Origin of the sequence: Stenotrophomonas rhizophila, assembly GCF_007667275.1 — a bacterium.
In the GTDB taxonomy this organism is placed as follows: Bacteria; Pseudomonadota; Gammaproteobacteria; order Xanthomonadales; family Xanthomonadaceae; genus Stenotrophomonas; species Stenotrophomonas maltophilia_AE.
Window position 1 is genome coordinate 343,951 of record NZ_VDQT01000002.1, and the last position, 57,671, is coordinate 401,621.

The window sequence follows — 57,671 nt, forward strand, 5'->3', positions numbered from 1 at the left end:
ACCACGTTCACCACCGCGCCGGCGCAGGCCGACAGGTCGCCGGCAATCCGCTGCAGGGCCTGTGCATCGTCATCGAAGCGGGTGCTGTTGAGCGAGTTGAGATACAGCTTGAACGACTTGGACTCGATCAGGTTCGGCGAGGTGCACGGCACGCTGATGGTCGCCACCGCCACCCTCGGCTTGCCGCGCCGGTCCAGCCAGCTCAGCTCGTAGGCCTGCCAACGGTCATGGCCGACGAACGGCAGGTTGGCGTCATCCACCCCGATCTCTTCGCGCGCGGCGCGGCGGGGGATCGGGAACAGCAGGGTGGGGTCGTACTGGGAGGGGTAAGCAACCTCGCGACCGAGGCTGGAGTCCTGGGGGGTATTCATGCCGTCATTTTAGCGTGCGCGACGGGCCTGCCGGGGCCCTGTTCAGAAACCCTCCCGAAACCTTCACGCCCGCGCCATGCCCCATTAACAAGGCCTGTGACACCTTGCGATCCAGGTTGTCATATCCAGAAAGGGAGCGCGTGGATGAGTACCGATAAGAAAGCCGATTTCTCCGGTGTCAAAGCCAGCGTCGATACCACTGCACAACAGGTGGGAAAGGCCGATTTTTCCGGCGTGACCGCGTCCGTGGACAGCACCGCCGAGCTGGTGGGCGGTAGCAGCTACACCGTCAAGAGCGGCGATTCGCTGTCGAAAATCGCAAAGAACGAACTGGGCGACGCCAATGCCTGGCAGAAGATCTTCGAGGCCAACCGCGATGTGCTGGACGACCCCGACAAGATTTTCCCCGGCCAGGTCCTGAAGTTGCCGCCCAAAGCCTGATCCCACCCGAACTGCACGTCATCCAGTCCCACGGAGAAACTCCATGAAGCACACGTCCATCAGTACCGCCGTCCTCACCGCCCTGCTCGCTACTGCTGCGCTGGCCGGCTGCAAGAAGAACGATGACACCGTCGACAACAATGCCCAGCCGGCAGCCACCACCCCGGCGCCGATGACCCCAGCCGCCCCGGCTGAGCCGGCCCCGCAGCCGATGACCGCCGCTGCTCCGGTCAACGTGTCCGCCGTCACCGTCGGCAAGACCGCCGCAGCCGACAAATCCGTGACCCCGGTCGCCCTGTTCGGACCGAAGGACGTCATCATCATCTCGGTGCGCACCGACGGTACCGCAAGCAACGCCAACTTGGGTGCCAAGCTGACCTACCAGGACGGCCAGGTCGCCGGCGAGCAGACCGCTACGCTCAACACCACTGGTGCCGAGACCACCAACATCACCTTCAACAACCCCAATGGCTGGCCGACCGGCAAGTACCGCGCGGAAGTCATGGTAGATGGCAAGGCGGCTGGAACGCCGCAGGAGTTCGAGGTCAAGTAAGTCCCGCCGACTCTCTCCCGGCACGGACTCACATAGGCGCAGCCGCGAGGCTGCGTCTTTTTTGTTCCAGTACCGCCGCGTATGGCCCGGCTTTGCTCCCGGGGTCTGAAACCGCGACAATGCGGGGGTTACCCGGAGAGCACTGTCCCCCATGTCGAACACGCCCAAGATTCTGTACACGCTTACCGATGAAGCTCCGTTCCTGGCGACCCAGTCGCTGCTGCCGATCGTCGAGGCCTATACCGCCACCGCCGGCATCGCGGTCGAAACCCGCGACATCTCGCTGTCCGGCCGCATCCTGGCCCTGTTCCCGGATTTCCTGAAGGACGACCAGAAGGAAGCCGACCACCTGGCCGAGCTGGGCCAGCTGGCAACCACCCCGGACGCCAACATCATCAAGCTGCCCAACATCAGCGCCTCGGTGCCGCAGCTGAAGGCGGCCATCAAGGAACTGCAGGACCAGGGCTACGCGCTGCCGAACTACCCGGACGTGCCCACCGATGATGTCTCGCGCGACATCAAGGCGCGCTACGACAAGGTCAAGGGCAGCGCGGTGAACCCGGTGCTGCGCGAAGGCAATTCCGACCGCCGCGCGCCGCTGTCGGTCAAGAATTACGCCCGCAAGCACCCGCACCGCATGGGCAAGTGGTCGAAGGAATCGAAGTCGCACGTGTCGCACATGGACGGCGGTGATTTCTACGGCAGTGAAAAGTCGGCCACCCTGGCCGCCGCTGGCAACCTGAAGATCGAACTGCAGCAGGCTGACGGCAACACCGTCGTGCTGAAGGAAAAGACCGCGGTCAAGGCCGGCGAAATCGTCGATGCAGCGGTGATGAGCCGCAACGCTCTGGCCTCGTTCGTGCAGGCGCAGGTCGCCGATGCCAAGGCCAAGGGCGTGCTGTTCTCGCTGCACCTGAAGGCCACCATGATGAAGGTCTCCGACCCGATCATGTTCGGCGTGGTGGTGGAAGAATTCTACAAGGACGTGCTGGCCAAGCACGCCGACGTGCTCAAGCAGGCCGGCTTCGACCCCAACAACGGTATCGGCGACCTGTACGCGCGCCTGCCGCAGCTGCCCGAAGCCACCCAGGAAGCGATCAAGGCCGACCTGGCTGCCGAATACGGCAAGCGCCCGGGCCTGGCCATGGTCAACTCCGACAAGGGCATCACCAACCTGCACGTGCCCAGCGACGTCATCGTCGACGCGTCGATGCCGGCGATGATCCGCGACTCCGGTGGCATGTGGAATGCCGAAGGCAAGCTGCAGGACACGAAGGCGGTCATCCCTGATCGCTGCTACGCCGGTGTCTACCAGGCGGTCATCGACGACTGCATCGCCCACGGCGCCTTCGACCCGGCCACCATGGGCTCGGTGCCGAACGTCGGCCTGATGGCGCAGAAGGCCGAAGAATACGGCTCGCACGACAAGACCTTCCAGATTCCGGCCGACGGCACCGTGCGCGTCACCGACGACGCCGGCAACGTGGTGTTCGAACACGCCGTGCAGACCGGCGACATCTGGCGCATGTGCCAGACCAAGGACGCACCGATCCAGGACTGGGTCAAGCTGGCGGTCAACCGTGCCCGTCTCAGCAACACCCCGGCGGTGTTCTGGCTGGACGCGTCGCGCGCGCACGATGCACAGGTCATTGCCAAGGTCGAAACCTATCTGAAGGACCATGACACCAACGGCCTGGACATCCGCATCCTGGCCCCGGTGGAGGCCACCGCGTTCTCGCTGGACCGCATCCGCAAGGGCGAGGACACCATCTCGGTGACCGGCAACGTGCTGCGCGATTACCTCACCGACCTGTTCCCGATCATGGAACTGGGCACCAGCGCCAAGATGCTGTCGATCGTGCCGCTGATGGCCGGTGGCGGCCTGTTCGAAACCGGTGCCGGCGGTTCGGCGCCCAAGCACGTGCAGCAGTTCGTCGAAGAGGACTACCTGCGCTGGGATTCGCTGGGTGAATTCCTGGCCCTGGCCGCCTCGCTCGAGCACCTGAGCAACCGCTACGACAATGCCGGTGCCAGCGTGCTGGCCAAGACCCTGGACCAGGCCAACGGCCAGTTCCTGGACAACGACAAGTCGCCCTCGCGCAAGCTGGGTGGCATCGACAACCGTGGCAGCCACTTCTACATCGCGCTGTACTGGGCCCAGGCCCTGGCCGCGCAGGATGACGATGCGGCCCTGAAGGCTCGTTTCGCTCCCCTGGCCAAGGCCTTGACCGAGAACGAGCAGGCCATCGTGGCCGAGCTGATCGCGGCGCAGGGCAAGCCGGTGGACATCGGCGGCTACTACCGCCCCGACGTGGCCAAGGCCAGCAAGGCCATGCGCCCGAGCAGCACCTTCAACGCGGCGTTGGCTGCGCTGTAAGCGTCGATCCCGCTGACGCAGGAGCAGGAAAACCCGCGCCTCGGCGCGGGTTTTTTTGTGGTCAATCCCAATTCCGACACGGCCGTCTTTTTTTGCCTGCAAATACGTGACGCCCGTTGCGTGGGTTCTGGCACGCTGTCGTCCGCCACGGCCGTGCCGCGTGGCGGGGAGAGGCCTGTTTCCGAGGGCTTGTGCAGCGGATGGACCCTGCTGATTCGCCAGTGGCGAACTGAGCATCCTGTCGGTGCGTAAGCGTAGGAGTGGGCTGCCGAAGCGCAACCAGGGGGAAGGCCGTGGCCAGTACCACCCGCATCGACGAGCCGCCCACCGCGCAGGGTGCGAAGGCGATCACCCGTGCATTGCGCGAGCGGCTGCTGCTACGGCAGGGGCATGCAGCGCTGGTGGTGGACGACGCGCCGCAACTGCTGCTGGACTTCGTGCAGGACCAGATGGTGGTTCCGTTGGGCGTCCCGATGGGCAGCCTGGCCCAAGACCTGTCGGACCTGTTCCCGTCACTGTCGCTCCACGGCCTGTCCGAACGCCGCTACCTCGACCTCGCGGACACGCTCCCGCGCCAGCCGCTGCGGCCGCTGTTGTGGCAATGGGGCCAGCGTCCGGCGCACTGGCAGGACCTGGAGGCGCGGCTGCGGCGCGGCACGCGGGTCAGGCTCCTGCGTTGGCCGGACTTCCGCGTGCTCGGCCACCAGCACGACAGCTTCCGGTTGTGCTCGCTGCTGCTCAAGCGCGCCAGCAGCGTGGAGGAGTGCGCCACCCTGCTGGAGGTTCCGGAAGAGGCCGTGCGCAGCGTGGTCCGGCCTGCCTATCTGTGTGGATATGCCGCGCTGGAAGACCTGGGCCCGACGCCGGCGCCGGTGCGTTCCAGCGGCAGCGGCACGCTGCTGGCGCGGATGTGGCGCAGCGTGCGCCAGCGTGCCGGAGGCTGAGCATGCGCGAACACAAGATCGTGGTGCTGGGCGGCATGGGCAGCGGCAAATCGACCCTGGTACGCGCGATCGCGGCCAGTGCGGTGGTCGACACCGACGTGCCCAACAGCGACCGCCAGGGCGCGGACAAGGCCTCCACCACCGTGGCCATGGATTACGCCGACATCGACCTGCCCAACGGCGATCGCCTGCGCCTGTACGGAACCCCCGGCCAGCAGCGCTTCGACTTCATCTGGCCGATCCTGCTGCAGGGCGCCCGCGGCGTGGTGCTGCTGCTCGACGCCACGCGTGCCGCGGCGGTGCATGAGTTGCAGGCCTACCTGGCGGTCCTGCACCGGCACGCCGCGGACGTGCCGGCGGTGATCGGCGTGTCGCGGCTGGACCTGGCGCCGACCTTCGACCTGGAATCGTGCGCGGCCACGGCCGGCTGGGGCCAGCGCCTGCTGCCGGTGGTGCCGGTGGACGCGCGCGACCGCGCGCAGGGTCTGTTGCTGATGGACGTGCTGATGAGCGAGATGGAAACCCGTGACCTGGTGGTGGGCGATGGCTGACGGATACGAGAGCGTCGGGCTGGCCCCGGCGGCGCGCGATCGCGTACTGGGGCACCTGCAGGCGTTCGCCGACGACATCAATGGCGTGCGCAGCGTGGTGCTGGCCAGCGTGGATGGCTTCGCGCTGGTGCCGGCGGCCGGTACCCACGGCAACGGCGAACGGCTGGCGGCGATGACCAGCGCGATGCTGGCATTGGCCGCTGCGGTGGGCCGCGAACTGGCGCTGGGAGAACTGGAAGTACTGATGCTGGAAGCCAACGACGGCAAGGTGCTGATGCTGGCGCTGCCGTGCACGCCGGCGCCGCTGCTGTTGATGACGGCCTGCGACACGCGCTGCGTGACCGGCAAGGTGCTCTGGAGTGCGAAGGAGTGTGGCCGCAACATCATGGCCGAACTCAGCGGATCACGAGCCGATCCGCGGGGAACCTAGGGGCTCGACAACCAAATGGGGTGCAACATGGCAACTGGAGTCAGCGATACCTTGAATGCGTTGATGCAGATCGACGGCGCGCAGGCGGTAGCACTGGTGGACTATGAAAGCGGCATGCTGCTCGGCGAAGCCGGCTCGGGCATGGACATGGAAGTGGCGGCGGCGGGCAACACGGAGGTGATCCGCGCGAAGATGAAGACCGCCGCGTCGCTCAACCTCAACGACTCCATCGAGGACATCCTGATCTCGCTCGGCAAGGCGTACCACATCATGCGTCCGGTCGCGTCCAGGAAGGGCCTTTTCCTGTACCTGGTGCTGGACCGCAACAAGTCCAACCTGGCCCTGGCCCGGCGCAAGGTGCAGGAAGTGGAAGGGCAGCTCGCGGTGTAACTGCGGTAGCGCCGGCCACCGGGCGGTTGCCGGCGCTACCATGGGGCGGGTCCTTCCGGTTGCCGCGCATGCCTGTTGTCGATTTCCATGATGAAGAAGCGCTCGCATCGCGGCTTGCCGCGCTGGTCCGCGATGGCTTCGAGGACTATCATGCACGCTTCGCCGAGGTCACGCGGCGGGCGCGGGTGCGCTTCGAGACCCGGGACTGGGCCGGTGCGCGCCACGATGCGGTGGAACGTATCGGGCTGTACGACCAGTGCGTCGCGCGGACCGTCGACGGCCTGCGTCGCGCGGCGGGTGAGGCCGTGGGCCAACGCAGCCTGTGGCTGAAGGTCCGCGTGGCCTATGCGCGGCTGATATGCAGGCTGATCGACGCCGAACTGTACAAGACCTTCTACAACACGCTGGCCCGGCGCCTGTTCGCCACCGAAGGCGTGGATGCGGAGGTGGAGTTCATGGCGCTGGACGTGGAACCGTCCGATGCGATCACCCATCCGGTCGCGCGGCACACCTACGCGCTGTCGGCGACGCGGCCGGCCGAGGCGTTCATGCGCGTGCTGGGCGATTACCGGTTCGGGATTCCGTATGCACACCAGCTGCGCTGCGCGGCAGCCATCGCGGTTCGCCTGCAGGACGACCTCCAACACTGGGGCACGCATCCGGTGCGCAGCATCGAGCTGCTGGATACCGTGTTCCATCGCGAGCGCCGTGCCTACCTGGTGGGCAGGGTGTTCGGCGAGCACCGTTTCTCGCCGTGCGTGATCGCGCTGGTGAACGACGAGGACGGCCTGCGCGCCGAGGCCGTGCTTACCCGGCGCCGCGACGTGGCCCATCTGTTCGGCGTCTCGCGCAGCTACTTCCAGGCCGACCTGGCCACGGTGGGCGACGCGGTGGTGTTCCTGCGCAGCCTGCTGCCGGCCAAGCCCATCGATGAGATCTACACCGTGCGGGGCCGCGCCAAACAGGGCAAGACCGAGCGCTACCGTACCTTTTTCCGCCACTTCCTGGACCACCCCGACGAGCAGCTGGTGCATGCCGATGGCACCCCCGGCATGGTCATGGCGGTGTTCACCCTGCCCAGCTACCCGCTGGTGTTCAAGTTGATCCGCGACCGTTTCGCATGGCCCAAGACCATGACCCGGCACCAGGTGGAGGAAAAGTACGCGCTGGTCTTCAACCTGGACCGCGTTGGCCGACTGCTCGACGCGCAGCCGTACCGGCACCTGCGCTTTCCGAAGGCACGCTTTTCGCAGGCGCTGCGCGAAGAGCTGCTGACCCAGTGCGCGGCCAGCGTGCGCGAAGAGGGCGACAGCCTGGTGATCGCGCTGTGCTACGTGCAGCGCCGGTTCCGCCCGCTGAACCTGTACCTGCGCGAGCAGACCGCGGAAGCGCGCCGCGCGGCAGCACTGGATTACGCACAGGCCATCACCGACATGGCGCGCAACAACATCTTCCCGGGCGACATGCTGCCGAAGAACTTCGGCGTGTCGCGGCATGGGCGCGCGGTGTTCTATGACTACGACGAGCTGTGCCTGGTCAGCGACTGCGTCTTCCGTGCCTGGCCGCAGCCGCGCAATGCCGAGGAGGCGATGGCCGACGAGCCCTGGTTCCATGTCGGCCCGCGCGACGTGTTCCCGGAACGCTTCGCACCGTTCATGGGGTTGCCCGCCGAAGAGCTGGCGGCCGTGCGCGAACACCATGCGCATCTGTTCGATCCCCGTTGGTGGCAGGCACTGCAGGCCCGTTTCGCAGCCGGCGACTACCCCGATACGCCGCCTTACGCAGCCAGACATCTACTGGCGTGAGTTCCCCCCCCCGGCACATCACTGGGCTATCCTCGGCCTTCATCCACAAGGAGCAGGTGAGATGCGATATCCCCACATCCTGGCCCTCGCCCTCGCATTGGGCGGCGCCGGGCTGGCCGCAACGCCCGAGACCACTGCACAGACCGCACGTGCGGTGCGTGATGCCGCCGAAGCCAGCATGACGCTGACCGGCAGGATCGATATCGGCACCGACGGCCACGTCACCGGCTTCCAGCTGGACCATGCCGAAAAGCTGCCCGCCGACCTCGCGGCGTTCGTGCAGGGCCAGGTGCAGGCATGGCAGTTCCAGCCGGTCGTGGCGAACGGCACGGCGGTCACGGCACAGACGCCGGTGAGCCTGCGCCTGGTCTCCCGGCCCAGCCCGGATGGCGCAGGCGACAACGTGCGCGTGGCGGGGGCCAGCTTCACCCGGTACGACCCGGAGGACACCAGCCGGGTGACCTCCGTCGAGGCGCGTGCACCGGCCTACCCGAAGAACCTGGCCGCCATGCGCGCCAAGGGTGACGTGCTGCTGCTGCTGAAGGTCGGCCGCGACGGTGCCGTGGAGGATGTGGTCGCCGAACAGGTGAACCTGCGCGTGGTGGGCAAGGAGAGCCAGATGCGCCAGGTGCGCAATGAGTTTGCCCGCGCATCGGTGTCCGCCGCGCGCAGCTGGATCTTCCGGCCGCCGACCACCGGCAGGCTCAAGGATGCCGAGTCGTGGACCGTACGGATCCCGGTCCGTTACGCGATGGGCGAACGCGCTGCTTATGGAACGTGGGAGGCCTACATTGCCGGTCCGCGCGAGCACGCGCCGTGGCGCTCCTCTCAGGCCGGCGCGGACGCGGCACCGGACCTGCTGTCTGCCGGCGGCATCTACATGGCAGACCTGGATGACGGTCCGCGCCTGTTGACGCCGCTGGGCGGCTGACCCGCGCTCCCCCCTCAACCCGCGCCGGGTCCCTCCGGCGCCGGGTACACCACGGTGCGGTTGCGACCCTGTTCCTTGGCCATGTACAGCGCCTTGTCGGCCAGGCGCAGCGCCTGCTGCGGATCAGGATGGTAGGACGGGTAATGGGCTACGCCCAGCGAGACCGTCACCGTGCCCACCTGCTCGAACACTTCTGCTTCCACCTGCGCGCGCAGGCGCTCGGCGATGCCGGCGCTGGCCGCCACATCGATGCCGGGCAGCAGGATCAGGAATTCCTCGCCGCCATTACGGCAGAGCAGGTCGGTGTCGCGCGAATCGTCGCGCATCCGCTGCGCGATGCGCAGGATCACCGCATCGCCCACCGCATGGCCGAAGCGGTCGTTGATGGTCTTGAAGCGGTCGATATCCAGCGCGATGATCCCGAACGGCTGGCCGCGCGCCTGCCAGTCCTCCAGCCCTTCCTGCAGGCCGCGCCGGTTCTGCAACCCGGTCAGCGGGTCGGTCATGCTGGCGCGGTTGAGCTTGCCGATCCGGTCCTGCAGCAGGTTGAAGCTGTACAGCAGTGCCTGTTTGAGCTGCGCAGCCTCGTAGTACCACGCCTTGATGCCGGTGACGTGGCGGATGGCGATGCCGGTGTCGCGGTTCTGCACGTTGCGCGCCATCTGCCACAGTGGCAGCGAGATGCGTCGCGCGAACCACCAGGTGACCAGCAGCGAGAGCACGCCCAGCGGAATGGCATTCCAGATCACCGCCTTCATCAACCGCGACAGCGGCGCCAGCGTGGCTTCGGTGGGCCGTTGCGCCACGACCCCCCAGCCCACGCTGGGCACTGGCGCGTAGCCGGCGAGCATTTGCACGCCATGGCTGTTGCGCACCTCCTGCGCGCCCGAGTGCCCTTCGCTGACCGCCTTCACCGCCGGATTCTCGAGCGCGAACTGGCCGATCCGGCCCGGTTCGATGTGGTACAGGATGCGGCCATTGCGGTCGACCACGTACAGGTACGAGCCATCGCGGTAGTAGTGCTTGCCCAGCAGGCTCTGCAGGATGCTGCGTTCGCGCAGGTAGATGGTGCCGCTCACGTAGCCCTGGTACGAGCCCTGCGCATTGAAGATGGGATGCGAGATCGCGACCAGCAACCGGCCCGTGGCCGACTGGTAGGGGTCGCTGATGTAGGGCTCGCGCCGCTTCAGCGCCTCGCGGTTGCCCTGGCTGTTGAGCACCACGCCCTGCAGCGCGAGGCTCAGCGGCGAGGTGGCCAGCACCGTGCCGGCGGGGTCCACGATCAGCACCGAATTGAAGCTGTTGGTCTGCAGTTGCAGGCGCGCCGCCTCGGCCTCCAGTTCGGCGCGGCTGTGCGCGCGCTGGCCCAGGCCGGTGGCGGCGTAGGCCAGCTGCTGCTGGGCCGACAGCACGAAGTTCTGCGTGCTCTCGGCCAGTTTGCTGGCGTACACGCGGTTGGATTCAAGCGTGGTGTCGATCAGCTGCTCGCGTTGTACGCGGTAGCTGGCGTGCAGCGTGTTGGCCAGGGCCACCAGCGCGCTGAGCAGCGCCAACGCCAGGATCAGCTTGCCCAGGTTCAGGCGGGAAGACAGCAGGGGCATGAACGGACAACCGGCAGGGTGCTGCGCCGACCGGTCCTACCGATGAGGCTGCAACGAGGGAGCGGTCAGAGGCGAACTGCATGGCGCCGGGCCGGTGCGCCGTGCGGCGCGCCTGCCATGGCCCCCCCTGCCCCCGGGCGAACGATGGATCACGGCGCGGATTATCACGGATTCGCCGCCGCTGTGGTTAAACACCACCGGCTGCGCGGCGGCGGCCGCATGCGACGCCGGCTCAGCGTTCCAGCCGCTTGCGCACGACGCTGCGCACATTGGCCGCCATGCCCTCGTCCAGGGGACCCAGCACGCCGCGTACCGCGTCGGGGATGTGCGCATGGGATTCCGCACCGGCGGCGAACACGTAGTGGTCGAACAGGGCCTGCCAGTGCCTGCGCTGCGCAGGCGGCAGTCCGCGCAACGCCAGCAGCGACAGCATCAAGGCGTTCATGGGCGCGTCGGCCCAGGCCGGCACCGGACGCCACCAGTAGTTCACCAGCACGTTGAAATCCTCCAGCCCCTCCATGTGGTGCCACCACAGGGATGGAATGAACACCGCATCGCCCGGGCCCAGCTCCGCCACCTGGGCACTGGCCAAGGCCCGCTCGAAGCGGGGAAAGCGTTCGAGGTCGGGTGCGGCGAAGTCCACCAGGCTTATCGCCTGCCCGGCCGGGGTGAAGTCCAGCGGCCCCACGTACAGATTGCCCACCTGGTCCGGCGGGAACAGCGTCACCCGCCGGCGGCCCGCGGCCACGCAGGCCAGGTTGTCGGGCACGTCGTGATGGGCGGCGATGCGCGAACGGTTGCCGATCCAGATGCTGGCCAGCGGGTCGGCCACGCCCAGCTCCAGCGCATTGTCGCGGCGGAAGCCGGGCAGGAAGCTGTCGAGCGTGGTCGAGGCCACGTAGATGGTGGGCGCGGCGTGCGCGCTGCGGTACTTGAGCAGGGTGTCCAGGACCACCTTCAACGGAATCTGTTCGCGGCGGAAGTTGAAGCCGCTCATGTCCGCGTTGTAGAAGATCCGGCCGTCCGCGTCGGGTGGCGCGGTGGTGGCGGTGACCGGCAGGCCGCCGTGGTCGTACTGCTTGAGGTGGACCACGGCCGCTTCGGCCGAGGTCCGTGCAGCGCCCACCACGGGCCAGTCGCCGACCAGCCCGCGGATCACCTTGGGGGTGGTCCAGCCGGGCAGCAGGTTCGGCAGCCGGCTGCGGTCGAGGTCGCGGACTTCGTCGATCGGGCCGGGTGTCGCAGGCATGGCGGGGTCGCTTGCAGGGCAGGGACGGTCTGGCGAGTGTAGACCCGCCAGACCGTCAACGGACTCAGAACTTGTAGCGTACGCCGAACATGTAGCGCGGGCCGGTCTGGGTGGCGTAGCGCAGCATGTTGGTGTGGCGCGCGTAGGTGCGCATGGTCTCGTCGGTCAGGTTGATCGCCTCCAGGCTCAGCGACAGCTGGTCGCTGACCGCGTAGCTGATGTTGAGGTCGAGCTGGCCGTAGTCATCGGTGTAGTTCGGGTTCGGGCCCTGGCCGCCGATGCCGTTGAGGAACTTGTCGCGCCAGTTGTAGGCCGCACGGATCTGCCACTGATTTTTATCGTAGAACGCCACCACGTTGGCCGAATCGCTGAGCCCGATCATCGGGTACTGGTCGCCCAGGCTCAGGTTGTCGAAGGTCAGCCCCGACTTCACCTTGGTGTAGTTGGCGGCCAGGCCGAAGCCGGACTGCCCGAACAGGTGCTGCACCGCCACTTCCCAGCCATCGAGATGGTCCGAACGCTGGTTGGCCGGCAGGGTGATGTCGAATCCGGCCACCGGGTCGCCGGGCTGGCCGACGATGGTGCCGGTGAGCTGGCCGGCCGAGTTGGTGCCGGTGGCGGTCACGCCGGGCTGGCCGTTGAAGTTGGTGAAGATGTAGTCGCGGATGCACGGCATGTCCGACACGCCGCAGCCGGCCGCCAGCGCGGCGTTCCAGTACGCACCGCCGACCGGCGTGTGCAGGTTGCCGGTGTTCTCGCGCACGATGGTGTCGCTGATGAAGTTCTTGATGTTCTTGCGGAAGAAGCCCACCGACGCGTAGCTCGACTCGCCGTAGTACCACTCCAGCGACAGGTCGAAGTTGTCCGACAGCAGCGGTTCCAGTGCCGGATTGCCACGCGACCCGCTGCCGCCCTGGGTGCGCACGATGTCGGCCAGGGTCTGCCCGCTCTGGATCTGGGTCCAGCCCGGACGGCCCAGGCTGCGGCTGTAGCTGCCGCGCAGGGCCAGCGTGTCGCTGATATCCAGCTTCAGGTCGAGGTTGGGCAGCACGTAGTCGTACTTGCCGCTGTCGCTGATGAAGCCGCTTTCGCTGGCGTAGTTGATGTTGAGCTCGTTGGCCGAGCTCCAGCTGATCCCGTTGGGGACGCGCACCATCGCGGTGGAGTCCACGTCGGTCTGCTCATAGCGCACGCCCAGCGCGACGTTCAGCGGCATCGACCAGTCGAAGGTGGTGCGGTACTGCAGGAAGGCGCTCTTGGACTTTTCGTTGGTGCGGATGTCTTCGGAGTATTCGGTCGGGGCGACATAGCAGGTCGGGCAGGCCGGGTCGGATGCGGTGCCGACCTGTGCGGCGCGGTTGATCAGCCGGTCGAAGTCGAACACCAGGAACTGGCCGGTCAGGCGCGGATCGTTGTGCCCGGAGAAGGCATCGAAGTACCGCGCCATGTCATCGGCGTACCAGATGCTGTCATCGTAGTCCGCCGGGGTACCCAGGCCGCCCCAGGTATTGCGCTGCATGATCGCCGAGGCCGAACGGTTCTTCACGTCGGTGTAGCCGACGCCGAAGTCCAGCGCCGAATAGTTCTCGAAGGTGAACGTGCCGCGGCCCTGGTACTGCTCCACCTCGGACTTGTTGTAGCTGTTCTGGAACACCGAACCGGTGACCAGCGCGTCGGCCGCCTGCACGCCACCGGGCGGCAGCGCGACGTTGATGATCGGCAAATCGCCGCTGTAGTCCACCGTGGTCTTGCCACGCACGAACGCGGCCACGCCGAGCACGCCGGCCGAACCGTACGGGCTGTCCGGCTTGGATTCGCCGGTGGAGTGGTGTGCATCGAAGGACAGGGTCAACGCATCGTTGACTTCCCATTCCACGTTGAAGCCCAGCGAGTCCATCTCGTTCTTCGTGGCCAGCTGCGCGCCGCCCATCGACAGATCCGAGTTGACCATGTCTTCGCTGTAGATGATCGGCGCGGCGACCGGGCCATTGGTCCAGATGCTGTCGCCCGGGCCATAGTTGAACCACACCGACAGTTCGCTGCGCTGCTGCTGCACCTTGTTTTCCACATAGGTGTAGTCCAGCGTGGTGGTCACGTTGTCCACCGGCTTCCACTGCAGGGTGGCCTGGCCGTTGGTGCGCTGGCGCTGCACGCCGTTGACGTTGTAGGCGGTGTTCTGCGGGCGACCGTACACATCGTTCGGCCCCGGCCGGTTCTGGATGCGGTCGGCATACCCCTGGCCCGGCTGCGGCAGCACGCGCCAGTCGGTGGTGTTGTCGCCCTCGAACGTGGCCCAGCCTTCGGCCACGGTAGCCTGGTTGAAGCCGGAGTCGCGTTCCTGGTAGCTGCCGCTCAGCATCAGGCCGACGCGGCCGTCGGCGAAGATGTCGCTGAAGATGCCCGAGAGCTCACCGGTGAAGTCGGAGCCTTTCAGGGTGCGCGGCAGGTTGTCGTTGGAGGTGTCGTTGACCGCCTTGACGCCCACGCTGACCACCGGCGCGGATTCCAGCGGGCGCAGGGTCTTGACGTTGATGGTGGCACCGATGCCACCGGTCGGGTTGTCGGCACGGGTGGTCTTGAACACTTCCACTGCCGAGATCGACTCGGATGCGATGTTGGCAAAGTCGAACGAGCGCGAGCTGGAAAGCCCGCCGCCGCCGTTGCCGAGGTTGGACGCCGGCATCTGGCGGCCGTTGAGCAGCACCAGGTTGAAGTCCGGGCCGATGCCGCGCACGGTCACCTTGGAGCCTTCGCCGCTGGAGGTGCGGTCGATGGACACGCCGCTGATGCGCTGCAGCGATTCGGCCAGGTTGGTGTCCGGGAACTTGCCGATGTCCTCGGCCACGATGCCGTCGACCACGCCCTGGCTGTCGCGCTTGAGGTTCATGGACGAGGTGAGGCTGCCGCGGATGCCGGTGACCTGCACCGTGTCCAGGGTGGACGGGTCGAGGCCCTGCGACGACGAGGCAGCGCCGTCGCGGGTCGTATCCTGGGCCCACGCTGGCCCGGCCAGTACGGCGAGCAGCGCGGAAGTGAGCATTGCCTTGCGGGGTACGGCCTTGTACGTCTTCATGAACACTCCCTCCCCAGGGAAATCGGTAATGGCGGTCCTACGGCGTCTGGCACGAAGCAACAACGATGTGGGGCGGATTGGGCCCACGCCTGACAGCGTTGTCAACAAACTGCCATGCGGCGCGTCCTCGGCCTCGGAGGGTGCCTTGCCAAAGCTATGCAAAAAGAGAACTCGCGCATTGCCGGAAAGCGCTGCAATGCAGGCCTTCGCGGCGGTTTTCGATGGGACGTGTCGATCCCGATTCAGTCTGGGCGGGCCGTTGTGCAGTGCAGAACGAAACTGCGCGAAACGGGAGGGAGCGGATGTTGGCAAGGCTGTCGCGCGATATGACCGATTGTCTGACAGCGCTGGACAACGAGGCCGCCAGCGGGTTCCATGTCTGGCCGCCGCGTGGCTGGCGATCCCTTCCAGAAGGACAGGCAATGGACACTTCCACCGCGGTTCGCGGGCAACACGTACACAGCACGCGCACGGCCCTGGCCGTGGTGACGGCGATCTTCTTCATGTGGGGCTTCATCACCTGCCTCAACGACATCCTCATCCCGCACCTGAAGGCGGCGTTCTCGCTGACCTGGGTGCAGGCGATGCTGATCCAGTTCACTTTCTTCGGCGCGTACTTCCTGATGTCGCTGCCGGCCGGGCGCCTGGTCGCGGCCGTGGGCTACAAGCGCGGCATCGTCGCCGGCCTGGCCATCGCCGGCGTCGGTGCGCTGCTGTTCTGGCCAGCCGCGGCGCTGCACGTGTACGGCCTGTTCCTGGGCGCGTTGTTCGTGCTGGCCACCGGCATCACCGTGCTGCAGGTGGCGGCCAATCCCTACGTGGCACTGCTGGGCCCGGAGCAGACCAGCTCCAGCCGGCTGACCCTGGCGCAGTCGATGAATGCGCTGGGCACCACCATCGCGCCGCTGTTCGGCGGGCTGCTGATCCTGGCGGCGGAACCGCGCAGCGCGGAGCAGCTGGCGCTGCTGCCACAGGCGGAAGCGCTGGCCTACCGCGCCGCCGAAGCCCAATCGGTGCAGGTGCCATACCTTGGCCTGGCCATCGCGCTGTTCGTGCTGGCCGCGGCGATCTGGATGTTCCGCCTGCCCAGCATTGCCGGGGTGGAAGACAGCACCCGGCACGGCACCCTGGGCCAGGCGCTGCGCCATCGGCACCTGGCGTTTGGCGTGCTGGCGATCTTCTTCTACGTGGGCGCCGAAGTGTCCATCGGCAGCGTGCTGGTCAACTTCCTGTCCATGCCCGGCATCGGCGAAGGGCTCAGCGAACAGCAGGCCACGCATTACGTGTCGCTGTACTGGGGCGGCGCGCTGGTCGGGCGCCTGGTCGGCACGGTGCTGCTGGCGCGCTTCGACCCGCGGCGCCTGCTCGGGCTGTTCGCGCTGATCGTGATGGGGCTGCTGGCGGTGACCATGCTGGGCAGCGGCAACCTGGCCAAGTGGAGCGTGGTCAGCGTGGGCCTGTTCAACTCGATCATGTTCCCCACCATCTTCGCGCTTGCCATCGGCGGCCTCGGCCCGCTCACCGGACAGGGTTCGAGCCTGCTGGTGATGGCCATCGTAGGCGGCGCGGTGGTACCCCTCGCGGTCGGTTGGCTGGCAGACCAGCATGGCCTGCAGGCGTCGTTCCTGCTGCCGCTGCTGTGCTACCTGTTCATCGTGTTCTACGCCTGGCGCGGTTCGCGCCGGGCCACCTGAGCGATCAGCGGCGGCGCGGTGCGTGGGTGGATTCACGCACCAGCACGGCATGGTCCACGGTGACCATGCGGCCGGCGCCGGGCGTACGGATGCGCTCGATCAACTGTTCGGTCGCCAGCCGTCCCATGGTGTCGGTCGGCTGCCGCACGGTGGTCAAAGCAGGGTAGATGTGGCCGGCGATCGGTGTATCGTCGAAGCCGCACACCGACAGGTCGCGCGGCACGCGCAACCCGCGTTGCCCGGCCACGCGGAACACCGCTGCGGCCATGTCATCGTTGGCCGCGAAGATGGCGGTGGGCGGCTCCGGCAGGTCGAGCAGTGCGTTGGCCGCGTCGATCCCCGATTCGAACGAGAACTGTCCGTTCACCACCAGCGCGGGGTCGTACTCGATGCCGGCATCGCGCAGTGCCTGCCGGTAACCGGCAAGGCGCCACTGGCAGGCGCCGTGCGCGCGCGGGCCCTTGATGTGCGCGATGCGGCGATGGCCCTGCCTGACCAGGTGGCCGATCAGTTCCACCACGGCCGTGGTCTCGTCCATGCGCACGCCGATGATGCCATCGGCATGGCGCGGCGCGATGCTGGCGAACGGGATGTCGTTCTCTTCCAGGTAGGCCAGCACCACTGCATCGTCGGTAAGCGGCGGAATCAGCACCACGCCGTCGGGCCGCGAATTCTCGAACAGGGCCGACAGGTCGGGCAGGGTGCGACGTCCGATCCCGACCGGTCCGAGGATCAGGTTGTAGTGGTGCGCATGACAGGCCTCCAGCATGCCGTTCTGGATTTCCATCAGGTAGTTGCGCGACGGATTGTTGTACACCAGCGCCAACGCATACGAACGCTGTCCGGCAAGGCTGCGCGCCGACAGGTTGGGCTTGTAGCCCAGCCGCGTGACCGCCGCGAGCACGCGGTCGCGGGTTTCCTGGCGCACGTTCGGCTCATGGTTGAGCACGCGCGACACGGTCTTGATCGAAACGCCCGCAACCGCAGCGACATCCTCGATACGACTACGCATGGTGCGATGGTTCCTCTGGAAGACCCGGTCGGCCGCTGCCGATGGTAATGCGCCTGTGTCGTTTCGGGGTTACCCAAGCAGGCGGATGGTGCCACGACGCGAGGCGCTCGTGCACGAGCTGGCAAAAACCATGCGGCGTTGCAGCAGCAGCCGCACCGGCACAGCGGGCCGTACCGGCGCCAGCCCAGCAACCACGGTGAAGGCAGGACAATGCGCTGCGCCAGCGGTTGACAGCGCCCGGTCCGGCTTATATGACAGCGCTGTCAGCGGATGCGCCGGACCGGCCCGCATCGGCTTCCCTGTCCCTGGTTTTCCCTGGAGGTAGTTGTCCGTGAGCCGCGCCCGCAAGACTCTTCTCGCCGCCTGTGTCATGACCGCCCTGGCCGCCCAGGCACACGCTGCCCCCGCCACGGAACGGCTGCAGGACTGGCCGCGGGTGACCAGCGCCATCGCCAGCGACCCGGCCATCGAGAGCCGCGTGCGCAGCATCCTGGGGCAGATGACCCTGGCGCAGAAGGTCGGGCAGATGACCCAGCCCGAGATCAAGCAGATCACCCCCGAGCAGGTGCGCACGTACTACATCGGTTCGGTGCTCAACGGCGGCGGCTCGTGGCCGGGCATGGACAAGCACGCCCGGGTGGCGGACTGGGTCAAGCTCGCCGACGCCTACCACGCCGCGTCGCTGGCCACCGATGCGCGTACCCCGGTGCCGGTGATCTGGGGCACCGACGCGGTGCATGGCCACAGCAACGTGTACGGCGCCACCCTGTTTCCGCACAACATCGGGCTGGGGGCCACCCGCAACGCGGCCCTGATCGAGCGGATCGGTGCGGCCACCGGTACCGCGACCCGCGCGACCGGCATCGGCTGGGTGTTCGCACCCACCCTGGCGGTGGCGCATGATCCGCGCTGGGGCCGCACCTATGAAAGCTTCTCCTCCGACCCGTCCATCGTCCGCGAGTACGCCACCGCCTACGTCAGGGGCGCGCAGGGGCGCTTCACCGGCGACGGCAACGTGGTGGCCACGGCCAAGCACTACATCGGCGACGGCGCCACCGACAACGGCCGCGACCAGGGCGAGGCCACGGTGGACAAGGCCGCCATGATCAACGTGCATGGCCAGGGCTACTTCGGTGCGCTGGGCGAAGGCGTGCAGACGGTGATGGCCTCGTTCAACAGCTGGAACGATCGCGCCGCTGGCGTCGACTACGGCAAGATGCACGGCAGCCAGGCCCTGCTGACCGGCGCGCTGAAGGAGAAGATGGGCTTCGACGGTTTCGTGGTGTCGGACTGGAACGGCATCGCGCAGGTGCCCGGCTGCCGCAACGACAGCTGCGCGCAGGCGATCAACGCCGGCATCGACATGGTGATGGTGCCCGACGACTGGAAAGCCTTCATTGCCAACACCATCGCCCAGGTCGAGAGCGGCGAGATCCCGATGGCGCGCATCGACGATGCGGTCGCCCGCATCCTGCGGGTCAAGCTGCGCGCCGGCCTGTTCGAGCACAAGCCCTCCGACAGCCGCTTCGCCGGCGACGACAGCGCCGTGCAGCATCGCGAACTGGCGCGCGAGGCGGTGCGCGAATCGCTGGTGCTGCTGAAGAACCAGGACCGCGTGCTGCCGCTCAAGCGCAACGCCCGCGTGCTGGTGGTGGGCAGCAGCGCCGACAACCTGTCCAACCAGGCCGGTGGCTGGTCGCTGACCTGGCAGGGCACCGAAAACACCAATGCCGATTTCCCGCATGCCGATTCGGTCCTGGGCGCGCTCCGCGCCGAGCTGGGTGCGGGCCAGGTCACGTTCAACGCGGACGCCAGCAACCTCGATGCGTCGGCGTTCGACGTGGTCGTGGCGGTGGTCGGCGAAACCCCGTACGCCGAAACCAACGGCGACATCCTCGCCTCCGACACCGTCGGCCACACCCGCGCGCAGCCGCAGGACCTGGCCGTGCTCAAGGCCGCTGCCGCCACCGGCAAGCCGCTGGTGACCGTGTACTTCTCCGGGCGCCCGATGTACACCAACGACCTGCTGAACCTGTCGCAGGCGTTCGTGGCAGCGTGGCTGCCGGGCACTGAAGGCAAGGGCATCACCGACGTCCTGGTGGCCGGCACGGATGGCAGGCCGGCGCATGACTTCCGCGGCCGCCTGAGCTTCCCGTGGCCGGGCGTGCCGTGCCCGGCGCCGATCGACCGCCCGGACCCGAAGCGGCCGGACCTGTTCAAATTCGGCTATGGCTTAAGCTATGCCAGGCCGGCGCAGGTCGCACGCCTGCCCGAAGCCAACCCGGACCACTGCGGTGAAGTGACCACGCTGCCGATCTTCAACCGCGTGGACACGGTGCCGTTCTCGCTGCACATCGCCGCCAACGGCGCCACCCAGCCGCTCGGCAATGACCTCAACGCCAGCCTGCGCTGGCCGAAGGAGAAGCCGGTGGCCGAGGTGCGCACCGTGCAGATCAACACCCAGCAGGACGCGCGCGAAGTGACCTGGCTCGCCCCGGCGCAACTGATCGCACGCAGCACCTCGCGGCGCAACCTGGGCGCGCTGGCCCGCAGCAATGGCGCGCTGCAGTTCGACGTGATGGTGCAGCGCCAACCCGCCGCGGCAGTGAAGGTGACCATGCAGTGCGGGACTGGCTGCGAAGGCGGGGTCGACATCGCGCCGGCGCTGGCGTCGCTTGCGCCGGGCCAGAAGCGCACCGTGACCATCCCGTTGGCCTGCTTCGCCAGCAGGGGCGTGGACCTGGGCGCGGTGGAAGCCCCGTTCGTGGTCAGCGCGGACACGCCGTTCTCGGCTGCGTTCACCCAGGTGCGGGTGGCGACGAACGCGGACAAGGCCGAGGGTGTGGTGGCGTGCCAGTGAAGCGCCAGGTGACGCGTGGGCCGGCCAACGGCCGGCGCTACCACGCCAGGATGTGTCGGGTTTGCCGCGAAAATGGGAGTTGTTGCAGGGGATTCCTGCCGGGTGACGGGTAGCGTGTGAGCTCCACGGGCGCGGGGGAATCGATGTGACGCTGATGCATGTCCTGGGAGGGCTGTCGCTGTTGATCCTGGTCGCGGTGGCGACCATGGTGCGGGCGGGGATCGGGTTCGAGCACGGGGATCGGGCGGCAGTGCAGGAGGAGGCCGCCGAGGTCGATGCAGGGGAGGTGGAGGAGCCGCCGCTGGAGCCGGTGGTCTCGCTGGGGCCGGTGGGGCCGCTGCATTTCGGACCGTTGCTGGATCGCATGCGGCCGTGAGGCGTGCCGATCAACGGTCGGCACCTGCCGGAAGGTGCGGCAGCCACTACGAAGAAGGCCCCGCAATGCGGGGCCTTCCGGTTTTCGATTCCGCGCCGGTCAGCGCTTCATCGAACCGAAGAACTCGTCGTTGGACTTGGTGTTCTTCATCTTGTCGAGCAGGAACTCCATCGCGGCGATTTCGTCCATCGGGTGCAGCAGCTTGCGCAGGATCCAGATCTTCTGCAGCAGCTCCGGTTCGATCAGCAGGTCTTCGCGGCGGGTGCCGGAACGGTTGATGTCGATGGCCGGGTAGACACGCTTTTCGGCGATGCGACGGTTCAGGTGCACTTCGCTGTTGCCGGTGCCCTTGAACTCTTCGTAGATCACTTCGTCCATCTTGCTGCCGGTGTCCACCAGCGCCGTGGCGATGATGGTCAGGCTGCCGCCTTCTTCCACGTTGCGCGCGGCACCGAAGAAGCGCTTCGGGCGGTGCAGGGCGTTGGCGTCGACACCGCCGGTGAGCACCTTGCCGGAGCTGGGCACCACGTTGTTGTAGGCACGCGCCAGGCGGGTGATCGAGTCGAGCAGGATCACCACGTCCTTCTTGTGCTCGACCAGGCGCTTGGCGCGCTCGATCACCATTTCGGCAACCTGCACGTGGCGCGCGGCCGGTTCGTCGAAGGTGGAGCTGATCACTTCGCCGCGCACGGTGCGCTGCATTTCGGTCACTTCTTCCGGACGCTCGTCGATGAGCAGCACGATCATGTGCACGTCCGGATGATTGGTGGTGATCGCCGTGGCCACCTGCTGCATCAGCATGGTCTTGCCGGCCTTGGGCGGGGACACGATCAGCGCGCGCTGGCCTTTGCCCTGCGGTGCCATCAGATCCATGATGCGGCCGGTGATGTCTTCGGACGAGCCGTTGCCGCGTTCCAGGGTGAAGCGCTTGCGCGGGAACAGCGGGGTGAGGTTCTCGAACAGCACCTTGTTCTTCGACGCTTCCAGCGGCTCACCGTTGATGGTGTCCACGATCGACAGCGCGAAGTAACGCTCGCCGTCCTTCGGGAAGCGGATGCGGCCGGACAGGTGGTCGCCGGTGCGCAGGTTGAAGCGGCGGATCTGGCTGGGCGAAATGTAGGTGTCGTCCGGGCCGGCCAGGTAGCTGGCTTCGGCCGCGCGCAGGAAGCCGAAACCGTCCGGCAGGATTTCCAGCACGCCGTCGGCGGCGACGCCGTCGCCATGGCGGGTGAGCACCTTCAACAGGGCAAAGATGACGTCCTGCTTGCGTGCACGGGCCACGCCTTCGGAGATCTGCAGCTGCTCGGCGATTTCCAACAGCTTCTGTGCCGGCATGCGCTTGAGGTCGCTCAGCGAATAGACCGGGAAGCCCTCGGGTACGTTGGCCTGCTGGCTGCGCACGAACGGCTGCTGCTCGCCGTTGTCCTGCGGCATGCCGTCGTCGCGGTAGCCGCCACCGCCGCCACCACCGCGGTTGCGGTCGCGGTCACGGCGATTGCGGAAGCGGTCGCGGCGGTTGCCCTGGCCTTGGCCCTGGTTCTGGCCGCCCTGGTTCTGGCCCTGCTGGTACGGGTTCTGGCCGCCCTGCGGGTTGTTGTTGTTGTTGCGCTGGCCGCCGTCGCCGGCGTCCTGGCCACCGCCCTGCGGGGCCGGGGCATCGCCACCGGATGCGGCCGGGGCGTGGGGTGCCTGCGGAGCCGCCGGGGCTGCGGGTGCAGCCGCTGCTGCCGGCGCCGGCGCGGAAGGCGCGGCAGCCAGGGGCAGGGCATTCTGGGAGGGGGGGGACCCGGCGTCGGCGCTGCTGGCAGCGGCCTTGGCGACGCGCGGCTTGCGCACGCGCTTCTCGGCGGGCGCGTCGGCGCTCCCGGGTTCGGAAGTAGTGATATCGGACAAGTGCTGGATTCCTCGCTGAAAGGTGCGAGCGCCCTGCAGGGGCGGCGAACGTTGGGAAGGGATTCTGGAAACGAACGTCATCCAGAAGATGCGGCGCGCGAATGCGGCCGGATGTGCCGACACTAACACCGGCTCGCGGCGGCGCGCAAGCCGGGTGGGGCAGGGTCATTCATGCGGGCGTGGGGCCCGCGGGGCAGCCGGGGACCGGCTGCCGGGGTACAGGTCAGGCCAGGGCCTTGTCGAGCAGACCCGCCAGCTGGGCCTTGCCGACCGCGCCGATCTGCTGGGCCTTGACCTCGCCGTCCTTGAAGACAAGCAGCATCGGGATCGAACGCACGTGGTACTTCGCCGCCAGTTCGCGCTGTTCGTCGACGTTGACCTTGGCGATCTTGGCGCGCCCGTCATAGGCGTCGGCCAGCTCATCCAGTGCCGGGGCAATCATCTTGCAGGGGCCGCACCACTCCGCCCAGAAATCGACCAGGACCGGTTCCTTGGAGTTCAGTACGGTGCTTTCGAAGTCAGCGCTGCTGACATGTACAACCTTGTCGCTCATCTTGGTCTCTCGTGTTGGAGTGCACCCGGCGGGGCCGGAGGGATGGATGCCTGGACGCTCACGGCCGGCAGTGTACCCCTATCGTCGCGGGGTGGCAGGCGCAGGGTGGAAAGAATCGTCCTGTGACCGTCATCGCGCTTTGCCGGGGCTGGCGGGAACGATATGTGGTGGGGGGCGGAAGGGTTCCAGCGCGGCACGAGCCGGTGTTCAACTGGGGGTTGGGGCGGTGAAGGGTGGGGATTCGACCCTTCACGAGGCAGCCACGCAGGGCGTGGCTCTACGTCTCACGAAGGGTTGCGACGGGTGGGGCGCGGCTTTGCGCTAAACTGGGGCATTGTGCGGCGCCCCGGGACCGGTTCGGTCCGGCCTCCGCCCTTCCCGGCGCAGGGCCCGCAGTGGCGACGGTGCCCCCCAAGATTGCAAGCCAGCCACCCGCGCTTCCGTCGGCTGGCCTTACCAAGACGGACCCATGAGCGACAAACCGCTGACCGATTTGACTTTCTCCTCCTTCGAGCTGCATCCGGCCCTGCAGGCGGGCCTTGAAGGCGCTGGTTTCACCCGCTGCACCCCGATCCAGGCGTTGACCCTGCCGGTGGCACTGCCCGGCGGCGACGTGGCCGGCCAGGCCCAGACCGGTACCGGCAAGACGCTGGCGTTCCTGGTCGCGGTGGTGAACCGCCTGCTGACCCGCCCGGCGCTGGCCGACCGCAAGCCGGAAGACCCGCGCGCGCTGATCCTGGCGCCGACCCGCGAACTGGCCATCCAGATCCACAAGGATGCGGTGAAGTTCGGCTCGGACCTGGGCCTGCGCTTCGCGCTGGTGTACGGCGGCGTGGATTACGACAAGCAGCGCGAGCTGCTGCAGCAGGGCGTGGACGTGATCATCGCGACCCCCGGCCGCCTGATCGATTACGTCAAGCAGCACAAGGTCGTCTCGCTGCACGCCTGCGAGATCTGCGTGCTCGACGAAGCCGACCGCATGTTCGACCTGGGCTTCATCAAGGACATCCGCTTCCTGCTGCGCCGCATGCCCGAGCGCACCACCCGGCAGACCCTGCTGTTCAGCGCCACGCTCAGCCACCGCGTGCTGGAGCTGGCCTATGAACACATGAACGAGCCGCAGAAGCTGGTGGTGGAAAGCGAGTCGATCACCGCCGCACGCGTGCGCCAGCGCATCTACTTCCCGGCCGACGAAGAGAAGATCCCGCTGCTGCTGGGCCTGCTGTCGCGCAGCGAAGGCGCGCGCACCATGGTCTTCGTCAACACCAAGGTCTTTGTCGAGCGCGTCGCGCGTTCGCTGGAAAAGGCCGGCTACCGCGTCGGCGTGCTGTCCGGCGACGTGCCGCAGAAGAAGCGCGAGAGCCTGCTCAACCGCTTCCAGAAGGGCCAGCTGGAAATCCTGGTGGCCACCGACGTGGCCGCGCGCGGCCTGCACATCGACGGCATCAAGTACGTCTACAACTACGACCTGCCGTTCGACGCTGAAGACTACGTGCACCGCATCGGCCGTACCGCCCGCCTGGGCGAGGAAGGCGATGCGATCAGCTTCGCCTGCGAGCGCTATGCGATGGGCCTGCCGGACATCGAGGCCTATATCGAACAGAAGATCCCGGTTGAAGCGGTTACCAGCGAGATCCTGACCGCGCTGCCGCGCCCGGAGCGCGCTCCGGCGGCGCCCGGCGAAGAAGGCGACGAGAACGAAAGCGTCGGCCAGATCTTCCGCGAGGCCCGCGAAGCGCGTGCGGCCGAAGAAGAGCGCCGCGGTGGTGGTCGTTCTTCCAGCGGCAGCCGCTCCGGTGGCGGTGCTGGCCGTGGCGAGCGTAGTGGTGAGCGCAGCGGCGAGCGCCGGCCGCGTGGCCCGCGCAAGCCGCGCGTGGAAGGCGAGCAGGCTGCCGTGGCAGTGGACGCTGCCGCACCCGCAGTGGCCGCCCAGGCCGCTCCTGCGCCGCGCCCGCCGCGTGCCGAGGGTGCACCGGAAGGCGCACCGGAAGGCGAGCGTGCACCGCGCAAGCGTCGTCGTCGTCGCAACGGCCGTCCGGTCGAAGGCGCCACGACCGAAGGCGGCGCCAGCCAGCCGGTGACGCCGGTGCAGGTCACCGCCAAGTCGATGCGCAACACCGCGACGGCCGCTGACCCGGGTGCAGGCTTCCTGACCCGCATCGGCCGCAAGATCCGCCGGATGCTTTCAGGGGCGTAACGACCAACGGTCGTTACCTACCGCGTAGCGCCCCACCATTGGCGGGGCGGCATTCCAAAACCGATCAACGGTAGCGCCCGACCGTTGGTCGGGCGACACGCCATCCCCACGCCGCCATCCTCCTCCTGCATAATCGGAGGAATGAGCGTCCTGCGTTTTGACAATGTCAGCAAACAGTATGCGGGCGGCCACCAGGCACTGGTGGACGTCAGCTTCGATGTCGCGCCCGGTGAAATGCTGTTCGTCACCGGGCACTCCGGTGCCGGCAAGAGCACCCTGCTCAAGTTGATCCACCTCGACGAACGGCCCAGCCGCGGCGCGGTGGTGTTCGACGAGCGCAACCTGCTGAAGGTGCGGGGTGGCGATATTCCGCACCACCGCCGCGCGGTCGGTGCCGTGTACCAGGACCACCGCCTGTTGATGGACCGCAGCATCGCCGAGAACGTGGCCCTGCCGCTGATCCTGCGCGGTACCCGGCGTGGCGACATCGGCAAGCGCGTGCGCTCGGTGCTCGAGCGCATGGGCCTGGGCCACCGCGAGAAGGCGCTGCCGTCGCAGCTGTCGGCCGGTGAGCAGCAGCGCGTCGGCATCGCCCGCGCGATCGTCGGCGAGCCCAAGCTGCTGGTGGCGGACGAACCGACCGGCAACCTCGATCCCACCCTGGCCGCGGAAATCATGGCGCTGTTCGCCGAGCTGCCCGCGCGCGGCACCAGCGTGCTGGTGGTCAGCCATGACCTGGCGCTGCTGCGTGCGATGCGCAAGCGCGTGCTGATCCTCGACCACGGCAAGCTGATCGACGACATCTCGCCGCAGGACCTGGCCGAATGACCACGCCCACCAACAAGGAAGCTGCCGCGCCGTCGCGGCTGGGCGTGTGGTTGCACCACCACGGCCACAGCGTGGTGTTCAGCCTGGGCCGCGCCTGGCGCAAGCCGTGGGCCACCCTGCTGACCGTGATGGTGATGGCACTGGCGCTGGCGCTGCCGCTGGGCCTGTCGATCGCGCTGGACAACCTCAAGCATTTCGCCGGCAGCGTGCAGCAGTCGCGCGACGTCAACCTGTTCCTGAAGACCGACGTCGACGCCGCAGCGGCAAGGCAGGTGGCCGACACGCTGCGTGGCCGCGCCGACGTAGCGAGCGTGACCCTGCGTTCGCCCGATGAGGGCCTGGCCGAACTGCGCGACAGCGCCGGGCTGGGCGAAGCGATCGATGCGCTGCACGACAACCCGCTGCCATCGCTGCTGATCATCACCCCGGCCAACGGCGCCGACGACGGGCGCCTGGCGCAATCGCTGGAAGGCCTGCCACAGGCCGACCTGGTGCAGCACGACGCGCTGTGGCGCAAGCGCCTGGATGCCTGGCTGGGCTTCGGCACGCGCCTGGTGCAGGTGCTGTCGGTGCTGCTGGGCCTTGGCGCGGCGCTGGTGGTAGGCAACACGGTGCGGCTGGACATCCAGGCGCGCCGCGACGAGATCGGCGTGCTGCAGCTGCTGGGGGCCAGCGACGGCTTCATCCGGCGGCCGTTCCTGTACCTGGGCGCGTGGTACGGCCTGGGCGCCGGCGCGCTCGCGCTTGCGCTGGTCGGCATTGCCGGCCTCGCGCTGCGCCCGCCGCTGGCGGCGCTGTCGCAAAGTTATGCCAGCCCGTTCGTCCTGCATGGGCTGGACCTGCTGCATTCCTCGCTCGTGCTGGTCGGCACCGTGGTGCTGGGCTGGCTGGGCGCGTGGCTGGTGACGGGGCATTTCCTGCGCCAGACCCGTCCGACCGAAACCTGAGGTTCCTCCTGCATGCGTCCGCAAGTATTGAAGCACCTGGTCGACGACGCGCCGCGCGTCATGGTGGTCGACGGTTCCAGGCTGGTCCGCAAGCTCATCGCCGACGTGCTGCAGCGCGAGCTGCCGGCCGTGGAGGTGGTGGGCTGCGCCAGCATCGAGGACGCACGCATGGCACTGGAGGCCGGACCGGTCAACCTGGTCACCACCTCGCTGACGCTCAGCGATGGCGACGGCCTGGCGCTGGCGCGGCTGGTGCGCGAAACCGCCGGGCAGGCCTACGTGCCGGTGATCGTGGTTTCCGGCGATGCGCAGCAGCACCTGGAGCAGCGTCGCTTCACCGAGTACGTCACCGACTATTTCGACAAGGCGCTGGGGCATGAGGCGCTGGCGACCTTCATCCGCGGTTACGTGCAGCCGGAAAGCATTCCCGGCGCGACCATCCTGTACGTGGAAGACAGCCGCGTGGTGGCCGAAGCGACCAAGCGCATGCTCGAGCGGCAGAGCCTGAACGTGCTGCACGTGATGACCGCGGAAGAAGCCTTCGCGCTGCTCACCGCCGAATCGCTGGGTCGCAGCAGCCACCGCATCGACCTGGTACTGACCGACGTGACGCTCAAGGGCGAACTCAGCGGCCTGGACGTGGTCGAGCGGGTACGCGTGGACTTCGGCTACGGCAAGCGTCGCCTGCCGGTGCTGGTGATGACCGGTGACGGCAACCCCCTGAACCAGTCCAGCCTGCTGCAGGCCGGCGCCAACGACCTGGTGCAGAAGCCGATCGAAGAGCGGCTGCTGGTCACCAAGGTGCTGTTCCAGCTGCGCCTGTCCCGCCTCAACGACAGACCCGCGGTGCGATGAACGACGACGCGCACGCGGGCATCCAGCTGGAACCCGGCTGGAAGGCCCGCATCGGCGATTACCTGCTGCGTCCGGAGATGCGGGCGCTGTCGGCCTACCTGCGCGAACGCAAGGCGGCAGGCGCACAGGTGTTCCCGCCCGGGCCGCAGATCTTCGCCGCCTTCGACGCCACCCCGTTCGAGCAGGTCAAGGTGGTCATCCTCGGACAGGACCCGTACCACGGCGCCGGCCAGGCCCATGGCCTGAGCTTTTCAGTGCTGCCCGGGGTACCGGTGCCGCCGTCGCTGCTGAACATCTACAAGGAGCTGGAAGCCGACCTGGGGCTGCCACGCCCCGACCATGGCTGCCTGCTGCCATGGGCGCAGCGCGGCGTGCTGCTGCTCAACGCGGTGCTGAGCGTGGAAGCAGGGCAGGCCGGTTCGCACCAGAAGCGCGGCTGGGAAGGATTCACCGACCACGTGGTGGACACCCTCAACCGCGAGCATGAAGGCCTGGTGTTCCTGCTCTGGGGCAGCTACGCGCAGCAGAAGGGCAAGGTCATCGACACCCGGCGCCATCGCGTGCTGAAGGCACCGCATCCCTCGCCGTTGTCCGCGCACCGCGGATTCCTCGGCTGCGGACACTTCTCCGCAACCAACGACTACCTGCAGCGGCGCGGCCAGGGCGGCATCGACTGGTCGTTGCCGCCGCGCGCGGCCCTGCACATCCCGGGGTAACGACCGACGGGTGCCTTACCCGCCGAGCATCAGGATGATGTCGTGGGCCACCTTGCGCTTGCGCGGCGGCAGGCGCCGTACCAGCGACAGGATGTTGCCCTCCAGGTCGTTCTGCACGTAATCGGCGTTGGGCTGCACGGTGCCGTGCAGCGCGTCACCATCCGGCTTGGCACCCCCCCTCCCGGTCGCCAGCCATTCGAATCGCACGCGGGTGACCACGGCGATTTGTGCCAGATGCGACACGCTTGGGGTAGTGCCCTCCTTACGCTCCCATTGCGCGACCGCACTGCGTTTCACTCCGGTTTCCAGGGCCAATTGCGTCTGAGAAAGCCCCGCCGTGGTCCTTGCTGCTCGAATTCGATCCGACATCGACAGCATTGGAATCTCCCTTGCCTGTCCATTTTCACGATGGGTAGTTATCGATACTGACCGGGCAGTGATTCTTTTCCACGGATGTACAGAATCACTACACGTGCCTGCCGCCCAAGGGTTTCCCATCTGCTCCCCCGTGAACGTCAGTGCTGCTAACTGGCGTCTTCACCTCTTCCCGTTTGCGTCTATCCGATTGCCGACGTAATTAAAGCATTAACCGGCCAACGATGGCTGGCAATTCAAAAAACGTCGAAAAAGCAGGCCCCGCATGCTGCTCATGGTTGGTTAGCCGGCCGTGCTGGAGCAATGCGGCTCGGCGAAGGGGGACGGAAGATGGATAAAGTCTGGGGTGTGAATGCCGCGTCAGGGCGATTCAGCTTGGTGAGAATATTAACCCTGATTGTGATGGGGCTCTCATTATTTGGCGCAGTTTCCAATGTGAAGGCGCAGGACGCCTGCACCGCGAATGGCGCGTGCGTTTCCGCAGGGCCGCGGCTGGTGCAGGTGACCAGCGCCGAGAGTCCGGTGCTGAATCTGCTGTTCTCCACGCTGCTTCCGGGCACGAATATCAATCTCACCGCATTGGACTGGAACAGCCTTGCCGGCGCCGACGTCAATCTGAATGCGCTGCTGACCCGACTTAATGGCGGTGTTGTCGTAAGTGACCCGAGCCAGGTGCTGAATGCGAACATCACCCTCGGTCAACTGCAGGCCGCGCTGATTTCGGTGCTGCAGGCGGACGGACAGACCGCTGCGGCCAATGCGCTGAACCTGCTCACCCCCGCGATCAGCGGCCTGACCGGCACCATCCGCCTTGCCGACCTGCTCCAGGTGAGCCTGCCGCCCGGTTCCCTGGCCAACGTCAACCTGGACGTGCTCGACCTGATCACCGGCGGCGTGCAGCTGTACAACTTCCGCAACGTGGTCACCACGCCCACCCCGATCACCCTGACCACCGCGCAGCTCGCGCCGCTGGGGCTCGGCGGCCTGGCCAACGTCCGCGTCTGGGCGCAGGTGGTCGAACCGCCTACCTACAACTGCGGCCCGGTCGGTACCGGCTTCCACAGTGCCGCGATCCGACTGAAGTTCGACTTCGATATCGCCCAGGGCCTGACCATCGCGCCGCTGGTGAATGCACTCAATGGGCTGAACATTGCCGGGCTGGTGTCGCTGTCCGGCACCACCATCACCGCTTCGCTGCTGCACCTGTCGGTCTATGCCGACATCGCCCGCGCCGAAGGCACCATCAATGCCGTCAACCTGGCGAGCAGTGCGGTGACCCTGCAGGCCCGTCCGGGCCTGGTCAACCTGTACATCGGCACCATCAGCGATGCCGTGTTCTTCAATCGCACCGCAGTGCTGACCCCCGCCAGCGTCACCCCGATCAATGCGACCACGCTCAACGTAACCGTCGCGGTAAGCCTGCTTTCCGCACTGAAGGTGGCCGACGTCGACGTGCCGCTGACGGTGTCGCTGCGGGCGGTTGCCACGGGGACGCCGTCGACGCAGTCGGTGGTGTTCACCGGACCCTACCCACAGACGCGCACGCTTTCGGCGGGCACCGTCAGTGCCACCGCACTGGTCACCAGCCTGGTCAACAGCCTGGACATCAGCATCACCAGTGGCACGCCGGTGGTGCGGTTGGTCAACAACCTCGTGCAGCTGCCGCTGCCGGTGAACAGCATCGTCAATGCGGTGGTGCAGACACTCCTGCCGGTCCTGCGGCCGGTCGTGAACACGGTGGTGGCGCCGGTGCTGAGCGCGGTGCTGGGCGGCGTGGTGGACAACCTGCTGGGCCTGCTGGGCATCCGCATCGGCCAGGCCGTGTTCACCGTGGAAAGCATTTCGCAGAGCTGCGCGGCTACCGTGCAGCTGGTCAAGACGCTGGCGCCGACCACCGACCCGGGGCTGTTCAACCTCAGTGTGGCGCAGGGCGCCACGGTGCTGGCCAGCGTGGCCAATGTCGGCAACAACGGCGCCACCACCGCAGTGGTGACCACGCCCGGCACGGTCTACACACTGGCTGAAACCGCCGGGACCGCCACGGTGCTTGCGCGTTACGCCAGCACCTGGGAGTGCAAGGACCAGGCCGGCACCACGCTGACCAGCGGTACCGGGCAGAACTTCAATTTCACCTCGCCGGCATTGTCGGCGCAGCCGCTCAACGTGGTGTGCCGCATCACCAACCGCACGCGCCAGGCCGATCTGTCGATCACCAAGTCCGATGGCAGCGGTTCCTATACCCCCGGCGGAACCGCCAGCTACGTCATCACCGTCAGCAATGCCGGGCCCGATCCGGTCACGGCGGCGCAGGTAACCGACACCTTGCCGGCCGGCGCCACGCTGAGCGCGCCATGGAGCTGCATCGCGTCGGCGGGAAGCGTCTGCAGCGCCGCCAGTGGCGGTGCGGCGGGAACCAATGGGGTGAGCCTGGGTGTGGACCTGATCAACGGCGGGCAGGCAACGATCACCGTGCCGGTGATCTTCAGCGCCGACCCTGCCGCGTACTAGCCGTATCCACCCGGCGCGCCCGGTGGCGCGCCGACAGCAACGTCGCAATACGTGGTGCGCGGCCGAACGCCTGCGCGCTGCTTTCGAGGATTCCTGCATGTCGACCGCCAGCGCCCGACGCTTCCTTTCCCAGCTCGCTGCCCGCTGCCTGCGCGCCCGCGCGCTGCCGCTGGCCGGCATCCTGCTGACGACCCTGGTCGCAAGCGGAGCGCAGGCGCAGGCCTACCGCAACCCGCTGGTGAACACCGCCACCGTCGCCGCACCGGCCGACATTTCCGATCCCACCCCCGGCAACAACACCAGCAGCGACAGCAATACATTGGCCGCCAGCGCGCAGCTGAGCGTGTCCAAGACCATCACCACGCCTACGCCGGTCGCCGCCGGCGGCGCGGTGCAGTACCGCATCGAGCTGCGCAACCTGGGGCCGTCGCAGGCGGTGGGCGCCACCCTGGTCGACAGCGTGCCGGCGCAGCTGACCGCCGTCAGCTGGACCTGCGCGGTGGTCTCGCCCAGCACGCAGTGCGCGGCGGCATCGGGCACCGGCAACGTCAACATCGGCGTCAACGTCGGCGTGGGTGAGGTCCTGGTGGTGCTGGTCAACGGCACCGCGCCGACCACCACACCGGCCACCATCGCCGCCAACGTGGCCACGATCACGCCGCCGCTGGGCACCACCGACCCGACCCCGGGCGACAACACCGCCACCACCCCCACCATTCCCGTGCAGGCGGCGGCGCTGCTGGCCAACGACGACGACTTCCGGGCCGCGCCGTTGCCGCCCGGTGCCGGCGGCACCACCGCCAGCGTGCTGACCAACGACACCCTCAACGGGGTCGCGGTGGTGGCCGCCAACATGGTCGTGTCGCTCACCAGTGCGCCGTCGGGTTACAGCATTGCCGCCGATGGCACCGTAAACGTGCCGGCCACCGCCGCCGCCGGCCCGGTGACCTTGACCTACCAATTGTGCGAACAGGCATCACCGGCCAACTGCGATACCGCCAACGTGCTGCTGGTGGTCGGGCCGAATGCCGTGGACGACAGCTACGCCGTGCAGGCCGGAGCGCAGCTGATCGGCAACGTGCGCGACAACGACAACTACGTGGTCGACTCGACCTTCACCCAGATCGGCACCGCGCCCACCCAAGGCACCCTGCAGCTGCTTGGTGACGGCAGCTTCACCTATACCGCCAACGCGGGGGCGACCGGCACCGACACCTTCAGCTACCAGCTGTGCCTGCCCGCACCCAATGGCGCCGCCTGCGATACCGCCACGGTGACGCTGAACATCAACGCCAGCGTCATCGACGCGGTGGCTGATGACTTCACCGCAACCCCGGTGCCGGCGCAGAGCGGCGGCACGCTGGCCACGAGCGTGCTGGTCAACGACACCTTTGACGGCACTCCGGTGGTGGCGGCCAACCTGACCACCACGCTGATCACTGCCCCGGCTGGCTACGTGATGGACGCAGGCGGCTTCATCAGCGTGCCCGCAGGGGCCAGTGCCGGCGCGGTGACCCTGGCCTACCGCATCTGCCTCACCAGCGCGCCCACGCTCTGCGACACCGCCAACGTGCAGCTGGTGGTCGGGCCGGATGCGGTTGACGACGCGGTGACCACGCCCGGTGCCGGGCAACCCGCGCTCGGCAACGTGGGCACCAACGACATCGCCGCGCCTGGCGCAGCGTTCTCGCTGGTCACCCAGGCCACCCAGGGCACGGCGGTCATCGATGGCGATGGCGCCTTCACCTATACCCCCAACGCGACCGCCGCCGGTACCGACACCTTCAGCTACCAGGTCTGCCTGCCGGCACCCAATCCGGGCGTCTGCGATACCGCGACCGTCACCGTCACCCTCGGCGCGAATGCGTTGCTGGCAAACGACGACACCTTCGCCACCCCCGTCCCGGCGGCCGGCGGCACCACGCCCAGCGTGCTGGGCAATGACACCCTCAATGGCAGCGCGGTGGTACCGGGGACGGTCACCGCGACCCTGCTCTCGACCACGCCGGGCTACACCCTGGACCCGACCACCGGCACCATCGCGGTGGCCGCGAACATTCCCTCCGGCTTTGTCACGCTCAGCTACCGCCTGTGCGAAGTGGCCGTGCCGGGCAACTGCGACGATGCCGACGTCCAGCTGCTGGTGGCGCCCACCGCGCTGGCAGACACCTTCAACGTGCAGGCCGGCCAGTCGGTGAGCGGCACGGTTGCGTTCAACGACAATGCACCGACCGGTTCGCAGTATTTCGCGCTCACCGCGCCGACGCTGGGCAGCATCGACCTTGCCGGCAACGGCGCGCTCACCTACACCGCTAATCCCGGCACGACCGGTACCGACACCTTCGACTACCGGGTCTGCCTGCCGGCGCCGAACGGTGGCACCTGCGCGACGGCCACGGTGAGCGTGATCATCGCGGCCAACACGATCGACGCGGTGGACGATGTGTTCACCGCCACGGTGATCTCGCCGGTGACCGGCGGCAGCACCGCCAGCGTGCTGGGCAACGACACCTTCAACGCCGCCCCTGTCACGGCCGCGCAGGTCACCCTGAGCCTGGTCAACGCGCCGCCACCGGGATTCACCATCACCCCTGCCGGGGTGATCAATGTGCCGGCCGGTGCCGCCGCCGGCGCACTCAGCATCACCTACGAACTGTGCGAAGCCGGCGCCACCGGCAACTGCGACACCGCGCAGGTGGCATTGCTGATCGCGCCCGCTGCCGCCGACGACACCTACACCACGCCGGCCGGGCAGCCGCTGGTGGGCGACGTCAGCCTCAACGACAACGCACCGGCCGGCGCCAGCTACACCCTGCTGACGCCGCCGACCGCGGGCACGTTCACCCTGCAGGCCAATGGCGGCTTCAGCTACACGCCCGCCGCCGCCGGCGCGCAGACCGCGCAGTACCAGGTCTGCCTGCCCGCCCCGGACGCCGCGACCTGCGATACCGGCACGGTGAACATCACCGTGGTCGCCAACACCCTCGACGCGCTGGACGACAATTTCCGCGCGCCGGTGTTCGCGCCCGGCGTGGGCGGCACCACGCCCAGCGTGCTGGGCAACGACACCTTCAACGGTGCCGCGGTCAACCCGCTGCAGGTGACCGTGAACCTGGTCGGTGCACCGGCCGGCTTCAGCATCGATGACGCTGGCGTCATCACCGTGGCCGGCTTTGCCCCCGCGGGTGCCACCACGCTGAGCTACGCCCTGTGCGAACTCGGTTCCACGACCAACTGCGACACGGCCGGCGTACAGGTGCTGATCGCGCCGGATGCGGCCGATGACACCGCCAGCGTCACCGGCACCCAGCCGGGCAGCTTCAACCTGGCCGCCAACGACAATGTGCCGGCCGGTGCCACCTTCACGGTGACCCAGCTGCCGACCAAGGGCGCTGCCGTGCTCGCCGCGGATGGCACCCTGCAGTACACCGCCACCGCCGGGCAGAGCGGTGCGGACACGCTCACCTACCAGGTGTGCCTGCCCGCGCCGGATGGCACCACCTGCGATACCGCACAGGTCGCGATCACCATTGCCGCAGGCGCCCTGGTCGCGGTCAACGACGACTACAGCGCCAGCCCGATCCCGCCCACGGGTGGCAGCACGCCCAGCGTGCTGCTCAACGACACCTTCAACGGCGTGACCATCGTGCCCGGCACCACCCCGGTCACCGCCTCGCTGGTCACGCTGGCGTCGGGCTACAGCATGGCCGCCAATGGCGTGATCTCGGTGGCGGCCGGCACGCTGCCCGGTTCCATCGCGCTGGATTACCAGGTCTGCGAAACCGCGCTGCCCGGCAACTGCGCCACGGCCACCGCCGTTGTGGTGATGAGCCCCGACGCGGTCAACGACGTGCTGCCGGCCGCCGCCGGTGCCACCACCGTGCTCAACGTGCTGGCCAACGACGCAGCGCCGCTCACCCCCGTCCTGAGCGTGACCGCAGCGCCGGCAAACGGCAGCGTGGTGGTCAACGCCGATGGCACGCTCAGCTACACGCCCACCGGTGCGTTCGTCGGCGCCGATACCTTCACCTACCAGCTGTGCCTGCCGGCGCCGCATGGCAGCGTGTGCGATACCGCGACGGTGGCGCTCACGGTGACGGCGACCACGGTCACCGCGACAAACGACGACTTCACCGCGTCGCCCATCGCGCCGGGAACCGGCGGCAGTACCGCGAGCGTGCTGCTCAACGACACGTTCAACAACGCACCGATCGTGCCGGGCACCACCCCGGTGACCGCCACGCTGATCAGTCCGGTCACCGGCTACACGATGGCCGCCAACGGCGTGGTCAGCGTGGCGCCAGGCACCACGCCGGCTGCGGTGACCTTGAGCTACCAGGTCTGCGAGACCGCCCTGCCGACCAACTGCGCCGCTGCCACCGCGGTCGTGGCGGTCAGCCCGGCGGCGAACGATGACACCCTGCCGGCCACCGCCGGCACCGCCAACGTACTCAATGTGCTCGCCAACGACAGCGCACCACTGAACCCCGTGGTCACCATCGTCGGCGCGCCGGCCAACGGCACGGCCGTGGCCAACGGCGACGGCAGCATCACCTACACCCCGACCGGCGCCTACATCGGTGCAGACAGTTTCACCTACCAGGTGTGCCTGCCGGCGCCGGGTGCCGGTGTCTGTGACACCGCCACGGTGTCGCTGACCGTCAGCGCCACCACGCTCACCGCGACCAACGATGACTTCACCGCCACGCCCATCGCGCCGGCGACCGGCGGCAGCACCCCCAGTGTGCTGCTGAACGACGCCTTCAATGGTGTCGCGATCATCCCCGGTACCACGGCGGTGACGGCCTCGCTGTCCTCGCCGGTCACCGGCTACAGCATGGCGGCCAATGGCGTGATCACCGTGGCCGCCGGTACCACGCCGGCAGCGGTGACGCTCACCTACCAGGTCTGCGAGAACGCGGTGCCGACCAATTGCGCCGGTGCCACGGCCGTGGTCGCGGTCAGCCCGGACGCGGTCGACGACGCGCTGCCGGCCACTGCCGGCGCTACCACCGTGCTCAACGTGCTGGCCAACGACACCGCTCCGCTTGCACCGACCGTGACCGTCGCTGCCGCGCCGACCAACGGCACGGCGCTCGTCAACGGCGACGGCACCATCAGCTACACGCCCACGGCCGGCTTCACCGGCGCGGACAGCTTCACCTACCAGGTCTGCCTGCCCGCGCCGGCAGCCGGTGTCTGCGACACCGCCACGGTCGCCGTTACGGTGGGGGTGACCTCGCTCACTGCTGCGGCCGATGACTTCACTGCGACGCCGATCGCGCCTGCAGCCGGTGGCAGCACCGCCAGCGTGCTGCTCAACGACACGTTCAATGGCGTGACGATCGTGCCGGGCACCACCCCGGTGACCGCCACGCTGCTGACCGTGGAAACCGGCTACAGCATGGCCGCCGACGGCGTGATCAGCGTGGCGCCGGGCACCACGCCTGCCGCGGTGACCCTGAACTACCAGGTCTGCGAGACCGCCGTCCCGACCAACTGCGCCGCCGCCGCCGCTGTGGTGGCGGTCAGCCCGGTCGCGGTGGACGACGCCCTGCCGGCCACGGCGGGCACCGCCAACGTGCTCGATGTCGCCACCAACGACACCCTGCCGGCCAACCCGGTGATCACGATCGCGGTTGCCCCCGCCAATGGCGTCGCCGTGGTCAATGGCGACGGCACCGTCACCTATACGCCCACGGCCGGCTTCACCGGCGCAGACACCTTCACGTACCAGGTGTGCCTGCCGGCCCCCGGCGCGTCCGTCTGCGATACCGCCTCGGTGGCGGTCACCGTCAGCCTGACCGGCCTTGCCGCGGTCAACGACGACTTCACCACCGCGCCCATTGCACCGGCGCCGGGTGGCAGCACCGCCAGCGTGCTGCTCAACGACACCTTCAACGGCGCGCCGATCGTGCCGGGCACCACCCCGGTGACCGCCACGCTGCTCACCGTCGAGCCCGGTTACAGCATGGCCGGCGACGGTGTCGTCACCGTTGCCGCCGGCACCACGCCCGCTGCGGTGACGCTGAACTACCAGGTGTGCGAGAACGCAGTGCCGACCAACTGCGCCGGCGCCACCGTGGTGGTGGCAGTCAGCCCCGATGCGGTGGCTGATGCGCTGCCGGCCACCACCGGCACCACTACCGTGCTCAACGTGCTGGCCAACGACGCCGCGCCGCTGAACCCGGTGGTCACCCTCCCGGTCCCGCCGACCAACGGCACCGCCGTGGTCAACGCCGACGGCACCATCAGCTACACCCCGAGCGCCGGCTACACCGGCCCGGACAGCTTCACCTACCAGCTGTGCCTGCCCGCACCGGGCGGCAGCGTCTGCGACACCGCCACGGTGACCCTCACGGTGAGCGCCACCACGCTCACCGCGTTGGCCGATGACTTCACCGCGGCACCGATCGCACCGGCGACCGGCGGCAGCACCGCCAGCGTGCTGCTCAACGACACCTTCAATGGTGCCGCCATCGTGCCCGGGACCACGGCGGTGACCGCATCGCTGCTGACCACTGCGCCCGGCTACAGCATGGCCGGCGACGGTGTCGTCACCGTTGCGGCCGGTACCACGCCCGCCGCGGTGACGCTGAACTACCAGGTGTGCGAGAACGCGGTGCCGACCAACTGCGCCGGCGCCACCGTGGTGGTGGCGGTCAGCCCCGATGCGGTGGCCGATGCACTGCCGGCCACCGCCGGTACCACCACCGTGCTCAACGTCCTGGCCAACGACGCCGCGCCGCTGAACCCGGTGGTCACCCTCCCGGTCCCACCGACCAACGGCACCGCCGTCGTCAATGGCGACGGCACCATCAGCTACACCCCGACCGCCGGCTACACCGGCCCGGACAGCTTCACCTACCAGCTGTGCCTGCCCGCACCGGGCGGCAGTGTCTGCGATACCGCTACGGTGACCCTCACCGTGAGCGCCACCACGCTCACCGCGGTGGCCGATGACTTCACCGCGGCGCCGATCGCGCCGGCAACCGGCGGCAGCACCGCCAGCGTGCTGCTCAACGACACCTTCAATGGTGCGGCCATCGTGCCCGGGACCACCCCGGTCGCGGCATCGCTGGTGACCCCGGTGACCGGCTACAGCATGGCCGCCGACGGCGTGGTCAGCGTCGCTCCCGGCACCACGCCGGCGGCGGTGACGCTCAGCTACCAGGTGTGCGAAGTGGCCGTGCCGACCAACTGCGCGCAGTCCACCGCCGTGGTCGCGGTCAGCCCGGTCGTGGTCGATGACACGCTGACCGCAGCGGCCGGAACCACCACGGTACTCAACGTGATCGCCAACGACACCCTGCCGGTCAATCCGACCATCACCGTGCCGGCTGGTCCGGCCAACGGCAGCGTCACCGTCAACGGCGACGGCACCATCAGCTACACGCCCAACGCCGGCTATACCGGCGCCGACAGCTTCACCTACCAGGCCTGCCTGCCCGCGCCGGGTGCCGCTGTGTGCGACACCGCAACGGTCTCGATCACCGTCGCCGTCACCACGGTCACTGCCGTGGCCGATGACTTCAGCAGCGCTCCGATCGCACCGGCCGCCGGTGGCAGCACGCCCAGCGTGCTGCTCAACGACAGCTTCAATGGTGCTGCCATCGTGCCCGGCACCACCCCGGTGACGGCCTCGCTGTCGAGCCCGGTGCCGGGCTACAGCATGGCCGCCGACGGCGTGGTGACGGTCGCTGCGGGCACCACGCCGCAGGCGGTCAGCCTGGCTTACCAGGTCTGCGAGACCGCCGTGCCGACCAACTGTGCGCAGTCCACCGCGCTGGTGGCGGTCAGCCCGGCCGCCGCGGACGACACGCTGTCGGCTGCGGCAGGCGCCACCACGGTGCTTGCGGTGACCGCCAACGACACGCTGCCGCTCAACCCGACGATCACCCTCCCGGTGCAGCCGGCCAATGGCACCGCCGTGGTCAATCCGGATGGCAGCATCAGCTACACGCCGACCGCCGGCTTCACCGGTGCGGACAGCTTCACCTACCAGGTGTGCCTGCCCGCACCGAACGGCAGCGTGTGCGATACGGCATCGGTGAGCCTCACGGTGACGGCCAGCGCGCTGGTCGCACAGCCCGATGACTTCAGCGGCGCGCCGGTTGCGCCGACCGGCGGCACCACCGCCAGCGTGCTGCTCAACGACACCTTCAACGGTGCCGCGATCATTCCGGGCACCACGCCGGTGACCGCGTCGCTGGTCGGAAGCGTGCCGGGCTACAGCATGGCCGCCAACGGCGTGGTCACCGTGGCGCCGGGCACGCTGCCGGCAGCGACCACGCTGACCTACCAGGTGTGCGAGAACGCCCAGCCCAGCAACTGCGCCCAGGCCACCGCACTGGTCGCGGTGCGCCCGGATGCGGCCGACGACGCGCTGCCCGCCGGGACCGGCACCACCGTACTGGCCGTGGGTGCCAACGACACCCTGCCGGTCGGCGCGGTGTTCACCGTGCTGGTGCCGCCGTCCAACGGCACTGCCGTGGTGAATGGCGACAACACCATCAGCTACACGCCGAACGCCGGTTTCACCGGGACCGACAGCTTCACCTACCAGGTGTGCCTGCCCGCGCCGAACCTCAACGTGTGCGACACCGCCACGGTCAGCGTGACCGTCACGGCCGCGCTGCTGGACGCGGTGGACGACAGCGCCAGCAACGTGCCGGCGACCGGAGCGCTCGGCGTGCTCAACGTGTTCGCCAACGACACCTTCAACGGCGCCGCGCTCGACCCGGCCACGGTGGTGCTGACCCCGAACAACACCACGGCGCTGACCATCCAGCCCAACGGCAGCCTGGACGTGGCGGCCGGTACCCCGGGGGTCACCTACACCACCACCTACCGCCTCTGCCTGGTGGCACAGCCGACGGTGTGCGACATCGGCACGGTGTCGGTCACCCTGGCCACCACCCCGGGCCTGCTCGACGCGGTGGACGACACCGTGGCGAATGTGCCGGCCGCCGGTGCCAACGGGGTGGCCAACGTGCTGGCCAACGACACCTACAACAGTGCTGCACTGGATCCGGCCACCGTGGTGCTGACGCCGGTCAACACCGCCGCGATCACCATCCAGCCCAACGGCAGTGTCAACGTCGCGGCGGGCACGCCCGGCACCACTTACACGACCACCTACCAGATCTGCCTGGTGGCGCAGCCGGCGGTGTGCGACATCGGCACGGTCTCGGTCACGCTGGCCAGTGCGGGTGTCCTGGTGGCCAACGACGACAGCGTGCCCGGCGTGCCCCCGGGCGGCGCCACCGGGGTGACCAACGTGCTGACCAACGACACGTTGAACGGCACGCCCGTGGACCCGACCACGGTGGTGCTGACGCCGACCAATACCCCCGTGCTGACCATCCAGCCCGACGGCAGCGTCGACGTCACTGCCGGCACGCCGGGGACGACCTACACCACCACCTACCAGATCTGCCTGGTGTCGCAGCCCACGGTATGCGCGGTCGGGACGCTTTCGGTCACCCTGGCGGCGGCGCCGAACAGCGTGCCGGTGGCCAACAACGACCAGGCCAGCACGCCGCAGGACACCGCGGTCGACGTACCGGTGCTGGCCAACGACCTGGCCAATGGCGTCCCGCTCGACCCGGGCACGGTGGCGGTGACCATCACCACCGCGCCGACCATGGGCACGGTGGTGGTACTGCCGGACGGCAGCGTGCGCTACACGCCGATGACCAACTTCAGCGGCACCGACAGCTTCGGCTACACCGTGTGCAACCAGGCCACGCCGACGGTCTGCAGCAGCGCCACGGTCAATGTGCAGACCCAGCTCAACGACGTGGACGTGGTGGACGAGAACATCACCGTGCTCAGTGGCACCACCACGACCGTGCCGCTGCTGGACAACCTGACCACCAGCGGCGCGCGCATCAATCCGGCGTCGATGCGACTGGGCCGGGTGGCAGCCAACGGCCGTGCAACCTGCGGCAACGGCGAATGCGTCTACACGGCCTTCGTCGGCTACAGCGGCCTGGACAACTTCAGCTACAACATCTGCGATGCCTCGATGCCGACCCCGGTGTGCGTGGAAGGCTGGGTCAACGTAGTAGTCACCGCCGATGCGGTGGTGCTGCGCCTGACCAAGCAGGCCACCCAGCGTAGCGTGAAGGTGGGCGACGTGGTGCGCTACGTGGTCACCGTGGAGAACATGGGCGACTTCGACGCGCTGGGCGTCACCCTGTTCGACACCCTGCCCAGCGGCTTCACCTTCATTCCGGGCGGGTTCGAAGCGCAGGACATCGACAATTCTGCACGCGCCAGCGGCGTGGCACCGCTGCGCATCGACGGCCTGGACATCCGCGCCGGTGGATCGGCCACGCTGGTGTACTACCTGCGGGTGGGGGCGGGTGTGGGGCTGGGCGTCCACACCAACCGCATTACCGCCAATGACGTGCTGGGTACCACCATCAGCAATGTGGCCTCGGCCGACGTGGAGGTGATCGGCGATCCGCTGCTGGACGAAAGCCTGGTGATCGGCAGCGTATTCAATGATCGCAACGGCAACGGCGTGCAGGACGCAGGCGAACGTGGCATCCCCGGTGTCCGCGTGGCATCGGTGGAAGGCCTGGTGATCGAAACCGATGCGTACGGCCGCTACCACCTGGTCGGCATCAACGGCGGCCAGGCGCGCGGACGCAACTTCATCCTCAAGGTCGATCCGACCACGTTGCCGGCCGACGCGCGCTTCACCACCCGCAACCCGCTGCTGCGCCGGATCACCCCGGGGCTGCCGGTGCGCTTCGACTTCGGCGTGGCATTGCCCGAAGGCAGGTTCAACGCCGGGCCACCGCAGTCGGTGCTGGAGGTAGGGGAGGGGCTGTTCGTGCCTGGCCAGGCCACGCTCGGCAACGCCGCCGAGACCGTGCTGGCGCATGCAGCACGCACGCTGGAGGCGCAGGGCGGGGGGCAGGTCGACGTCGCGGTTGGCCAGGCCTCGCCTGCACTGGCCGGGCAGCGCGCCGACGCACTGCGCAAGGCTCTGCTGCCACGCCTGTCCGATGAAACCGCCGCGCGTGTGCAGGTCCAGGTGCAGCCCGCTGCACCGGCCCGCCCCGCCGACCGTGCGGACCGCTGAGGAGATGACCATGAACTGCAAGACCTCACTCAGCCTCCTGATGTTCCTGTCGGTGCTGTGCTTGCCGACCACGCACGCACAGGCGCCGCAACCGGTGCCTGAAGTGCCCACCACGCTGTGCGGGGTGGACGGCTGCCGGCAGGGCAACGACCTGCTGCTGCAGTTGCGTCCGGCTGCGGATGCTCCCGTCGGTCCCTCGGAACCCGGCGCGGTCGTGCCGGCACCCAATGGTGCGTCGGCCACCGAGCTCCCGGATGGCGCGGTGGTCTGGGCAACCGAGGACCCGGCGCTGTCGGCGCCGGTGCTGAATGTACAGACCGGTTCCATGGCCCCGTTCGAGAACGGCCGCCTGACCAAGCCGCTGCGCTTCCACGGCTACAACAACTACGCCTCGTTCATCGAGCGGCTGGAGGTTGTGATTTACCGCGGCAGCGACACCGACCTGGTCACGCCGCTGGCGCGCATCGAGATGCCGGTCGACTATGTCGGCAACACCGAATGGGACGGGCAGCTGCCGGACAACCTCAACCTGCGCGTCGGCGACGACCTGCAGTACATCGCCCGTGCATACGGTCGCGATGGCTCGTTCGATGAAACCAACGCGCAGCGCTTCCAGCTGGTGCTGCCCACCGACTACGAGCGCGGCACCCAGCTGGTCCGCGACGACGTACAGCGTTCGCTCGGCCGGGTACTCAGTGGCGATGATGCGCAGGCCCAGCAGCTGAGCAACGCCATCTACGGCCAGAACGCGCTGCGCCAGCAGAACATCCCGATCTACGGGTCGCGGGTGCGGATCTACGGGCGCGGGCTCAGCCCGAACGCACGGGTCATGATCAACGGCCAGAGCTTCCCGGTGGACCTGGAGCAGAAGTTCGCCGCCGAGTTCCTGGAGCCGATCGGCCAGCACCGTTACACCGTGCAGGTGGAGGCGATGGACGCGCCGTCGCTGACCCGCACGCTGGCGGTGGACGTCACCGGCAGCTACCGCTTCCTGGTGGCCCTGGCCGATGTCACCCTGTCCAGCAACACCGCCAGCGGCAACCTCGACCCGCTCGCGGCCGACCGCGACCAGGACGACAGTTTCCTCAGCGAAGGCCGGCTGGCGTTCTATCTGAAGAGCAAGCTGCGCGGGAAGTACCTGGTCACCGCGCAGGCCGACACCTACGACCGCGAACTGAAGCGCCTGTTCGACGGCTTCCTGGATGCCGACGCCCGCGATGTGTTCCGCCGCCTCGACCCGGACCAGTACTACCCGGTGTACGGTGACGACTCCACCACGTATCGCGACATCGATACCCAGGGCAAGCTGTACGTGCGCGTGGACTGGGACCAGAACCAGGCGCTGTGGGGCAACTTCGCCACCGGCTTCACCGGCACCGAGTATGGCCAGTACGTGCGTTCGCTGTACGGCGCGGCGGTGAGCTGGCGCTCGCGTGCGACCACGCCGCTGGGCGACCCGCGTTCGCTGCTGAAGGCCTTCGGCTCCGAAGCGCAGTCCGCACTCGGTCACAGCGAGTTCCTCGGCACCGGCGGCAGCCTGTACTACCTGCGCCACACCGACCTGCTGCCCGGTTCGGAGCAGGTGGTGCTGGAAGTGCGCGACCGCACCACGGGCAGGACGGAAGTACGTACCAACCTGCAGCGCGGCGTGGACTACGAGATCAACGAGATCCAGGGTCGCCTGTTCCTGACCCGCGCGCTGTCGCAGATCACCCGGGAGAACGTGCGCACGCTGACCCGCGATACGCCGCTGGATGGCTATGACCAGCTGCTGCTGGTGGACTACGAGTACATCCCGCTGGGCTTCAGCACCGATGACGTCAGCGCCGGCCTGCGCGGCAAGCAGTGGTTCGGCGACCACGTGGCGGTCGGCGGTACCTACGTCGACGAAAACCGCAGTGGCGACGACTACAGCCTGATGGGCGCCGACCTCACCCTGCAGGCCGGCCGTGGCACCTACCTGAAGCTGGAGCAGACCCGCACAGAAGCCACCGCCGCACCGATCTTCTATTCGGACAACGGCGGCCTGAGCTTCATCCAGCGCAATCCGGTCAGCGGCGACCGCAAGGGCGATGCACGCGCGGTGGAAGCGCGCGCCAACCTGCGCGAGCTGGGCTGGACGAAACAGGACTGGAGCATGGGCGCGTGGTGGCGTGACGTGGACGCCGGCTTCTCGGTGTCACGCATGGACAGCGGGCTGGCACTGGAAGAATACGGTGCCGAATTCCTGGGCTATTTCACCGACAACCTGAGCCTCTACGGTCGGCACAGCCGTGCCGAGCGTGGCGAGGTGGCCGTGGAGCAGTCGCAGCTGACCATGGACTGGCGGCTGGGCAACGATGGCCAGCTGGACGCCGAACTGCGCCGGGTGCGCGAAGAGAATGCCGGCACCGACGTGGATGGCACGCTGGCCGCGTTGAGTTATCGGCAGCGGCTGGGCGCCAAGTGGGAGCTGTACGGGGTAGGGCAGCTGACCGTGGACGACGACGGCGGCGCCTACGAAGACAACGACCTGGCCACGCTGGGGGCGCGCTATCTGTTCGGCAACCGCTCCAGCCTGGGCGCGGAAGTGAGCAGCGGCAGCCGCGGCGACGGCGCCAAGCTCGAAGGCGAGTACTGGATGACGCCCGAGCACAGCTTCTACGGCAACTACAGCTACAGCACCGACCGGACCACTACCGACCCGCTGTACGACACCGGGCTGCAGTCGGGCTGGACCCTGGGACAGCGCTGGCGCCTCAGCAGCCAGGTCAACGTGTTCAATGAAAGCCAGTACCTGAAGGACCGCCGCGACGACAGCGCGGGGCTGGTGCATACCTTTGGCATGGACTTCTATCCGGCGCAGGGCTGGACGCTGGGCTTCACGGTGATGGACGGCGAACTGGACGCCACCACCGGCCGTGTCGATCGCCGCGCCTACAGCGTCAACGGCGGCCGCACCGATGCCGACACGCAGTGGACCAGCAAGCTGGAATACCGCCGCGACGAAGGGGCCGAAGACCGCCGCCAGTGGGTGACCACCAACCGGCTGCTGTACAAGGTCAACGAAGACTGGCGCATCGCCCTGCGCGCCAACTACGCCGACACCGATGACAGGCGCAACCCGCTGGCCGACGCCAAGCTGGTGGAGTCGAACCTGGGCTTTGCCTGGCGGCCGCACGACAACACCCGATGGGCGGCGTTCGGCAAGTACACCTATCTGTATGACGTGGCGTCGCTGGGGCAGGAGGGCGGCAACGTGTACGACCAGAAGTCGCAGATCGTCTCGTTCGAAGGGGTGATGCAGGTGAGCGACCGCTGGGAGGTCGCCGCCAAGCTTGCGGGGCGCTGGGGCGACTACCGCACCGGGCGCGGCGAGGGCGCATGGCTGGACAGCCGGGTCAACTTCTCGGCGTTGCAGCTTCGCTACCGGTTGTTCGCGCAGTGGGAGGCCATGGGTGAGTACCGCTGGCTGGACGTGCGCGAGGGGGGCGACAAGAAAGGCTGGCTGGTGGGCGTGGACCGCCAGGTGGGGCAGAACTTCAAGATTGGTGCGGGGTACAACTTCACCGAGTTCAGTGATGACCTGACTGAGCTGCGGTATGAGGCGAAGGGGTTCTTCTTGAATCTTTCGGGGTATTACTGAGCTTCGGAATTGTCTGGCCTGCCACGCAAGGCGTGTTCCCGGCTTCGGAATTGTCTGGCCTGCCACGCAAGGCGTGGCACTACCGGGCATTGCGGCTTCCGAGGTCGGCTTCGGTGGCATTACTGTGGGGTGTGGGGAGTCGCGGCGTAGAGCCAGGCCCTGCCTGGCTGCTCTTGCGGGCGCACGTGGCATCCGGGCTTTTGGGCTGCTCATTCGTGCGGAACTCCCTGCCGCGTAGAGCCAGGCCATGCCTGGCTGGCACCGTCCGGCGCCGGGATTTTGGGCTACCGTTCAGCTCTGCCGGCGCTTCGGCTGAATGCCTGGCAACGTTTTCATCCTGAATGGGCCGATCTTTGTGGGATTGTCCTGCCCAAAACGACGTGGTGGTGACGTTTTTGCGTATATCGTATTGATTTATATTGGAATTACGCCGAAGGGCGTCCACTCGCAACTGTCACCATTTCGCGGTACGTTAAGGGCCTGATCTGCGTCAGCGTTTCACCTGCGGAACGCTGGAACTTTTTGAACTGTCAGCAGTCCAAATACAGGACTGATAAGATGACCCCTATGAGCCAGAACATGTCTACTGCCCTTGTGGCAAACAATCTCCCGATTCCCAGTGCGCTCGGTTCGCTGGACGCCTACATCGGCGCCGTGCACCAGATCCCGGTGTTGACGGTCGATGACGAACAGGACCTGGCCCGCCGCTTCCGCGACGAGCAGGACTTGGACGCCGCGCGCGAGCTGGTCCATTCCCACCTGCGCTTCGTGGTGCACGTGGCCCGTGGCTATAACGGCTACGGCCTGCAGCTGGGCGACCTGATCCAGGAAGGCAACATCGGCCTGATGAAGGCAGTGAAGCGCTTCGACCCGGACATGGGCGTTCGCCTGGTGTCCTTCGCGGTGCACTGGATCCGTGCCGAAATGCACGAGTTCATCCTGAAGAACTGGCGCATCGTCAAGGTCGCCACGACCAAGGCGCAGCGCAAGCTGTTCTTCAACCTGCGCAAGTCCAAGACCCGCCTCGGCTGGTTGAACGCGGCTGAAGTCACCGCCGTCGCCAAGGACCTCAACGTGTCCGAGCGCGAAGTGCTTGAGATGGAATCGCGCCTGTCCGGCCGTGATATCGGTTTCGATGCGCCCAGCGATGACGACAACGATCACGCGCCGCCGTCGCCGGCTGCGTTCCTGGTCGCCAACGACGAAGATCCGTCGATGGCCTACGAGCGCGCCGACAGCGAAGACAACCAGCTGCAGCTGCTGCGCGAAGGCCTGGCCGAGCTCGACGCCCGCTCGCGCGACATCATCCGTCGCCGCTGGCTGGACGCCGACAGCAAGGTCACCCTGCAGGAGCTGGCCGATGAGTATGGTGTCTCCGCCGAACGCATCCGCCAGGTCGAAGCGAACGCGCTGAAGAAGATGAAGGCGTTGTTCACCGCATAACGCGGCAGACAACGCAGCAGACAGAAAGCCCGGCATCGCCGGGTTTTTTGTTGCGGCAGAGGCGTGCCCACCAACGGTGGGCACCTACCGCCAAGGTAGAGCCGACTGTTAGTCGGCTGCTCTTACGCCTTCTCGCGCGCGATCGCTCGCCAGCCGATGTCGTTGCGGTGGAACTCGTGCTCCCACGTCACCTTCGCCACGCCCGCATACGCATTGGCCTGCGCATCGGCCACGCTGTCGCCCAGCGCTGCCACGCACAACACACGCCCACCCGCGCTGAGCACCTGGCCCTGCGCGTCCAGCGTGGTGCCGGCGTGGAACACCTTGGCCGTAGACGGCACCTGGTCCAGCCCGTGAATCACATCACCGGTGATCGGCGTTTCCGGGTAGGGCGCCGCCGCCATCACCACGCCCAGCGACGGGCGCGGGTCCCACTGCGCTTCTACTTCATGCAGGCGTGCATCGATCGCTGCTTCGACCAGTTCCACCAGATCCGACTGCAGCCGCAGCATCACCGGCTGGGTTTCGGGATCGCCGAAGCGCACGTTGAATTCGATCACCTTCGGCGCGCCGCTGGCATCGATCATCAGGCCGGCGTAGAGGAACCCGGTGAACGGAATGCCGTCGGCGATCATGCCCTGCACGGTGGGGTTCACCACCTCGCGCATGACCCGTGCGTGTACCTCGTTGGTGACCACCGGTGCAGGTGAGTACGCGCCCATGCCGCCGGTGTTCGGGCCGGTATCGCCATCGCCCACGCGCTTGTGGTCCTGCGAGGTAGCCATCGGCAGCGCCGTGGTGCCATCGACCATCGAGATGAAGCTGGCTTCCTCGCCATCGAGGAATTCCTCGATAACCACGCGCGCGCCGGCATCACCAAACGCGTTGCCCGACAACATGTCGCGCACCGCGTCTTCGGCCTCCTGCTGCGTCATCGCCACGATCACGCCCTTGCCCGCCGCCAGCCCATCGGCCTTGACCACGATCGGTGCGCCCTTGTCGCGGACGTAGGCCAGCGCTGCGTCCACCTCGGTATGCACGGCATAGAACGCGGTGGGGATGCCGTGGCGGGCCAGGAAGTCCTTGGCGTAGGCCTTGCTGCCTTCCAGCTGCGCTGCCTTCGCGGTCGGCCCGAAGATGCGGTGGCCCGCAGCGCGGAAGCGATCCACCACGCCGGCCACCAGCGGCACTTCCGGCCCGACCACGGTGAGCTCGATGCCTTCCGCCTGCACCAACGCCAGCAGCCCGTCCAGGTCAGTGACTTTCACCGGCACGTTGCGGCAGCCGGCCTCGGTGGCGGTGCCTGCGTTGCCCGGTGCAACCAGCACCTCGCTGACACGTGACGACTGGGCCAGCTTCCAGGCCAGGGCATGTTCACGGCCGCCGGAGCCGATGACGAGGATTTTCATTAGGGCGTTCCTGGGATGACAGTAAGAAAATAAGGTTGGAACCGGTCAGTCCTGCTTCACGGCGGAGGCAAGACGCTTGGCTTCTGTTTGTAACTGCCGCATGTCGACCTCGGCCTCGCGCTCAGATGTAATTCTGTCCGCTACGCGGCGCTCCGCATCGAATGCTGCGTAGCGCTCCGCGATGATCAACTCCATCTGCTGATTCGAGATGCGGCCCGGACCGTTGAGCACAGCGCGTTCGTTGAAGTCGAGGAAACGGTCGGTCTGCGTGATCCAGTCGTCCATCCGCGTTTCGATGCGACGCTCGGCACGGTCTTCTGCGAAGTCGAGGAACATGGTGACCAGCCGGTTCAGCTGATCGAGTTCCCTCTGCGTCAGGTAGTTCTTTGACACGACCGCGTCGGACTTGCGGGGCTTGTCGCCCGACCAGTTCGTCAGGCCCATGTGAGCCACGTCGGGATCGGCACGCTCGACAATCAGCTGCGCAGCGGTGCGGCCGGTAATGGCGAAGACCAGCTTGTTCTGGATGGTGGCGAAGAACGTCTTGGCTGTTGCTGCCGTGCCGTCGTAATCGCTGCTGCTGGCTTTGAACAGATCACGCAGCGTCTGGTAGAACCGCTTCTCCGAACTTCGGATGTCGCGGATGCGGAGCAGCAGTTCCTTGAAGTAGTCCGCGCGCTCGGCGTCCTTGAGTCGTTCGTCGTTGAGCAGGAAGCCTTTGACCAGGTACTGCGACAGGCCCTCCGCTGCCCAACGGCGAAACTGCGCGCCTCGTGGTGATCGCACGCGGAACCCCACCGCCATGATGAGTTCTAGCCGATAGGTCTTCACGGTACGCCGCACCTCGCGGGTCCCTTCCTGTCGAACCTGTAAGTAATCCTTACACGTTGCCGACTCTTCAATCTCAGCGTCATCGTAGACTGACTGGATGTGCTGGGTGATGTTCTGGGGCGTGGTCTGGAACAAGGCCGCCATTTCTGCCTGCGTCAGCCAGACCGTCCCTTCCGCGGCGCGCAGATGAACCTCCGTCCGACCGTCATCGGTGCGGTACAGAATCAGCTCGCCATGGTTGTCGGTCATGCGATCACCCCCAGCTCCGGTCAGAACCTGTCAGCGGGCGCCGACGCCTGGTCGGCCCCCACCTTACGCCGAACAATCAATGCCGGAAGTGACGCACGCCGGTAAACACCATCGCCAGGCCGTGTTCGTCAGCCGCGGCGATCACCTCGGCGTCGCGCATCGAACCACCCGGCTGGATCACCGCCTTGATGCCGGCGGCGGCAGCGGCGTCGATGCCGTCGCGGAACGGGAAGAACGCGTCGGACGCCATCACCGAACCTTCGACCACCAGGTTCGCGTCGGCGGCCTTGATGCCGGCGATGCGGGCCGAATACACGCGGCTCATCTGGCCGGCGCCAACCCCGATGGTGCGGTTGTCCCTGGCGTAGACGATCGCGTTGGACTTCACGAACTTGGCCACGTTCCAGGCGAACAGCAGGTCGGTGAACTGCTTCTCGGTGGGGGCCAGCCTGCTGACCACCTTCAGTTCGTCGCGGCCCATGCCACGGTTGTCCGCGCTCTGCACCAGCAGGCCCGAACCGATGCGCTTGGTGTCGTAGTTGTTGCGACCGTCGCCGTGCGGAATGCGCAGCACCCGCACGTTGGCCTTCTTCTGCGCGTATTCCAGCGCGGCCGGCTCGTAATCCGGGGCGATCAGCACTTCGACGAACTGGCGGTCCAGGATCACCTTGGCGGTGGCGGCATCCAGCGGCTTGTTGAAGGCGATGATGCCGCCGAAGGCGCTGGTCGGGTCGGTGGCATAGGCCAGCTCATAGGCATCGCCGTTGCCGGCACCGACGGCCACGCCGCACGGGTTGGCATGTTTGACGATCACGCAGGCCGGCGCGTCGAACTGGCGCACGCATTCCCACGCCGCGTCGGCATCGGCCAGGTTGTTGTAGCTCAGTTCCTTACCCTGCAGCTGCTGGAACGTGGCCAGCGTGCCGGCCACGGGCGACAGGTCGCGGTAGAACGCGCCGGCCTGGTGCGGGTTCTCGCCGTAGCGCAGGTCCATCACCTTCACGAAGCTGGAATTCATCTGCGCCGGGAACTCGGTGCGCAGCGGCACGGCCGCATCGGTGGCGGTCACCGCCGACAGGTAGTTGCTGATCGCCGCGTCGTACTGTGCAACGCGGTTGAACGCCGCGACCGACAGCGCGAAGCGCTTGGCCGCCGAGAGCTTGCCATCGTTGGCATCCAGCTCGGCCAGCAGTTCCGCGTACTGCGACGGATCGGTGGCCACCGCGACGCGGGCGAAGTTCTTCGCCGCCGAACGCAGCATGGCCGGGCCGCCGATATCGATGTTTTCCACCGCATCGGCCAGCGTGCAGCCTGCATCGGCGGTGACGCGCTCGAACGGGTACAGGTTCAGCACCAGCAGGTCGATCGGGGCAATGCCGTGTTCGGCCATCACCGCCTCGTCCTGGCCGGCGCGACCGAGCAGGCCACCGTGCACCAGCGGGTGCAGGGTCTTGACCCGGCCATCCATCATTTCCGGGAAGCCGGTGACATCGGCCACGTCCTTGACCGGCAGGCCGGCGTCGCGGATCGCCTTGGCGGTACCGCCGGTGGACAGCAGCTCGACGTTGCGGGCAGCCAGGGCGCGGGCCAGGTCGAGCAGGCCGGTCTTGTCGGAAACGGAAAGCAGGGCCCGGCGCACGGGCAGCAGATCGGAACTCATGGGGGCAGGAGATCGAAGCGGAGCGGGCCCATATTGTAGGCCGTACCGACCGGCGGTCGGTACCTGCCGGGTAAAACGACCGCCTCACCGCCCGCTAGGTAGGTACCGACCGTTGGTCGGTACGCCCATCACGTAGTGATGCCGTATTCCTTCAGTTTCTTGCGCAGGGTGGCACGGTGGATGCCCAGCATCGACGCCGCACGGCTCTGGTTGCCTTCGCAGTGGTTGAGCACTTCCACGAACAGCGGGATTTCCATCTCGCGCAGGACGATCTCGTACACATCGTCCGCGTCGCAGCCGTCCAGGTCGCGCAGGTAGCGTCGTACCGACTGGGCCACGTGTTCGCGCAGCGGCGGCTTCGGCGCGCCACGACTATTGTCAGGACGAGAAAGGACTGCGTTCAAGAAGGATCCCGGTGCGAAGCCAGGGCGGACCACAACCCTGGCGGAAAATTTGGAGGGGGTCAGTCTAGCGCGTGCGCCGCCGCCCCGCCACGCTCGCGGGCAGGACGCCGGTTTACAGGAACTCGAAGGTGAATGCGACCGTCGATGCGGCCGGCTCGCGGACCCGGAAGGCGATCTGCGCGCTCTGGCCGGGCTCCAGCAGTGCAGCCGCGTCGGCGCCCACCTCCAGGTAGTCCTGCGGGGTGAAGACGCTGCTGCCGATGACCCGGCCATCGGCATCGGACAACGACAGCCGCAACGACGGCCAGGCTTGCGCCCAGCGCGCGTCGTTGCGGAAGCTGGCGTGCACCTGCAGCGCGCCGGGTTGCCCGACGACCGGTCGCACATCGCGGCTGATCATGCTGAACGCTGCAGGGTCCTGCCAGGCCGGCAGGCTGCAGCGCAGCACGCTGCACAGCCCGGCCACCCAGGGCCGGCTGCCGGCGTCGGCGGCCAGCCGCGCACGGTCGGCCACGGCGATCTGCAACGCCAGCAGCGCGACCAGCCCGGCCACCAGTCCCCACTGCCAGCGCGGCGTCGGCGCCGTGGGCGTCGGCGCGCGCATGAAGCTGGGCGCCACCGGGGCGAGCGCGGGTTCGGTGCCCTGCGCAGGCGCCTGGAACGCAGCATCGGCGTCGTGCGCGTCCGCAACCGGGGCGATGTCCTGGTCTGTCTGCTCGATGTCCTGCGCGATGACCTCGACATCCGCGTCGCGGTCATGGCCGCTGTCCACGGCGCCGTCGACCGCAGGCGATTCGGCTGCCTGCTCCGGCAGCGCAGCGTCTTCGGCCGGCGCAGGCGCAGGTTCGGACGCGGCACGCAGGAAAGTGGCCAGCGGGCGGCGCGGTGGCGGGGTGGGCTCGGTCATCGGGTCAGCGCCGGGCGAAGGTGCCTCATTCAAGCACGACGGACGCCGGTGATGCGCATCCAGTCGCCGTCCTGGGCCACTTGCAGCTGCTCGAACGACGGCGCGTAACGCACCAGCAGTTCGTCTTCCTGTCCGTGCAGGATGCCCGACAACGCGATACGCCCGCCCGGCGCCACGCGCGCGGCCAGCACATCGGCGAGCGCGTCGAGTGCGGAGGCCAGGATGTTGGCCACCACCACCGGATAGGTGGCCTGCGGTTCGTCGCCCGGCAGGTAGACCTGCACGCGGTCCTGCAGGCCATTGCGTTCGGCGTTGTCGCCGGTGGCGATCACGGCCTGCGGGTCGTTGTCCACGCCCACGGCGCGTGCGGCGCCCAGCTTCAGCGCGGCCAGCGCCAGGATGCCCGAGCCGCAGCCGAAATCCAGTACGGTCTGTCCGGCCAGCATGCCGTCGCCAGCCAGACCGTCCAGCCAGCGCAGGCACAGCGCGGTGGTGGGGTGGGTGCCCGAGCCGAACGCAAGGCCCGGATCCAGCCGCACCACGGCGGCGTCGGCGGCCTGCGCCGCCTCCGGCAGTTCATGGTTCCACGGCACGATCCAGGTGCGCTGGCCGAAGGCCATCGGCTGGAACTGGTCCAGCCACGCGCGTTCCCAGTCTTCGTCCTGCACCGCGCGGAAGCTGGCCGTGTTCCAGTCCAACTCCGGGTCGAATGCCTCCAGCGCGGCCAGCAGCGCCAGCGCGTTGGCGTCTGCGGGGAACAGTGCGGTCAGCACCAGGTCGTTCCACAGCGGGGTTTCGCCCACGCCCGGTTCCAGGATCGCGCGCTCGTTGCTGGTGTCGGCATCGGCATCGAGCAGGGTCACCGCCAGCGCGCCGACGTCGTCCAGCGCGTTTTCATAGCGGGGCTGGGTGGCTTCGGTGCAGTGGAGGGTGAGTTCCAGGAACGGCATGGGGCGACTACCTGCGGAAAACCGTGAATGCTAGACCATTGCGCCGGAGGCTGGCAGATTCCGTCTCAATCCCGGCTGCGAACGCTTCGGAACAGCCGATTCAGACACCGGCAGTCGTGATTGCTAAACTTCGCCTCCAGCGGACCTCCTTCCGCGCCCTGGCGATCCTGAATGGCCTTCGTGCCCACCCTCAAAACCTGGCTGCTGGTGGTACCCGCCCTGGCATTGCTGGGTGTGGTGGGCTACCGCGCGGGCGACCGCGCGCTGCACGCCGAGTCGACGGCGGCCACGGGCGGGGACGTGCCTACGGTGACCGGGTCGAACATGCCGCTGCAGGCGCGGCAGCTGGCACGCCAACTGCTGGCCACTGAGCGCAGCGCCGCCGTGCCTTCGGGACTGCCGTTGGACCTGCGCGCCGATATCGAAGGCGACACCGACCTGTTCGCGTATGCGCAGCGCCTGCGCCTGCAGGCGGCCAACGGCAACGCCGAGGCGGGCTGGATGGTCAGCCGCGTGTACGACTACTGCGCGATCTATGCGATGGATCCGGGCGGTTACCAGCTCGACAACGCGCTGCTGACCGGCATGGGCATGAGTGCCTCGGCGCCGATGGTGCAGGCCCGCGAACGGGTGTCACGGCGCTGCGCCGGTTTCGTGGCCAGCGATGGGCTCGGCCGCAGCCTGATCCTGACACAGCGCGTGCTGGCGGCGCGGGCCGGCAACCTGGCCGCCGAAGCGGCCCTGTTCGCCGAGGGCCAGCCGCTGAAAGACAGTGCCGACTATCGCCGCGACCTGGTCGAGCGGGTGATGGAGTCGCGCGACCCGGAAGCCTACATGGCCATTTCCACCGCCATGGGCCAGCGTGCCAGCGGCGACGCCGCGCTGCAGGGCCTGGTGGCGGGCGACCAGTTCAGTGAACTGGCCTGGCGCCTGGCGGCCTGTGAGCTGGGCATGGCCTGCGGGCCGGACAGTGTGTTGATGAACAATTTCTGTGCGAACGGAGGGATCTGTTCGCAGGACGGTGGGCAGGACTTCTCCACATTCGTGTATGACGCTGCGGTATCGCGGCAAGGTGCGGGAAAAATGAAGACGTTGGTTGAACTGTTGATCAAGGGGGCCCGCGCATGAATTACCGTCGATTCCTGCATGGCGCCAAGTTCTGGTTCTGGGTGGCGCTGTTCGTGGCCTATTCGGCTGGTGCGGTGGGCCTGGTCATGATCGATACCTACGACGACCGCTACCGGCAGTTGTCGAAGGTGACGCTCACCTCGGTGAAGGCGCAGGAAGACGTGCGCCGCGCCGGAGCCAGCCAGGTCGCTGCGGTGTACCGCGCGCAGAGTGGGATGCCGTTCGCGTCGTTGCCCGCCGGCAGCACCTTCCAGGTGGTCTGGCCCGATGGCTCGACCGAAACCATGGTGATCGTCGATCCGACCTCGTCGCTGGGCGTTGCGCCGGTGAAGGACACCCAGATCACGGCGGCCGACGCCAGCCGTTGATGCGTGCAGCCCGGCGCGCAACCGCCGGGCTCACTGCATCGGGTGATACGCCCGTGCTGACCCTGGTCACGCCAAGCGGGCAATAGCGACATTTGCATCTGTCTGGACTATCGTCGCGTCCGTTGCGGTAGGCAGTTTCGTTTGGACAGGGGTGCTGGGCTTCGGTTTCATCGGGCACGCCTTTTCCTGCGAGTTGCCCATGCCCACCTCCGCCGCCGACCACCGGCATGCCGCCGGCCGTTTCCACGCCCGTAGTCCCGTCACCGCCATTCCCGTGCGGCCTCTGGACACCACCACCATCCGGCGGGTTGAAACCCCGGCCCAGGCGCTGGCAGCGGTGCTGTCGATCTCCAATGCAGCGGGTTTGCAGCCAACCACGGCGCGGCCACCGGCAACGCGCGCCGTGTCTTCCCTTCCTGCGAACTGCATTCCGGTCCCTGTTTCGCAGGGCATCCCCGGCGTGCTGCACGGCGTTGCGGGGCTGCTGCGCAGCCCGGTGACCGAGCTGTTCACGGACGCCCGCAATGCCTGGGAGCGCCACCAGGGCGTGCGCTGCGCGCCTCCGCTGGGCGCCGGCATGCGCATGCTGCTGCAGGTTGGCGACGCGGTGAGCACGCTTGCCGAGGCGGCTGCGGTGGGATCGCGTGGCGTGTTTGCCATGCAGGAAGTCGCCAGCGTGCTGGACCTGGGGGCGGACGCGATGGAACACCGCCCCTTGGATCCCGACACTGTCATGCAGGCCGTGTTCGGCCAGGCGGGACTGCGCCTGGAAGCGCCCGGCACGGGGACGGGCGCCCGCAACGAGCACATCGACATGTCCGCCGGCGCGCCACACCCGGCCATTGCCCAGGCCACGGCGGAACTGCGTGGGGGCAGGGTGCAGGTGCGCTTCGAAGACGCCGACCACGCGCTGTCGATCAGCGACGGCCGGTTCCAGGTGCGCACCGACGCAGGCGACGTGCCGGTGCGGTGGGACACCGTGATCGGGCGATGGGCGCGCCTGGCCGGCGAGGCGACACCCCGCACCTCCCGCGCCCGCGCCGACAGCTCGATCCGGCTGTTCGACCACCTGGCCGAGCAGGTGCACCTGCAGACGCCGCTGGATGCCGTTCGGCTGCGGCTGGATCTGCTGGGGCCCGACGGCATCCTCTACTACGACGATCCCGCCACCGGCGCGGCGGGCAATGCCGTATGCGTGGACGGGCAGTACTACCCCGCCACCCTGGAACCCGGGCGGGATCCCGGGCTCGGGTTGCGGATCGGCACGCTCGCGCTGGAACAGCGCGATGGCATCTACCAGCTGCGCGGGCAGGAGGAAGCGGGCGCCGAGCCTGTCGGCGCCACGCGTTGCCGGCGCTCACCCGGAAACGCGTGCGTGCCGGGCCAGCCGCAGTTTTCGGTGGGACTGTCGCGCATCCTCCGCCAGCACCATGCGCGGGCCCTGACCGCGGACCAGGCGCGCAGCCGCGGCATCGTCGCCGATCCGGCACGCCCGGGTTGGCACCTCAGCCGGAACGGGGGGCGCCTGCGCCACTACGTGCAGTTCAGCGGACGCTATTTCCGGGTGCGCATGCGCCAACTGGACGCGTTCACGCAGCGCCTGTCGGTGTACCTGCCACGCGCGTCGGGCGCGGGCCGCCTGAGTCAGTGGGGGCGGCTGGCCCATCGCATCGCCGACATCCGCCAGTCGCTGCCGGCACACGAGCACCGCTTCATGACCCAGGCCGAATTCAACGTCGAGTACCGCGGCATGCCGAGCCTGGAGGCGGCACAGGTGTATGAGAGTGCCATCCAGCACAACGGTGGGCTGCGCCTGAGCCAGTTGCAGCGGGCCGCGATCCGCACCTACCTGCTTCGGCGGCGTTCGGTGGACGAGTTCCTGCAGTCCGGCGGCGTGCTGCCTCCGGTGTTCACCGATGCACCCCGGATGGTGGCGCGGATCAACCGGGGCCTGGCCCGCATCCCGTCGCATGCCGGTCGTGTCTACACGGCGCTGGCCGTAGACGCACGCCAACAGGCCGCGCTGGAGGTGGGGCAGACGCTGTACAGCGACAGTTTCCTGGTGGCCA

The 57,671-nt window shown here is 67.9% G+C and carries 38 protein-coding genes (2 of these 38 only partly in view); 24 read left to right on the forward strand and 14 right to left on the reverse strand.

Annotated features, from left to right (window positions below):
- Positions 1-371, reverse strand: partial view of an NADPH-dependent 7-cyano-7-deazaguanine reductase QueF gene (gene queF, locus FSZ13_RS07650; protein WP_145478949.1) — the 5' end (the start) only. It extends 448 nt beyond the left edge of the window; 371 of the gene's 819 nt are visible here — the first part of the coding sequence; the start codon lies at positions 369-371; its stop codon lies beyond the left edge, outside the window.
- A 144-nt stretch (positions 372-515) separates the two neighbouring features.
- Here queF and FSZ13_RS07655 point away from each other — a divergent pair, with 144 nt between their 5' ends.
- From FSZ13_RS07655 to FSZ13_RS07695, 9 genes are all read left to right on the forward strand, one after another.
- A complete protein-coding gene (locus FSZ13_RS07655) occupies positions 516-812 on the forward strand; it encodes a LysM peptidoglycan-binding domain-containing protein (RefSeq protein ID WP_145478950.1) in 297 nt (98 codons plus the stop codon).
- Between the two features lie 43 nt (positions 813-855).
- Complete coding sequence (locus FSZ13_RS07660; RefSeq protein WP_145478951.1) at positions 856-1,365, forward strand: hypothetical protein; 510 nt, start codon at positions 856-858, stop codon at positions 1,363-1,365.
- A 151-nt stretch (positions 1,366-1,516) separates the two neighbouring features.
- Positions 1,517-3,742, forward strand: coding sequence for an NADP-dependent isocitrate dehydrogenase (locus FSZ13_RS07665; protein WP_145478952.1), 2,226 nt, complete (start codon positions 1,517-1,519; stop codon positions 3,740-3,742).
- A 293-nt stretch (positions 3,743-4,035) separates the two neighbouring features.
- Positions 4,036-4,686: a hypothetical protein gene (locus FSZ13_RS07670; protein ID WP_186308872.1), complete on the forward strand. Its 651-nt coding sequence runs from the start codon at positions 4,036-4,038 to the stop codon at positions 4,684-4,686.
- 2 nt (positions 4,687-4,688) lie between these two features.
- Positions 4,689-5,237, forward strand: a complete 549-nt coding sequence (locus tag FSZ13_RS07675; RefSeq protein WP_145478953.1) for a GTP-binding protein — start codon at positions 4,689-4,691, stop codon at positions 5,235-5,237.
- Complete coding sequence (locus FSZ13_RS07680) at positions 5,230-5,667, forward strand: roadblock/LC7 domain-containing protein (protein ID WP_145478954.1); 438 nt, start codon at positions 5,230-5,232, stop codon at positions 5,665-5,667. The genes FSZ13_RS07675 and FSZ13_RS07680 overlap by 8 nt, the downstream gene beginning before the upstream one ends.
- Before the next feature lie 27 nt (positions 5,668-5,694).
- Positions 5,695-6,057, forward strand: coding sequence for a hypothetical protein (locus FSZ13_RS07685; RefSeq protein ID WP_145478955.1), 363 nt, complete (start codon positions 5,695-5,697; stop codon positions 6,055-6,057).
- Between the two features lie 68 nt (positions 6,058-6,125).
- On the forward strand, positions 6,126-7,862 hold the full coding sequence (gene aceK, locus FSZ13_RS07690) for a bifunctional isocitrate dehydrogenase kinase/phosphatase (RefSeq protein WP_145478956.1): 1,737 nt from the start codon (positions 6,126-6,128) through the stop codon (positions 7,860-7,862).
- A 61-nt stretch (positions 7,863-7,923) separates the two neighbouring features.
- On the forward strand, positions 7,924-8,793 hold the full coding sequence (locus FSZ13_RS07695; protein WP_145478957.1) for a hypothetical protein: 870 nt from the start codon (positions 7,924-7,926) through the stop codon (positions 8,791-8,793).
- 14 nt (positions 8,794-8,807) lie between these two features.
- On the opposite strand, the gene FSZ13_RS07700 is transcribed toward FSZ13_RS07695, so the two are convergent.
- From FSZ13_RS07700 to FSZ13_RS07710, 3 genes are all read right to left on the reverse strand, one after another.
- Positions 8,808-10,394, reverse strand: coding sequence for a GGDEF domain-containing protein (locus tag FSZ13_RS07700; protein ID WP_145478958.1), 1,587 nt, complete (start codon positions 10,392-10,394; stop codon positions 8,808-8,810).
- A 232-nt stretch (positions 10,395-10,626) separates the two neighbouring features.
- Positions 10,627-11,643, reverse strand: coding sequence for a cupin-like domain-containing protein (locus FSZ13_RS07705; RefSeq protein WP_145478959.1), 1,017 nt, complete (start codon positions 11,641-11,643; stop codon positions 10,627-10,629).
- A gap of 64 nt (positions 11,644-11,707) precedes the next feature.
- Positions 11,708-14,716 carry a TonB-dependent receptor gene (locus FSZ13_RS07710; protein ID WP_145478960.1) on the reverse strand — a complete coding sequence of 1,003 codons (3,009 nt, stop codon included), beginning with the start codon at positions 14,714-14,716 and terminating at the stop codon, positions 11,708-11,710.
- Positions 14,717-15,138: 422 nt separating this feature from the next.
- Between FSZ13_RS07710 and FSZ13_RS07715 the strand changes: the two genes are divergently transcribed.
- On the forward strand, positions 15,139-16,410 hold the full coding sequence (locus FSZ13_RS07715; RefSeq protein ID WP_145478961.1) for a sugar MFS transporter: 1,272 nt from the start codon (positions 15,139-15,141) through the stop codon (positions 16,408-16,410).
- Between the two features lie 4 nt (positions 16,411-16,414).
- Here the strand turns inward: FSZ13_RS07715 and FSZ13_RS07720 are convergent, their stop codons facing one another.
- Entirely contained in the window at positions 16,415-17,422 is a 1,008-nt protein-coding gene (locus FSZ13_RS07720) for a LacI family DNA-binding transcriptional regulator (protein ID WP_145478962.1), read from the reverse strand.
- 331 nt (positions 17,423-17,753) lie between these two features.
- On the opposite strand from FSZ13_RS07720, the gene FSZ13_RS07725 reads away from it, so the two are divergent.
- Positions 17,754-20,282, forward strand: a complete 2,529-nt coding sequence (locus tag FSZ13_RS07725) for a glycoside hydrolase family 3 protein (RefSeq protein ID WP_145478963.1) — start codon at positions 17,754-17,756, stop codon at positions 20,280-20,282.
- Between the two features lie 145 nt (positions 20,283-20,427).
- On the forward strand, positions 20,428-20,658 hold the full coding sequence (locus tag FSZ13_RS07730) for a hypothetical protein (RefSeq protein WP_145478964.1): 231 nt from the start codon (positions 20,428-20,430) through the stop codon (positions 20,656-20,658).
- Positions 20,659-20,757: 99 nt separating this feature from the next.
- On the opposite strand, the gene rho is transcribed toward FSZ13_RS07730, so the two are convergent.
- On the reverse strand, positions 20,758-22,551 hold the full coding sequence (gene rho / locus FSZ13_RS07735) for a transcription termination factor Rho (RefSeq protein WP_145478965.1): 1,794 nt from the start codon (positions 22,549-22,551) through the stop codon (positions 20,758-20,760).
- A 223-nt stretch (positions 22,552-22,774) separates the two neighbouring features.
- On the reverse strand, positions 22,775-23,104 hold the full coding sequence (trxA, locus tag FSZ13_RS07740) for a thioredoxin (protein ID WP_145478966.1): 330 nt from the start codon (positions 23,102-23,104) through the stop codon (positions 22,775-22,777).
- 469 nt (positions 23,105-23,573) lie between these two features.
- Between trxA and rhlB the strand changes: the two genes are divergently transcribed.
- The 5 genes from rhlB (at position 23,574) to ung (ending at position 28,647) form a co-directional block, all read left to right on the forward strand.
- A complete protein-coding gene (rhlB, locus tag FSZ13_RS07745; RefSeq protein WP_145478967.1) occupies positions 23,574-25,301 on the forward strand; it encodes an ATP-dependent RNA helicase RhlB in 1,728 nt (575 codons plus the stop codon).
- A 141-nt stretch (positions 25,302-25,442) separates the two neighbouring features.
- The gene (ftsE, locus tag FSZ13_RS07750) at positions 25,443-26,129 is read left to right on the forward strand and encodes a cell division ATP-binding protein FtsE (RefSeq protein ID WP_145478968.1); all 687 of its coding nucleotides are present in this window, start codon (positions 25,443-25,445) and stop codon (positions 26,127-26,129) included.
- The gene (gene ftsX, locus FSZ13_RS07755) at positions 26,126-27,076 is read left to right on the forward strand and encodes a permease-like cell division protein FtsX (RefSeq protein WP_145478969.1); all 951 of its coding nucleotides are present in this window, start codon (positions 26,126-26,128) and stop codon (positions 27,074-27,076) included. Before ftsE ends, ftsX begins: the two co-directional genes overlap by 4 nt.
- A 12-nt stretch (positions 27,077-27,088) precedes the next feature.
- Positions 27,089-27,931, forward strand: coding sequence for a response regulator (locus FSZ13_RS07760; RefSeq protein WP_145478970.1), 843 nt, complete (start codon positions 27,089-27,091; stop codon positions 27,929-27,931).
- Positions 27,928-28,647: a uracil-DNA glycosylase gene (gene ung, locus FSZ13_RS07765; protein WP_145478971.1), complete on the forward strand. Its 720-nt coding sequence runs from the start codon at positions 27,928-27,930 to the stop codon at positions 28,645-28,647. Before FSZ13_RS07760 ends, ung begins: the two co-directional genes overlap by 4 nt.
- Positions 28,648-28,662: 15 nt before the next feature.
- Here ung and FSZ13_RS07770 read toward each other — a convergent pair whose 3' ends face one another.
- Entirely contained in the window at positions 28,663-29,025 is a 363-nt protein-coding gene (locus tag FSZ13_RS07770; RefSeq protein WP_145478972.1) for a helix-turn-helix domain-containing protein, read from the reverse strand.
- 519 nt (positions 29,026-29,544) lie between these two features.
- Between FSZ13_RS07770 and FSZ13_RS07775 the strand changes: the two genes are divergently transcribed.
- From FSZ13_RS07775 to rpoH, 4 genes are all read left to right on the forward strand, one after another.
- Positions 29,545-31,530, forward strand: a complete 1,986-nt coding sequence (locus tag FSZ13_RS07775) for a DUF11 domain-containing protein (RefSeq protein WP_145478973.1) — start codon at positions 29,545-29,547, stop codon at positions 31,528-31,530.
- A 97-nt stretch (positions 31,531-31,627) separates the two neighbouring features.
- Positions 31,628-42,628, forward strand: a complete 11,001-nt coding sequence (locus FSZ13_RS07780) for an Ig-like domain-containing protein (protein WP_145478974.1) — start codon at positions 31,628-31,630, stop codon at positions 42,626-42,628.
- A 10-nt stretch (positions 42,629-42,638) separates the two neighbouring features.
- On the forward strand, positions 42,639-46,253 hold the full coding sequence (locus FSZ13_RS07785) for a hypothetical protein (RefSeq protein WP_186308873.1): 3,615 nt from the start codon (positions 42,639-42,641) through the stop codon (positions 46,251-46,253).
- A 567-nt stretch (positions 46,254-46,820) separates the two neighbouring features.
- Positions 46,821-47,696 carry an RNA polymerase sigma factor RpoH gene (gene rpoH, locus FSZ13_RS07790; RefSeq protein ID WP_145478975.1) on the forward strand — a complete coding sequence of 292 codons (876 nt, stop codon included), beginning with the start codon at positions 46,821-46,823 and terminating at the stop codon, positions 47,694-47,696.
- Between the two features lie 122 nt (positions 47,697-47,818).
- Here the strand turns inward: rpoH and purD are convergent, their stop codons facing one another.
- The 6 genes from purD to prmA all read right to left on the reverse strand — a co-directional run bounded on the left by purD (position 47,819) and on the right by prmA (position 54,106).
- Positions 47,819-49,105 carry a phosphoribosylamine--glycine ligase gene (gene purD / locus FSZ13_RS07795; RefSeq protein ID WP_145478976.1) on the reverse strand — a complete coding sequence of 429 codons (1,287 nt, stop codon included), beginning with the start codon at positions 49,103-49,105 and terminating at the stop codon, positions 47,819-47,821.
- Between the two features lie 45 nt (positions 49,106-49,150).
- On the reverse strand, positions 49,151-50,185 hold the full coding sequence (rhuM, locus tag FSZ13_RS07800; protein ID WP_145478977.1) for a RhuM family protein: 1,035 nt from the start codon (positions 50,183-50,185) through the stop codon (positions 49,151-49,153).
- A 76-nt stretch (positions 50,186-50,261) separates the two neighbouring features.
- Positions 50,262-51,845 (reverse strand): bifunctional phosphoribosylaminoimidazolecarboxamide formyltransferase/IMP cyclohydrolase, encoded by a 1,584-nt coding sequence (purH, locus tag FSZ13_RS07805; RefSeq protein ID WP_145478978.1) that lies wholly within the window; start codon positions 51,843-51,845, stop codon positions 50,262-50,264.
- A gap of 128 nt (positions 51,846-51,973) precedes the next feature.
- Positions 51,974-52,249: a DNA-binding transcriptional regulator Fis gene (gene fis, locus FSZ13_RS07810; RefSeq protein ID WP_026069829.1), complete on the reverse strand. Its 276-nt coding sequence runs from the start codon at positions 52,247-52,249 to the stop codon at positions 51,974-51,976.
- A 112-nt stretch (positions 52,250-52,361) separates the two neighbouring features.
- The gene (locus FSZ13_RS07815; RefSeq protein WP_145478979.1) at positions 52,362-53,156 is read right to left on the reverse strand and encodes a DUF3426 domain-containing protein; all 795 of its coding nucleotides are present in this window, start codon (positions 53,154-53,156) and stop codon (positions 52,362-52,364) included.
- A gap of 29 nt (positions 53,157-53,185) precedes the next feature.
- Positions 53,186-54,106, reverse strand: coding sequence for a 50S ribosomal protein L11 methyltransferase (gene prmA / locus FSZ13_RS07820; protein ID WP_145478980.1), 921 nt, complete (start codon positions 54,104-54,106; stop codon positions 53,186-53,188).
- A 171-nt stretch (positions 54,107-54,277) separates the two neighbouring features.
- On the opposite strand from prmA, the gene FSZ13_RS07825 reads away from it, so the two are divergent.
- The 3 genes from FSZ13_RS07825 to FSZ13_RS07835 all read left to right on the forward strand — a co-directional run.
- Positions 54,278-55,234 (forward strand): hypothetical protein, encoded by a 957-nt coding sequence (locus FSZ13_RS07825; protein WP_145478981.1) that lies wholly within the window; start codon positions 54,278-54,280, stop codon positions 55,232-55,234.
- Positions 55,231-55,602 (forward strand): hypothetical protein, encoded by a 372-nt coding sequence (locus FSZ13_RS07830; protein ID WP_145478982.1) that lies wholly within the window; start codon positions 55,231-55,233, stop codon positions 55,600-55,602. The genes FSZ13_RS07825 and FSZ13_RS07830 overlap by 4 nt, the downstream gene beginning before the upstream one ends.
- A 199-nt stretch (positions 55,603-55,801) precedes the next feature.
- Positions 55,802-57,671, forward strand: partial view of a hypothetical protein gene (locus tag FSZ13_RS07835; RefSeq protein ID WP_145478983.1) — the 5' portion only. Its footprint extends 281 nt past the window's final position; 1,870 of the gene's 2,151 nt are visible here — the first part of the coding sequence; the start codon lies at positions 55,802-55,804; the stop codon falls past the right edge of the window.

Excerpts from the sequence above, each read along its gene's own strand:
- trxA (WP_145478966.1), bottom strand. The coding sequence starts at position 23,104 with ATGAGCGACAAGGTTGTACATGTCAGCAGCGCTGACTTCGAAAGCACC.
- FSZ13_RS07780 (WP_145478974.1), top strand. The coding sequence starts at position 31,628 with ATGTCGACCGCCAGCGCCCGACGCTTCCTTTCCCAGCTCGCTGCCCGC.
- FSZ13_RS07785 (WP_186308873.1), top strand. The coding sequence starts at position 42,639 with ATGAACTGCAAGACCTCACTCAGCCTCCTGATGTTCCTGTCGGTGCTG.
- FSZ13_RS07760 (WP_145478970.1), top strand. The coding sequence starts at position 27,089 with ATGCGTCCGCAAGTATTGAAGCACCTGGTCGACGACGCGCCGCGCGTC.
- purH (WP_145478978.1), bottom strand. The coding sequence starts at position 51,845 with ATGAGTTCCGATCTGCTGCCCGTGCGCCGGGCCCTGCTTTCCGTTTCC.
- FSZ13_RS07655 (WP_145478950.1), top strand. The coding sequence starts at position 516 with ATGAGTACCGATAAGAAAGCCGATTTCTCCGGTGTCAAAGCCAGCGTC.
- rhuM (WP_145478977.1), bottom strand. The coding sequence starts at position 50,185 with ATGACCGACAACCATGGCGAGCTGATTCTGTACCGCACCGATGACGGT.
- FSZ13_RS07770 (WP_145478972.1), bottom strand. The coding sequence starts at position 29,025 with ATGCTGTCGATGTCGGATCGAATTCGAGCAGCAAGGACCACGGCGGGG.
- purD (WP_145478976.1), bottom strand. The coding sequence starts at position 49,105 with ATGAAAATCCTCGTCATCGGCTCCGGCGGCCGTGAACATGCCCTGGCC.
- FSZ13_RS07710 (WP_145478960.1), bottom strand. The coding sequence starts at position 14,716 with ATGAAGACGTACAAGGCCGTACCCCGCAAGGCAATGCTCACTTCCGCG.
- ftsE (WP_145478968.1), top strand. The coding sequence starts at position 25,443 with ATGAGCGTCCTGCGTTTTGACAATGTCAGCAAACAGTATGCGGGCGGC.
- FSZ13_RS07680 (WP_145478954.1), top strand. The coding sequence starts at position 5,230 with ATGGCTGACGGATACGAGAGCGTCGGGCTGGCCCCGGCGGCGCGCGAT.
- rpoH (WP_145478975.1), top strand. The coding sequence starts at position 46,821 with ATGAGCCAGAACATGTCTACTGCCCTTGTGGCAAACAATCTCCCGATT.
- FSZ13_RS07815 (WP_145478979.1), bottom strand. The coding sequence starts at position 53,156 with ATGACCGAGCCCACCCCGCCACCGCGCCGCCCGCTGGCCACTTTCCTG.
- FSZ13_RS07825 (WP_145478981.1), top strand. The coding sequence starts at position 54,278 with ATGGCCTTCGTGCCCACCCTCAAAACCTGGCTGCTGGTGGTACCCGCC.
- prmA (WP_145478980.1), bottom strand. The coding sequence starts at position 54,106 with ATGCCGTTCCTGGAACTCACCCTCCACTGCACCGAAGCCACCCAGCCC.
- FSZ13_RS07665 (WP_145478952.1), top strand. The coding sequence starts at position 1,517 with ATGTCGAACACGCCCAAGATTCTGTACACGCTTACCGATGAAGCTCCG.
- FSZ13_RS07660 (WP_145478951.1), top strand. The coding sequence starts at position 856 with ATGAAGCACACGTCCATCAGTACCGCCGTCCTCACCGCCCTGCTCGCT.
- ung (WP_145478971.1), top strand. The coding sequence starts at position 27,928 with ATGAACGACGACGCGCACGCGGGCATCCAGCTGGAACCCGGCTGGAAG.
- FSZ13_RS07720 (WP_145478962.1), bottom strand. The coding sequence starts at position 17,422 with ATGCGTAGTCGTATCGAGGATGTCGCTGCGGTTGCGGGCGTTTCGATC.
- FSZ13_RS07675 (WP_145478953.1), top strand. The coding sequence starts at position 4,689 with ATGCGCGAACACAAGATCGTGGTGCTGGGCGGCATGGGCAGCGGCAAA.
- ftsX (WP_145478969.1), top strand. The coding sequence starts at position 26,126 with ATGACCACGCCCACCAACAAGGAAGCTGCCGCGCCGTCGCGGCTGGGC.
- FSZ13_RS07700 (WP_145478958.1), bottom strand. The coding sequence starts at position 10,394 with ATGCCCCTGCTGTCTTCCCGCCTGAACCTGGGCAAGCTGATCCTGGCG.
- FSZ13_RS07695 (WP_145478957.1), top strand. The coding sequence starts at position 7,924 with ATGCGATATCCCCACATCCTGGCCCTCGCCCTCGCATTGGGCGGCGCC.
- rhlB (WP_145478967.1), top strand. The coding sequence starts at position 23,574 with ATGAGCGACAAACCGCTGACCGATTTGACTTTCTCCTCCTTCGAGCTG.
- FSZ13_RS07685 (WP_145478955.1), top strand. The coding sequence starts at position 5,695 with ATGGCAACTGGAGTCAGCGATACCTTGAATGCGTTGATGCAGATCGAC.
- FSZ13_RS07715 (WP_145478961.1), top strand. The coding sequence starts at position 15,139 with ATGGACACTTCCACCGCGGTTCGCGGGCAACACGTACACAGCACGCGC.
- aceK (WP_145478956.1), top strand. The coding sequence starts at position 6,126 with ATGCCTGTTGTCGATTTCCATGATGAAGAAGCGCTCGCATCGCGGCTT.
- FSZ13_RS07705 (WP_145478959.1), bottom strand. The coding sequence starts at position 11,643 with ATGCCTGCGACACCCGGCCCGATCGACGAAGTCCGCGACCTCGACCGC.
- FSZ13_RS07830 (WP_145478982.1), top strand. The coding sequence starts at position 55,231 with ATGAATTACCGTCGATTCCTGCATGGCGCCAAGTTCTGGTTCTGGGTG.